The sequence below is a fragment of the Actinoplanes sp. NPDC051405 genome, assembly GCF_055586185.1.
The window spans coordinates 51,471-92,442 of sequence record NZ_JBVJIR010000027.1; the positions used below are offsets into that span (position 1 = coordinate 51,471).

General features: G+C 71.1%; 34 protein-coding genes and 1 tRNA gene. 19 read left to right on the forward strand and 16 right to left on the reverse strand.

Features of this window, described 5'->3' with window-relative positions:
* From ACZ6S4_RS40650 to ACZ6S4_RS40660, 3 genes are all read right to left on the reverse strand, one after another.
* Positions 1-1,689 (reverse strand): tetratricopeptide repeat protein (locus tag ACZ6S4_RS40650; protein WP_465480006.1); only part of this gene is annotated, 1,689 nt, incomplete at its 3' end.
* Positions 1,686-2,093, reverse strand: a complete 408-nt coding sequence (locus ACZ6S4_RS40655) for a hypothetical protein (RefSeq protein WP_465480007.1) — start codon at positions 2,091-2,093, stop codon at positions 1,686-1,688. The genes ACZ6S4_RS40655 and ACZ6S4_RS40650, both read right to left, overlap by 4 nt.
* A gap of 197 nt (positions 2,094-2,290) precedes the next feature.
* Positions 2,291-2,380, reverse strand: a tRNA-Ser gene (locus ACZ6S4_RS40660).
* A gap of 108 nt (positions 2,381-2,488) precedes the next feature.
* On the opposite strand from ACZ6S4_RS40660, the gene deoD reads away from it, so the two are divergent.
* The gene (gene deoD, locus ACZ6S4_RS40665; protein WP_465480008.1) at positions 2,489-3,196 is read left to right on the forward strand and encodes a purine-nucleoside phosphorylase; all 708 of its coding nucleotides are present in this window, start codon (positions 2,489-2,491) and stop codon (positions 3,194-3,196) included.
* Positions 3,197-3,211: 15 nt separating this feature from the next.
* Here the strand turns inward: deoD and ACZ6S4_RS40670 are convergent, their stop codons facing one another.
* The 4 genes from ACZ6S4_RS40670 to ACZ6S4_RS40685 all read right to left on the reverse strand — a co-directional run bounded on the left by ACZ6S4_RS40670 (position 3,212) and on the right by ACZ6S4_RS40685 (position 4,966).
* Positions 3,212-3,658, reverse strand: coding sequence for a nucleoside deaminase (locus ACZ6S4_RS40670; RefSeq protein ID WP_465480009.1), 447 nt, complete (start codon positions 3,656-3,658; stop codon positions 3,212-3,214).
* Complete coding sequence (locus tag ACZ6S4_RS40675; RefSeq protein ID WP_465480010.1) at positions 3,658-4,179, reverse strand: tRNA adenosine deaminase-associated protein; 522 nt, start codon at positions 4,177-4,179, stop codon at positions 3,658-3,660. Before ACZ6S4_RS40675 ends, ACZ6S4_RS40670 begins: the two co-directional genes overlap by 1 nt.
* A gap of 129 nt (positions 4,180-4,308) precedes the next feature.
* Positions 4,309-4,512, reverse strand: coding sequence for a hypothetical protein (locus ACZ6S4_RS40680; RefSeq protein ID WP_212987928.1), 204 nt, complete (start codon positions 4,510-4,512; stop codon positions 4,309-4,311).
* A 67-nt stretch (positions 4,513-4,579) separates the two neighbouring features.
* Complete coding sequence (locus ACZ6S4_RS40685) at positions 4,580-4,966, reverse strand: hypothetical protein (RefSeq protein ID WP_465480011.1); 387 nt, start codon at positions 4,964-4,966, stop codon at positions 4,580-4,582.
* Between the two features lie 94 nt (positions 4,967-5,060).
* On the opposite strand from ACZ6S4_RS40685, the gene ACZ6S4_RS40690 reads away from it, so the two are divergent.
* Positions 5,061-5,813: a M23 family metallopeptidase gene (locus ACZ6S4_RS40690; protein ID WP_465480012.1), complete on the forward strand. Its 753-nt coding sequence runs from the start codon at positions 5,061-5,063 to the stop codon at positions 5,811-5,813.
* Positions 5,814-5,887: 74 nt separating this feature from the next.
* Here the strand turns inward: ACZ6S4_RS40690 and ACZ6S4_RS40695 are convergent, their stop codons facing one another.
* Positions 5,888-7,027 (reverse strand): PQQ-binding-like beta-propeller repeat protein, encoded by a 1,140-nt coding sequence (locus ACZ6S4_RS40695; protein WP_465480013.1) that lies wholly within the window; start codon positions 7,025-7,027, stop codon positions 5,888-5,890.
* 102 nt (positions 7,028-7,129) lie between these two features.
* Here ACZ6S4_RS40695 and ACZ6S4_RS40700 point away from each other — a divergent pair, with 102 nt between their 5' ends.
* Both ACZ6S4_RS40700 and ACZ6S4_RS40705 read left to right on the forward strand, forming a co-directional pair.
* Entirely contained in the window at positions 7,130-8,137 is a 1,008-nt protein-coding gene (locus tag ACZ6S4_RS40700) for a prephenate dehydrogenase (RefSeq protein WP_465480014.1), read from the forward strand.
* Positions 8,138-8,177: 40 nt separating this feature from the next.
* Positions 8,178-8,750, forward strand: a complete 573-nt coding sequence (locus tag ACZ6S4_RS40705) for a DinB family protein (RefSeq protein ID WP_465480015.1) — start codon at positions 8,178-8,180, stop codon at positions 8,748-8,750.
* Here the strand turns inward: ACZ6S4_RS40705 and mtnA are convergent.
* Together mtnA and ACZ6S4_RS40715 are read right to left on the reverse strand one after the other, a co-directional pair.
* Positions 8,747-9,709 (reverse strand): S-methyl-5-thioribose-1-phosphate isomerase, encoded by a 963-nt coding sequence (gene mtnA / locus ACZ6S4_RS40710; protein ID WP_465480016.1) that lies wholly within the window; start codon positions 9,707-9,709, stop codon positions 8,747-8,749. The genes ACZ6S4_RS40705 and mtnA overlap by 4 nt on opposite strands.
* 22 nt (positions 9,710-9,731) lie before the next feature.
* Positions 9,732-11,573, reverse strand: a complete 1,842-nt coding sequence (locus tag ACZ6S4_RS40715) for a M48 family metallopeptidase (protein ID WP_465480017.1) — start codon at positions 11,571-11,573, stop codon at positions 9,732-9,734.
* A gap of 141 nt (positions 11,574-11,714) precedes the next feature.
* On the opposite strand from ACZ6S4_RS40715, the gene ACZ6S4_RS40720 reads away from it, so the two are divergent.
* The 9 genes from ACZ6S4_RS40720 to ACZ6S4_RS40760 all read left to right on the forward strand — a co-directional run bounded on the left by ACZ6S4_RS40720 (position 11,715) and on the right by ACZ6S4_RS40760 (position 22,273).
* The gene (locus tag ACZ6S4_RS40720) at positions 11,715-12,674 is read left to right on the forward strand and encodes a hypothetical protein (RefSeq protein WP_465480018.1); all 960 of its coding nucleotides are present in this window, start codon (positions 11,715-11,717) and stop codon (positions 12,672-12,674) included.
* A 16-nt stretch (positions 12,675-12,690) separates the two neighbouring features.
* On the forward strand, positions 12,691-13,758 hold the full coding sequence (locus ACZ6S4_RS40725; RefSeq protein WP_465480019.1) for a PHP domain-containing protein: 1,068 nt from the start codon (positions 12,691-12,693) through the stop codon (positions 13,756-13,758).
* Between the two features lie 38 nt (positions 13,759-13,796).
* Positions 13,797-15,467, forward strand: coding sequence for a DUF885 domain-containing protein (locus tag ACZ6S4_RS40730; RefSeq protein WP_465480020.1), 1,671 nt, complete (start codon positions 13,797-13,799; stop codon positions 15,465-15,467).
* A gap of 561 nt (positions 15,468-16,028) precedes the next feature.
* Complete coding sequence (locus ACZ6S4_RS40735) at positions 16,029-17,105, forward strand: hypothetical protein (RefSeq protein WP_465480021.1); 1,077 nt, start codon at positions 16,029-16,031, stop codon at positions 17,103-17,105.
* Positions 17,092-19,905, forward strand: a complete 2,814-nt coding sequence (locus ACZ6S4_RS40740; RefSeq protein ID WP_465480022.1) for a sensor histidine kinase — start codon at positions 17,092-17,094, stop codon at positions 19,903-19,905. Before ACZ6S4_RS40735 ends, ACZ6S4_RS40740 begins: the two co-directional genes overlap by 14 nt.
* Positions 19,902-20,372: a roadblock/LC7 domain-containing protein gene (locus tag ACZ6S4_RS40745; RefSeq protein ID WP_360546278.1), complete on the forward strand. Its 471-nt coding sequence runs from the start codon at positions 19,902-19,904 to the stop codon at positions 20,370-20,372. The genes ACZ6S4_RS40740 and ACZ6S4_RS40745 overlap by 4 nt, the downstream gene beginning before the upstream one ends.
* Positions 20,369-20,839 carry a DUF742 domain-containing protein gene (locus tag ACZ6S4_RS40750; protein WP_465480023.1) on the forward strand — a complete coding sequence of 157 codons (471 nt, stop codon included), beginning with the start codon at positions 20,369-20,371 and terminating at the stop codon, positions 20,837-20,839. Before ACZ6S4_RS40745 ends, ACZ6S4_RS40750 begins: the two co-directional genes overlap by 4 nt.
* A complete protein-coding gene (locus tag ACZ6S4_RS40755) occupies positions 20,817-21,446 on the forward strand; it encodes a GTP-binding protein (RefSeq protein ID WP_360546282.1) in 630 nt (209 codons plus the stop codon). Before ACZ6S4_RS40750 ends, ACZ6S4_RS40755 begins: the two co-directional genes overlap by 23 nt.
* 107 nt (positions 21,447-21,553) lie before the next feature.
* On the forward strand, positions 21,554-22,273 hold the full coding sequence (locus ACZ6S4_RS40760; RefSeq protein WP_465480024.1) for a hypothetical protein: 720 nt from the start codon (positions 21,554-21,556) through the stop codon (positions 22,271-22,273).
* Positions 22,274-22,284: 11 nt separating this feature from the next.
* Here the strand turns inward: ACZ6S4_RS40760 and ACZ6S4_RS40765 are convergent, their stop codons facing one another.
* The 3 genes from ACZ6S4_RS40765 to ACZ6S4_RS40775 are packed head-to-tail and all read right to left on the reverse strand — an operon-like array spanning position 22,285 to position 29,840.
* On the reverse strand, positions 22,285-27,174 hold the full coding sequence (locus ACZ6S4_RS40765) for a DNA repair ATPase (RefSeq protein WP_465480025.1): 4,890 nt from the start codon (positions 27,172-27,174) through the stop codon (positions 22,285-22,287).
* On the reverse strand, positions 27,171-29,237 hold the full coding sequence (locus ACZ6S4_RS40770; RefSeq protein ID WP_465480026.1) for a flotillin family protein: 2,067 nt from the start codon (positions 29,235-29,237) through the stop codon (positions 27,171-27,173). Before ACZ6S4_RS40770 ends, ACZ6S4_RS40765 begins: the two co-directional genes overlap by 4 nt.
* Positions 29,238-29,264: 27 nt before the next feature.
* On the reverse strand, positions 29,265-29,840 hold the full coding sequence (locus tag ACZ6S4_RS40775) for a hypothetical protein (protein WP_465480027.1): 576 nt from the start codon (positions 29,838-29,840) through the stop codon (positions 29,265-29,267).
* A 492-nt stretch (positions 29,841-30,332) separates the two neighbouring features.
* Here ACZ6S4_RS40775 and ACZ6S4_RS40780 point away from each other — a divergent pair, with 492 nt between their 5' ends.
* From ACZ6S4_RS40780 to ACZ6S4_RS40795, 4 genes are read left to right on the forward strand one after another with little or no spacing between them, the layout of a single operon-like run.
* A complete protein-coding gene (locus tag ACZ6S4_RS40780; RefSeq protein ID WP_465480028.1) occupies positions 30,333-31,679 on the forward strand; it encodes a glycosyltransferase family 2 protein in 1,347 nt (448 codons plus the stop codon).
* 33 nt (positions 31,680-31,712) lie between these two features.
* Positions 31,713-32,909 carry a non-hydrolyzing UDP-N-acetylglucosamine 2-epimerase gene (gene wecB, locus ACZ6S4_RS40785; protein ID WP_465480029.1) on the forward strand — a complete coding sequence of 399 codons (1,197 nt, stop codon included), beginning with the start codon at positions 31,713-31,715 and terminating at the stop codon, positions 32,907-32,909.
* Positions 32,909-34,546: a DUF2334 domain-containing protein gene (locus tag ACZ6S4_RS40790; protein WP_465480030.1), complete on the forward strand. Its 1,638-nt coding sequence runs from the start codon at positions 32,909-32,911 to the stop codon at positions 34,544-34,546. Before wecB ends, ACZ6S4_RS40790 begins: the two co-directional genes overlap by 1 nt.
* Positions 34,546-34,911: a hypothetical protein gene (locus tag ACZ6S4_RS40795; RefSeq protein ID WP_465480031.1), complete on the forward strand. Its 366-nt coding sequence runs from the start codon at positions 34,546-34,548 to the stop codon at positions 34,909-34,911. Before ACZ6S4_RS40790 ends, ACZ6S4_RS40795 begins: the two co-directional genes overlap by 1 nt.
* Position 34,912: 1 nt before the next feature.
* On the opposite strand, the gene ACZ6S4_RS40800 is transcribed toward ACZ6S4_RS40795, so the two are convergent.
* The 3 genes from ACZ6S4_RS40800 to ACZ6S4_RS40810 all read right to left on the reverse strand — a co-directional run bounded on the left by ACZ6S4_RS40800 (position 34,913) and on the right by ACZ6S4_RS40810 (position 38,591).
* Positions 34,913-36,652, reverse strand: a complete 1,740-nt coding sequence (locus ACZ6S4_RS40800; RefSeq protein ID WP_465480032.1) for a hypothetical protein — start codon at positions 36,650-36,652, stop codon at positions 34,913-34,915.
* An 82-nt stretch (positions 36,653-36,734) separates the two neighbouring features.
* Positions 36,735-37,496, reverse strand: a complete 762-nt coding sequence (locus tag ACZ6S4_RS40805) for a dienelactone hydrolase family protein (RefSeq protein WP_465480033.1) — start codon at positions 37,494-37,496, stop codon at positions 36,735-36,737.
* A 492-nt stretch (positions 37,497-37,988) separates the two neighbouring features.
* Positions 37,989-38,591, reverse strand: a complete 603-nt coding sequence (locus ACZ6S4_RS40810; RefSeq protein ID WP_465480034.1) for a TetR/AcrR family transcriptional regulator — start codon at positions 38,589-38,591, stop codon at positions 37,989-37,991.
* Positions 38,592-38,697: 106 nt separating this feature from the next.
* Here ACZ6S4_RS40810 and ACZ6S4_RS40815 point away from each other — a divergent pair, with 106 nt between their 5' ends.
* Positions 38,698-39,186 carry a MarR family winged helix-turn-helix transcriptional regulator gene (locus tag ACZ6S4_RS40815; protein WP_465480035.1) on the forward strand — a complete coding sequence of 163 codons (489 nt, stop codon included), beginning with the start codon at positions 38,698-38,700 and terminating at the stop codon, positions 39,184-39,186.
* Positions 39,183-40,790, forward strand: coding sequence for an MDR family MFS transporter (locus ACZ6S4_RS40820; protein WP_465480036.1), 1,608 nt, complete (start codon positions 39,183-39,185; stop codon positions 40,788-40,790). The genes ACZ6S4_RS40815 and ACZ6S4_RS40820 overlap by 4 nt, the downstream gene beginning before the upstream one ends.
* The last annotated feature ends 182 nt before the right edge of the window (positions 40,791-40,972 follow it).

Below are 40,972 nucleotides of genomic sequence, written 5' to 3' on the forward strand. Positions count from 1 at the left end.
GGCGTTCAGAGTGTGGGGGTGTTCGGGGCCGAGGATCCGTTCACGGTCGGCGAGGACCTGCTCGAAGATAGTGACCGCGTCATCGGTGCGGCCCGCCCGCAAGTAGCAGGAGGCGAGGTTGGCGCGGGCGTTCAGAGTGTGGGGGTGTTCGGGGCCGAGGATCCGTTCACGGTCGGCGAGGACCTGCTCGAAGATAGTGACCGCGTCATCGGTGCGGCCCGCCTGCAAGTAGCAGGAGGCGAGGTTGGCGCGGACGGTCAGAGAGTCGGGATGTTCGGGGCCGAGGATCCGTTCACTGTCGGTGAGGGCCTGCTCGAATACGGTGATCGCGCTGCTGAAGTTGCCTTGATGCTCCTGGTAGGTCGCGGCCCTATCCTGCAGATACAGCATCGTTGTGGAGTCGTGGTCAGCGGGCATGCGCTCGGCAAGTGCTCCTACATGCGGTAGCAGCGCCGCCCACAGCGGCCACCCGGCGACATTGTTGATTGGATCGTCCGGCGCCGCATCCGCAAGTAACCTGACCGCCTTATCGCGGACTGTGTCCCCTTTTTCGGCGGTCGTGGCCGCGCTGCGGGTGACAGCCTGGACCAGCCGGTGCACCGTCACCGCACCCGAACGGCGCGTGATCATCGAATACGACGCCAGCACGGCCAGCGCATCACCGACACCACGTGGGTCGTCGGCCAGCGGAGACACCACGGTCTCGGGTAGCTCGTCGGCGCTGAACCAGGCCAGGACCTCCAACACCCTGATCGCGAGCGGGTTCTTGCGCTCGATAGCGGTCATGGTCACCGCCCACACGGCCGCGACCGTGGCCTGGCCGGAGTCTCCCTCGCCAGGGTCACCGGCGGCCCGGTCGAACTCCTCGGCCAGCAACTGGATGTAGTCGTCGAAGGTCATCCCCTCGTGCTGGCTGACATACGCGGCAGCCTGGCGTAACCCCAGCGGCAGATCCCCCAACGCCTGAGCCAGCCGGCCCGCCCCGGCTGCGTCGTCGAGGCCGGTCAACTCACCCAGCATCCGGACGCTGGCCGCCCGATCGAGTACCTCCAGTTGCAGCGTCTTCAGGCCCAGCCGCCGCCACTGGGCACCCAGATTCCGGCGCGTGGTCACCAGCACCTGCCCGCGCCCGGCCACCACGCCGAGCAGATCAGCGATGTCGGCGAGGTCTTCGACGTTGTCGAGCACCAACAACCAGCCGAAGTGCGACTGCAACCAGCCCAACGCCCATGTCTGCGCATCCGCCAAAGTCGCCACCGGATGCAACCGCGCCGTCAACGCCGACAACCCCAACCCGACCGCCTGCCGATTCTCGGCCGTGACCCACCACACCAACCGATACCGGCTCAGAAACGCCCGCGCGTACTGGTTGGCCAACTCGCTCTTACCGATCCCGCCCAGCCCGTGCACCGCTGCCTGACCCACCACAACGCCCGCGCCCGTGTCGCCGAACAGGCCAGCGAGCTCGGCAACACTCCGGCCCTCGAACACCGCCGACGCCAGCGGTAGATTGTGCGGCACCCCGTCGCCATCGCCGCCACCGAGTGTCTGCGGTGGCGGCAGCGTCGCAGGGTCAACATCAACGTTGATTTGTGTGTTGCCGGAGCCGACCTGAAAGCCGCTGCTGCCGGCGACCTCGGCGCGGTAGGTGGCGTCGGCCGGTTCGGGTCCAGTCGGGCCGGTGCTCATTGGCCGGGCGGCCTGGTCACGTTCGTCTGCGTGTTGTGCGAGCCGATCTGAAAGCCGCTGCTGGAGGTCACCGTGACCGTGTACTGGTCACCACCGGCGCCGGCCTCTCGCACCATCGCCGTCAGCTCAGCCACCAACTGCGGATCAGCCGTCAATGCCTTCAACACCTGCGCCCGCAACAGCGCCAGCGACGCCTCGTCCGCCGGATCCGGCACCAACTCCTGTACCGCCTCAGCGACCTGTGGCCCACGGCCCGAGGCGAACAACCGGCCCAGCAGACGCGTTCCCCACCCCACCGTAGCGTCCGCGCCGCCGTCCACCGCCGCATCCGTGACCCGCTGCACCACCGCACCGCCGTACGCCGCCACCGCCGCCGACGCATACGGCACCACCGCCGCCGACAACCCAACAAGATCCACTGCAGTCACCATCCCAACGCGCAGAGTTACCACGGTAGGTGTAGCAGCTCTACACAACCGGCGCACTCTCACGAGCGACCATCCGGGATGCTGCTGAGCAGACGCGAACTGAGACGACGGAGCCCTGAACGACGTAACGCCCGGCCGGCCCCTGCGGGTCGATCGGGCGTTACGCCTGTTGCTGGCGGTGGTGAAGGGATTTGAACCCTTGGAGGGCTTGCACCCTCACACGCTTTCGAGGCGTGCTCCTTAGGCCGCTCGGACACACCACCGCGCAGTAGATTACCGGATGGCTCACCGGGTCCGCCGCCGGGTTACCCACCCGGGCAAAGCGCGAGGTCGTGACACCTCGCCCGGGCCCGCCTGGCAGGATCTCGACCATGAGTGTGCACATCGGCGCGCAGCCGGGCGACATCGCCGAGCGGGTCCTCCTACCGGGTGACCCCATGCGGGCGAAGTGGATCGCCGAGACGTTCCTGACCGATCCCGTCTGTTACACGCAGGTGCGGGGCATGCTGGGTTTCACCGGCACCTGGCAGGGCGTGCGGGTCTCCGTCCAGGGGTCCGGCATGGGCATGCCGTCGGCCTCGATCTACACCCACGAGCTGATCAACGAGTACGGCGCCCGGTCGCTGATCCGGATCGGGTCGTGCGGGGCGCTCGCCATGGATCTGAACCTCGGTGATGTCATCGCCGCGATCGGGTCCGCCACCGACTCGAACATGAACCGGGTGCGGTTCGACGGGCTGGTCGACTACGCGCCGGTGGCGGACTTCACGCTGCTGCGTACCGCGGCCGATGTCGCCGACCGGCGCGGTGTCGCGCTGCGGGTCGGCCCGATCCTGGCCGCGGACGCGTTCTACACCGACCGGCCGGACCTGTACGACACGCTGGCCGACTACGGCGTGCTCGCCGTCGAGATGGAGTCGGCCGCCATCTACACGATCGCGGCCCGGTACGGCGCCAAGGCGCTGACCATCCTGACCGTCAGCGACCACATCAAGCGCGGCGACAAGATGGATTCCGCCCAGCGCGAGCAGGGCTTCTCCGACATGGTGCAGATCGGCCTGGACACCGCCATCGCGTAAGACCGAGACAAGAGCCTAGGACCGGAAGAAGTCCCGGAGCAGCGTGGCGCATTCGTCCTCGAGGATGCCCGCGTAGACCTCGGGCCGGTGGGTCAGCCTGCGGTCCCGGACCACGTCCCAGAGCGAGCCCACCGCGCCCGTCTTCGGCTCCCAGGCGCCGAAGACGAGCCGGGACACCCGGGCCAGCACCAGCGCCCCGGCGCACATCGTGCACGGCTCCAGGGTCACCACGAGGGTGCAGCCGGTCAGCCGCCAGCTTCCGGTCAGGACGGCGGCCCGCCGCAACGCGATGATCTCCGCGTGCGCGGTCGGGTCGCCGGTCAGCTCGCGTTCGTTGCCGGCCGCGGCCAGCTCGGCGCCGTCCGGGCCGTAGACGACCGCACCCACCGGCACGTCCTCCGCCGAGGCGGACGCGACGGACAGGGCCCGTCGCATCCAGGTCTCGTGCTGGGGGCGGAGCATCAGACCTCGCGCAGCTCTTCCAGCTCGTCGCCGCAGCCGAGCTGCTGGCAGATCTCCGCGGTCACGTCGGCCGGGAGCATGCCTTCGAGCCCGCAGAGCGTCAGCAGCCGGTGCGAGCTGACCCCCAGGTCGGCGAGCAGCTCGACGTCGCCCACCGGGTCGGCGTCGGGGTCGGCGGCCGGCCGGTCGTCCTCGTCGTCGTCATCGGCGCTCGGTGCGGCCAGGTCGTCGAGCTCCAGCGCCGGCGTCTCGACGTCGGCGAGCAGCAGTGCGCCGAGCCGCGACTCGTCGGCGAACGCCGAGTCGGAGCAGAACACCCGGACGTCCTCGCCTTCGTCCAGGCGCAGAATCACCAGATACTGGTCGTCGGCCTCGACGAACAACAGCGACAACTCGGCGTCCGGCTCGGCGTCACGCAGCCGGTCCACCACCTCGTCGAGGTCGGCGACGCCGGTGAGCTGGAGCTCGGATGCCGTCCAGCCGTTCTTGCCCCGGGCGACGGCGGCAGCGAAAGTCGACACGAATCCCCCCACGAAACCTGCGGTCCTCAGCGCCTGACGGTAGCCGGTGGTGCGCCGCTGATGCCGCGCCACGCCCCGAAGGGAGTAGCTATGTAACGAACTTGCATGGGTTTTCCGCCGCGGGTGAGCTCAGTTGGCGTGGCGGCGTCGATTCGCGATCAGTTCGCGGAGCCGGGCGCCGCGCAGGCGTTGCGGCTGGCTGTGCTCGCGGGCGGACTTGGCATCGGCCAGTGCGGCCAGAAGCTCCAGTCGGCGACGGCGACGATCGGGGTCGAGCCGTTGCGGTACGTGGGCCATGAGGCCGAGCGTGCCCAGCCGCGCGACGTTCGTCAAGGCCGAGTGCGCTGCGCCACCACAGGGGCACGGTTCGTCGATGACAAGGGGGTGCAGAGCTGGACATTCACCACAGCGGCCAGTCGTTCGTGGAGATCCACCGGGCTGTCACAAAACCCCCGGCGATCGACAGGCCGATGCCCGCCGCGAGGCCCACGCCGGTCGCGACGCCACGATCGCCCAGCACCGCCAGCACGATGGCGACCGCCCAGGCCGAGACGGCGGCGGTAACCGTCCACCACGCGTAGCCGGCCAGGTCGCGGCCGAGGCTGCCGAAGAGGGCGAACCAGACCAGCGTCGCGCCCACGCCGGAGAGCAGCGGGGCGACCGCGATCGGGTGTGGCTCGCGGTAGACCGGCCGCGGGGGCAGGCCGGCGGGCGCGGACGGACGGTCGGGCAGCCAGCCGGCGGGTGGCTGCGCCGCTGCGGGCCAGGCCCCGTGCTGTTCGGCCATGTCGCCTCCATCCGGCGGGGTCGGACGATCCCCGGCCAGCCTATCCACCCCCGCTGGGTCAGCGGGAACTGTTGGCGTCTGCCAGGATGGCCCGGTGCTTTCCCTGCGTACCCTCTCGGTCCTGACCGTCGCGGCGTTCTCGCTCGCGGCCTGCGGCTCGCCGGGCGACGCGCCCACGACCACCAGCGCGCCGCAGTTCCTGGAGCCGTCGCGGACGGCGTCGGCTGTTCCCACGCCGGACCCGGCCGGCACCCCGGAGAAGGCGCCGGCGGGCACGGTGACGTCCTCGGCCACCCCGAAGAAGACGCCCAGCAAGGCGCCCGCGACGGCGCCGGCCGGGCTGAAGTACGCCTTCCCGGTCAAGGCGTCCAACGTGGCCTTCCACCCCACGCACGCGAAGTATCCGGCGACGGACATCTTCGCCGACTGCGGCGAGACCGTGGTGGCGACGACCAGCGGCGTGGTGCTCGAGGTCAGCCGCAAGGACCAGTACGTGAAGGGTGCGCCGGACGGCCCGCTCAACGGCGGCCTGTCGGTGTCGATCCTCGGCGACGACGGCGTGCGCTACTACGGCTCGCACCTCAGCAAGGTGCAGACCGGGATCAAGGCCGGTGTCCGGGTCAAGACCGGCCAGCAGCTCGGCAAGGTCGGCCGCACCGGCAACGCCAACAACGTGTGCCACCTGCACTACGGCATCTCCCCGCCGTGCGCCAAGACCGGCGACTGGAAGGTTCGCCGCGGCGTGGTGTGGCCGGCGACCTTCCTCAAGTCCTGGCGGGCGAAGGGCAACAAGAGCCCGGTCGCCACGGTCGCGAAGTGGAAGAAGTCGCACAACTGCAAGGCCTGACGCACAGCACAGGGCCGCATCCCTCGCCCAAGAGATGCGGCCCCGCCGTGCGGATAAAGCTTTCTGGGATCGGCTCAGCCGAACTGCGCGAAGCGTTTCTGTGACCGCCCGCCGATCGTGGTGAAGGCGCCACCCACGGCGAGCGCGCCGAGGCCGGGTTGCACGGCCATGGCCAGCACGCCGTCGACGCCGTTCGCGTCGGCGGTCCAGTCGCGCAGGTGGCCGTCGGTGGTGGCGAGGGCGGCGAGCTTGATGCGGTCGTCGGAGCCGTCCAGGCAGGTGCCCTGACTTCCGGTACGCGCGGTCCGGCACGCCCGGTCGAAGTGCCCGCCGACGTAGACGGTGTCGCCCAGCACGCCGATCGCCTGGGCGTTGCCGTCGAAGGTGGCCGTCCACCGCTTGACCCCGGTGGTGCTGTAGCTGCTGGCCGCGCCGCCCTGGCCGCCGTGCGCGGTGTAGACGCCGGTCGAGGTGACCGCCACCGCGAAGGTGATCACCGGCGGCTTCGGCTTGAAACTGGTGACGATCGCGGCCGAGGACGGGTCCAGCGCCACCAGCCGGTCGTACCCGCTCGTGCCGTTGACCTTGTGGAACTTGCCGCCGGCGTAGACCCGGCCGCCGCCGGTGGCCAGCGCCTCGACCTGGTCGTCCGCAGTCGGCTTCCACCTGGTGTCCAGAGCCCCGGTGGTCAGGCTGAAGGCGGCCAGCCGGGTACGGCTCTGCCCGTTGACCTTGGTGATCGAGCCACCGAGGTAGAGCCGGCTTCCGGTGGTGGCCAGCGCGTACGGGCGGCCCTCGATGGTGTGCTTGAAGGTGCCGGCGACGGCGCCACTGCGTCCGTCGAGCCGGGCCAGGCTGTCGCGGCGCTGGCCACCGACTGTGCCGAAGTCCCCGCCGACGTACACGGCCGAGCCGCTGGTGGCGATCGCCTTGACCCGGCCGTCCGCGACGGGTGCCCAGGGCAGCAGCTCACCGGTGACCGCGTTGACCGCGGCGAGCCGGCTGCGCGCGACCGCCTTGCCCTTGACGACGGCGGCGGTGAAGTCGCCGCCGACGTAGACGGTGCTGCCGGAGTACGCGACAGCCAGCACCGTCCCGTTGAAGCTCGGGACGGCGTCCGGTGATTCCGACGGTGCCGCCTGCGCCGGCGCGGCGAGCATGGCGATGGCCGCGCCCACCACGCCGATAAAGGCCAGTTTGTCCGTGTACGTCACATGATCACCGTAAGGGCGGCGATCATCCCCGACCAGTGGCGAAACGGACCAAAACCGACAGGTCCGTACGGCTGATGCCGATCGTGTGCGAGAGTCTGCCGCGTGAACGTCGCAGTCATCGGCCTCGGTCTCATCGGCGGCTCGCTCCTGCGGGCCCTGGCCGCCCACGGCCACCACGTCGTCGGCTACGACGCCGGCCGGCAGACCCGGGAGGCCGCGCGAGGCCTGGCCAAGGCGGCCGAGCTGCCGCCCGCCGCCGATCCGGGCACCCGGACCATCGTCATCAAGGGCGACTGGCAGGTGGCCGAGAGCATCCCGGAAGCCGTCGAGGACGCCGAGCTGGTCGTGCTGGCCGTGCCGCTCCCGGCGCTGCCCGGCGTGCTGGCCGAGCTGGCCGGCCACCCCGGTCTGATCACCGACGTCACCTCGGTCAAGGGTCCGGTGCGCGACCTGCTCCGCGGCCGCCGGTTCGTCGGCGGGCACCCGATGGCCGGCAAGGAGTCGTCCGGCTTCCTCGCCTCCGACCCCGACCTGTTCGACGGCTGCGCCTGGGTGCTCTGCCTGGAGGAGGACGGCATCGACCTGGCCGACTGGCTGACGCTGGCCCGCCTCTGCACCACGCTGGGCGCCCGCGTCGTGCCCGTCACCGCCGCCGAGCACGACCGGACGGTCGCCGAGATCAGCCACGTGCCGCACCTGCTGGCCGCCGCGCTGAGCACGGTGCTGGCCGGCAATCCGCTGGCGGGCACGCTGGCCGCCGGCTCGTTCCGGGACGGCACCCGGGTGGCCGGCACCCGGCCGGACCTCATCGCGGCCATGTGCGGCGGCAATGCTCCGGCCGTCCAGGAGGTGCTGGACGGGATGATCGCCGAGTTGCAGAGCTACGGCCGGGAGCTGGCCGCGCCGGATCCGATCGCGGCCCTCACCGAGCGGCTGCGGGTGCCGAGCGACCTCCGCCGGGCCTGGCCCGCGGCCCCTGGCGAGACGGCGGAGCTGGCAGCCGAGCCGGGCCCGCTGCTCGCGCTGGGCCGGGCCGGGGGCTGGGTGACGGCCGTACGCGACGACAATGTCTCGACAATGCGGCCAGGAAGTGACCGCAATAGTTCCTAGGCTCAGGCGGTAAGCCGGACAACGGAACAGGAGACAGGTCATGCCTGGTCAGGTCGGAGCCATTGCCAACGAGCAGGAGGGCCTGCTCGCGTACCTCGCCCAGATGCGGTACGTCATCAGGCTGACCGCGTACGGCCTCAGCCCCGAGCAGTTGCGCGCCACGCCCACGGCCAGCCCGCTCACCGTCGGCGGCCTGATCAAGCACTGTGCGTCCATCGAGGAGGGCTGGATCGACGTCGTCCGCCGTGAGCCCCGCGAGCTGGACTACACCGCGTACGAGGAGAACTTCGCGCTCAGCGACGGCGAGACGATCGACGAGGTCTTCGCCCGGTACGACCGGATCGCCGCCCGCACCGAAAAGACCGTCGCGGAGATCGGCGACCTCGACCGGGCCGTGCCGGTCGACCACTCCGTGCCGTGGAACCCCAAGGACCTGGACAACTGGTCGGTGCGCTGGGTGTTGCTGCACCTCATCCAGGAGACGGCCCGGCACGCGGGGCACGCCGACATCATCCGGGAGTCGGTGGACGGCGGGACCGCGTACCCGATCATGGCCGCCGCCGAGGGCTGGCCGGAGTCGCCCTGGATGAAGCCCTGGCAGCCCGCCGCCTAGGGCCGCTCGCCGCGGTCGAGGCGGATCACCCGGCGGTCCGTCACGATCGCGGTCACCAGGTCGTACGGGGTGACGTCGAACGCCGGGTTGACCGCGGCCGCATAGTCGGTGACCTCGGCCGCGCCCCGGTCCTCGATCTCCACCGCGGCACCGTCCGGGGTGTCCAGGTCCACAGTCGACTCCGGGGCGACCACGACAAACGGCAGGCCGGCCCGGCGGGCGCCGAGCGCGTGCGCGTAGCTGCCGACCTTGTTGATCACGTCGCCGTTCGCGCAGATCCGGTCCGCGCCCAGGATCACCGCGTCGGCCTCGCCGCGGGCCAGCAGGAACGGTCCGGCCGAGTCCACCGCGACGCGGAAGTCGATGCCGGCCTCCCGCAGCTCCCACGCGGTCAGCCGGGCCCCCTGCAACAACGGCCGGGTCTCACTGGCGATGACCCCGGCCAGGGCGCCCCGGCGGTGCAGCTCGGTCACTACCCCCAGGGCGGTGCCGCCGGTCACCGCGGCCAGCCCACCGGTGTTGCAGTGGGTCAGCAGCCGCGGCCGCGCGCCGCACAGCTCGACCATCAGGTCGGCGCCGAGAGCGGCCATCGCGGCCGAGGCGGCGATCTCCTCGTCGCGCACCGCGCACGCCTCGGCCAGCACGGCCGGCGGCCCGGCGGCGAGCCGCGCCGCTGCCCGCCGGGCGCCGCGGGCGAGGTTCACGGCAGTCGGCCGGGCATGCTCCACCAGCTGTACGGCGTCAGCCCGCGCCCGCTCGTCCCCGGCGAACTGCCGCGCTGCCAGTGCCACCCCGAAAGCCCCGGCCACCCCCAGCGCCGGCGCCCCGCGCACCGCCAGCGACCGGATCGCCGCGACCAGCTCGGCGACCGTGGTGAGCCGCAGCACGCGCACCTCACCCGGCAGCGCCGTCTGGTCGATGATCTCGATGGCGTCGTCCACCCAGTCGATCGTCCGCATGGGCGGAGCCTAACCAACCGGCTCAGACCACCGAGCGGTCCGCGATCCGGTCCAGCACGCCGAGCAGGGCGTCCCGGCTCTCGCCGAGCTGCTCCCCGGTCCAGCGCTCCTCGACGGTGACCGTCACGCCGGCGTGCGTGCGCAGTTCCGCCTTCACCGGGGTGCGCTTGGTGATGGTGGCCGCGACGAGCTCCTCGTACGGCAGGAAGCGGAAGCGGGTCGCGAGCTCCTCCACCGGCCCGGACGTCAGCAGGGCGCGCAGCCGGTCCTTGCCGTTGTCGGTCGACTTGGGCGCGGGCACCAGGACCAGGCCCCGGTCCAGCAGCACCAGGTCGGTGTGCAGGCCGTCGACCTTGAGGTTGGCCATCGCGCCGATGATGTCGGAGCCGCTCGCGGTGGCCCGGCGCTCGACGATCGCCGCCGCCTCGACCCGGATGCCGGCCTCGGCCAGCCGGGCCCGGGCCTCCTCGAGCGTGGCCGGCGAGACGGCCAGCTTCGCGATCTCCTCGTAGTCCAGCTCGGCGCCGTGCGCGTCGACCAGCGTGACCGGCTCGGTCCACGAGTGCCGCCAGTACGCCGTGCCGGAACGGACCGCCGCCAGCGTGAACAGCATGTCCATCGCGCCGACGAACTTGCCCGCCGCCTCCTTGCGGGTGGCGTTCGGGTAGAACTCCTCGGCCAGCTCGCCCAGCCGGCCGGCCGCCACCAGGTCGAAGAGGGTGCCCAGTCCCGGGTCATCGGTGCCGGTGAGCCGGCCCAGCGAGCGGAACACCCGGTCCGCCTTGCGCTGCAGGCCCGCGGTGGTCGCCGCCGCGGTGAACTGCGGCCAGGGCAGCACCTGGCGGCTGCCGATGTCGACGACCTCGCGCTGCAGGGCGATGCCGGCGGTGGTGATCGAGGGCACCAGCATCGCGGCGGGCCGGCCGTCCACCGGATGCGCGACCTGCGGTGCGGTCCGCATGAGGGCGATCCGCTCGGTCTGCGACGGGTGCGTGTCCCAGCGGGACCGGTGCTCCTCGGGCTGGTCGTCGCGCAGCTTGGCGAGCTCCTCGTGCCGGGCCGCGACGAGCCGGCCGAAACCGCCGAAGAAGTCGTCCGGCGCGAAGCCGGCCTCCCAGCCCTGGTTGATGTACCGGTCGAAGTAGAAACCCCAGGCCGCGTCGATCACCGGCAGCTCGCGCAGCGCGGCGACGGCCACGTCGGGACCGGCGACCCGCACCGAGGCCCGGTCGGCGTCCAGCTCCTGCCGGCGCGAGACGGCGTTGTCGACCAGCAGGTAGAGCCGGGCGTAACCCCGGAAGGTCCAGCCCACCGGGTTCCACGGGCCGATCCGGCCGATGGTGTGCCCGATCGCGAGCCGCCCCCGGTACGCGACCGCCCCCAGCCGGGTGTGCTTGCCGGAGTAGTGGCCCAGCTCGTGCGCGACGACCGAGCGCAGCTGATCGACGCTCATCGCCTGCAACAGCGGCATGCCCAGGTACAGCCGGCGCCGGCCGCCGATCAGGCCGAGCAGCTTGGTGTCCTCGCTGACCGCGGCGTTGACCTCGGGCACCAGCCGGATCTCGTCGGGCGTACGGGTGCCCACCTCGTTGGCCAGGTGGTGCACCAGGGCCCAGAGCTCGGGAGCGTCGTGCGGCGCGACGATCAGGCCGTGCAGCGGCTCCGGCTGGGTCCGGATCGCCCGCCACAGCCCGACGCCGGTGGCACCCACCGCGAAGAGCAGGGGCAGGCCGAGTTTGATGCCGACGCCGGCGTTGCCGACAGTCGAGATCCACACCACCAACGCCAGCACGGCGGCGAGCTGGAGCAGGGCGACGACATAAAAACCGAACAGCATGAAGACGGACGCGGCGGCGCGCAGCATGGTGTTTCCTCCCCGTGGCACCGCCCGTCTGCACCGGACGGCGCAGGGAAGATACCGACCTCGATCTTCGCCCGGCAACCCCTTCCGGGCCGGTCCGCGCGCGTCTACCATCCCGTCCGGAGCCGAGGAGGACTCATCGCCATGTGGCCGTTCAAGCGCGCCGGCAGGTCGGCTGCCGTCATCGATCCCTGTCTCGGCGACGGGACCGCCCGGCGGCTCGACGAGGCGGCCGGCCGCGGCGACTGGTCCACCGTCTCGGCCGTGCTGACCCCCGTCGTGGATCAGGACCTGCGTGCCTTCTACGTCGGGGTGCTGGCCGACCGCAGTGGACCGCAGCCGTGGATCGGCAAGTGGCTCGCCGCTGAACCGGAATCCGCACTGCCGTATCTGGTCAAGGGCGCGCACGCGGTCCAGTGGGCGTGGGAGGCGCGCGGCAGCGGCACGGCGAGCACGGTCTCCGAGGAGCAGTTCGCCGCGTTCTTCCGCCGTCTCAAGATCGCCGAGGACAGCCTGGACGAGGCGGTGAGCCGGGACCCGGCGGACGCCACCGCCTGGGCCGAGCTGATCACCACGGCACTCGGCCGCCAGCTCGGGCTCGACGAGGCGGAACGGCGTTTCAAGGAGGTCGTCGCCCGGCACCGCTGGCACCGGGCCGCACACGCCCGGATGCTCCAGCAGAAGTGCGCCAAGTGGGGCGGCAGCGACGAACTGGCGCTGACGTTCGCCCGCGACACCGTCGACCTGATGCCGGCCGGCTGCTCGCTCGGCTCGATGGTGGCGGTGGCGCACTTCGAGGCGGCCCTGCAGGCCGACGGCAGCACCGAGGACTACCTGTCCCGGCCGGAGGTGCGCGCGGAAGTGCACGCGGCCGCCGACAAGTCCGTCCGGCACCCGGATTTCCGCCGCATCCCGGGGCACCAGACCGCCGACGGCTGGTTCGCCCTGGTCTTCCACCTGGCGGGCGACCACGCGGCGGCGGCGGAGCGTTTCGACGCCATCGGCGACCTGCCGACCGAGCTGCCGTGGGGCTACTACCGCGACGCCGGACGGGCCTACACCCGCTACCGCGCCAAGGCTTACCGAGCAGCCGGCCGCCCCTGAGACCTAGTCTGGCGCCATGGCATCTCGTGATCCAGTCGCTGACCTGCGGCGTATCGCCTTCCTGCTGGAACGGGCGAACGAGGCGACGTACCGGGTGAAGGCGTTCCGGTCCGCGGCCGCGACGGTCGCCGCCCTGCCCGCCGCGGAGCTGGCCGAGCGGGTCGCCGCCGGCACGCTGTCGAAGCTGTCCGGCGTCGGCGACGTCACCGCCAGGTGCGTCGCCGAGTCGCTGAACGGCGAGGAACCGGCCTACCTCCGGCGACTGGCGACCACCGAGGGCACGGATCTGCAGGGCGCCGCGGCGGCGCTGCGCGAGGCCCTGCGCGGGGACTGCCACGCCCATTCGGACTGGTCCGACGGTGGCTCCCCGATCGAGGAGATGGCGCTGGCCGCGGTCGAGCTCGGCCACGAGTATCTGGTCCTCACCGACCACTCGCCCCGGTTGACCGTGGCCCGCGGGCTGACCGCCGCGCGGTTGCGACGCCAGCTCGACCACGTGGCCAAGCTGAACGACGCGCTGCCCGACGGCTTCCGGATCCTCACCGGCATCGAGGTGGACATCCTGGCCGACGGCTCGCTGGACCAGGAGGACGAGCTGCTGGCCCGCCTCGACGTGGTCGTCGGTTCGGTGCACAGCAATCTGCGCGACGACTCGGCGAAGATGACCCGCCGGATGCTGGCGGCGATCGAGAACCCGCACCTGGACATCCTGGGCCACCTGACCGGCCGCAAGGTGGCTGCGGCCGGCGCCGGCGACAAGGGGCACCGGGCCGGGCGGACCCGCCCGCCGAGCGACTTCGACGTCAAGAAGGTGCTGGCCGCGTGCGTCGAGCACGGCAAGGCGGTGGAGATCAACTCGCGGCCGGACCGGCTCGACCCGCCCAAGCGGATGCTGACCGTGGCGGTGGAGGCGGGCTGCCTGTTCAGCATCGACACCGACGCGCACGCGCCCGGCCAGCTCGACTGGCAACGGTACGGCTGTGAGCGCGCGGCGCTGTGCGGCGTACCGGTGGACCGGGTGGTGAATGCGTGGCCGGCCGACCGCCTGCTGGAGTGGACCGCCGGCCACTCCGGCGGTAATTAGGGGACGCGCCGCGCCGGTGGCTCCCGTAGGGTCGGCGCGTGGGACAGATTGATGACCTCGCCAACAATTACGTCGACGAATGGGCTCCGCTCAACCCGACCGGCGCCACCTTCATCGGCGTGGCCGGCCACGACGCCGAGCTCGACGATCTCTCGCCGGACGGCTTCGCGGCCCAGGCCGAGCTGACCCGGAGCACGCTGGCCCGGCTGGACCCGCTGGAGCCGGCGACCGAGTCCGAGCACGTGGCCAAGGACGCGATGCAGGAGCGTCTGGGTCTCGAGCTGGCCCGCTACGACGCCGGTGACGTAGCCAGCGACCTCAACGTCATCTCCAGCCCCTTGCACGGGCTGCGGATGGTGTTCGACCTGATGCCGACCCAGGGCGAGGAGGCGCTGGCGAACATCTCGGCCCGCCTGGCCGGCTTCCCCCGGGCGCTGGAGCAGTACAAGCGGACCCTGCTCGAGGAGGCCGCGCGGGGCAACGTCAGCGCGCGGGTGCAGATGGTCGAGGTCGCCGAGCAGTGCGACGCCTGGACGGACCCGGCCCGGGACAACTTCTTCCACCGGCTGACCGACGGGCTCGGCGCCGACGGCACGCTCGGGGCGGAGCTGCAGCGCAACGCCGCGGCCGCCACCGCCGCCACGGCCGGTTTCGGGGAGTTCCTGCGCACCGAGCTCGCCCCGCACGGCCGGGACAAGGAGGCGGCCGGGCCGGAGCGCTACGCCCGCGCGTCGCAGTACTTCCTGGGTGCGCGGGTGGACCAGGAGGAGACGTACGCCTGGGGCTTCGAGGAACTGGCCCGGCTGGAGCGCGAGATGCGCGTGGTCGCGGGGGAGATCGCCGGCTCCGGCGCGAGCGTCGACGAGGCGGTGGCGGTGCTGGACGCCGACCCGGCCCGGCGCATCCCCGGCAAGGAGGCCTTCCGCGACTGGATGCAGGCGCTGGCCGACAAGGCGGTGTCGGCGCTCGACGGCACCCACTTCGACATCCCCGAGCCGGTCCGGGCCATCGAGTGCTGCCTGGCCCCGACCAGTGACGGCGGCATCTACTACACCGGGCCCAGCGAGGACTTCAGCCGGCCCGGGCGGATGTGGTGGGCGGTGCCGGAGGGCATGACCGAGTTCTCCACCTGGCGGGAGGTGACCACCGTCTACCACGAGGGCGTGCCGGGTCATCACCTGCAGATCGGCCAGACGATCTACCGCGCCGAGCTGCTCAACCGCTGGCAGCGGCTGCTCTGCTTCTGCTCCGGGCACGCCGAGGGCTGGGCCCTGTACGCCGAGCGCCTGATGGACGACCTCGGTTACCTGGCCGACCCGGGTGACCGGCTGGGCATGCTCGACGGCCAGGCGCTGCGGGCCAGCCGGGTGATCGTGGACATCGGCATGCACCTGGAGCTGGAGATCCCGCGCGACAACCCGTTCGGCTTCCACCCCGGTGAGCGCTGGACGCCCGAGCTGGGCTGGGAGTTCCTGCGGGCGCACACCCGGATGAACTCCGAGGTGCTGCGCTTCGAGTGGAAGCGGTACCTGGGCTGGCCGGGGCAGGCGCCGTCGTACAAGGTCGGCGAGCGGATCTGGCTGCAGGCCCGCGAGGACGCGAAGGCCCGCAAGGGCGCCGACTTCGACCTCAAGGTCTTCCACCGGCAGGCGCTCGATCTCGGCGCTCTGGGCCTGGATCCGCTCCGGAAGGCGCTGGCCCGCCTCTGAGCGCTTGATCCACACCAGCCAGAACGGCCCGCCCGGCCTTCCGCCGGGCGGGCTTTCTCATGAAATCGTCCGCATCGCGAGACGGACACTGTGTCCGTCTCGCTACTCTCCGTATCATTTTAGCGCTACGTAAGGTGTTCGTTACCGAACGGAGACAATGCGGGACGGCCCCACCGGCTTCCATTGTGGAACGCTTTCCTGGCTACCCAGCAAGCGCCGGACGACCCTGCGAAGTTCGTTCGCCGCGCTGTGAACGGCAACCCCCGAGCATTCTTTTCTATCCGTCCCGGTGCTGGCAGAGGCCGGTTTTCGCGCTGCGGTACAACCACCGCGCCCCCCAGGCGTATCCCCCGATCAGCCGAGCCAACTCTGACCCTTGGAAAGGGGTCGCATGATTATTTCTCGGATAGATTGACCCGGATCGGTGCGCCCGCTTGGCTACGGAGGGTAGCCGCCAAAACGGTCTATCGCGGATGCATGGCGGAGGAATTGGCAATGTCAGTCTCGGTGGACAACCGGCGAACCCGTACGCGCTCAGCGCTCGCGGCTGTTTTGACGGTCTTGATTCTTGTCCCGGCGGCGATCCTGTTCGCCAGCGTGTGGGGCACCATCTCCGACAAGCGCGACGACACGCGGCTGGAGAAGCAGGGCGTGGAGTACATCTCCGCCCTCGCTCCCCTGGTGAGCTCGCTGGCCGAGGCGCAGTCCTCGGCGCTGGCCGGCGTCACGGCCGCCCCCGGCTCGCTGAGCGCCGCGGTCAACGGCGTCGCGGCGGTGGACCAGCGCCTGGGTGACGAGCTGAGCACCCGGGACCGCTGGACCGGCCTCAGGCAGCGGATCGACCAGCTCGGCAAGGTCACCGGCGGCCCGGTCGCGGTGTTCCAGGCGCACGTCGAGGTCACCGACCTCACCCTGGAGCTCTACGACACCGTGCGGGACAACGCCGAGCTGGCCCGGGATCCGGACAACGACATCTCGCACCTGCAGGAGGCCGTCGCGGTCGACCTGCCGGAATCCGTCGTGCAGGTCAGCCGGATGGGAGACCTCAGCCAGCTGGTCGCCCGCGCCGACGAGAAGTCCCGCGCGCAGATCGTTCCGCAGTTCGGTGCGGCCGTGCAGGCCGTGGACTCCTCGGTCAACGAACTCACCGACAACTTGCAGGCCGCGGTCGACGACACCAGCAGCGTCTCGCTGAGCGGCAACCTGGTCAACGGCCTGGACTCGTTCCGCCGCGGGGTGGAGTCGCTGACCCGCGGCGCCAACCCGGGCGGCGCCCCGAACGCGGCCACCATGGCGACCGCGCAGAGCCAGCTGCAGACCTCGCTGGCCAACCTCTCCGGCATCGTGACCCGGGAGATGACCGCCCTGCTCGACGACCGGCTGGACAGCCTCGACAACGACATGATCGTGGCACTGGCCTCGGCCGCCGCCGCCGTCCTGCTGGTCGCCGCGGCCATGATGGTGCCGCTCACCGGCCGGGGCCAGCGGCTCTTCCCGTCGGCCCCCGACTCGGGTCCCCGCGACCTGAACGTGGGACCGACCGGACCGGAGACCGACCGTACCGAAGCCGGGCACCGCGCACCGGCGTACGGCGAGGTCAACCCCACACGGCGGGAGCGATCCGGTGCTCTTCGGTAAGCTCCGCATCCTCGGCAAGCTGACGCTGCTGGTCCTGGTCCCGCTCCTCGGGGTCGTCCTGCTCGCGCTGCCGATCGTCGCCAACCGCATCGACGTGGCCGGCAAGGCCCAGGACACCGCCGACACGGTCCTGCTCGCCACCCGGGTCGGCTCGGCCGTCCAGGAGCTGTCCGAGGAGCGCCTGCTCTCGGTGGGCTTCCTGTTCGGCCTGGTCGGCCAGCCGCAGCTGGTCGTGCAGAGCGCCGAGTCGACCGACCGCATCCTCGCCCTCAAGCGTCTCGACCAGCCGCTCACCCCGCAGCTGACCCGGGCCGTGGACGCGGTCAAGCGGCTCGAGGGCACCCGGGCCAACATCCTGAACCGGACCATCCGCCCGGACCAGATCTCCGCCGAGTTCACCGCCGTGATCACCCCGATCCTGGACGGGCTCGACCTGCAGCGCGCGGCCGACCTCACGACCGCCACCGGCCGCCAGGTGTTCGCGCTGGACCAGGCGCTGCGCAGTGACGACCTGATCAGCCAGGCGTCCAGCCAGCTGACCGCGGCCGTGGCGACCCAGAACGCCGGACTGACCAACCTGTTCTCGTCCACCCTGCTGCAGCTGCAGTTCATCATCGGTGGCGCCCAGGCGTACTTCACCCCCGACCAGTACAAGCTGTACACGGGGGCCCAGCAGGCGTTCTCGGCCCGCGTGGGTGACCAGTTCTTCGCCCGGGCGGCCACCGACCCCGCCTCGGCGGTCAAGCTGCTCAAGCCCGACACGCTGTACCCGTCGCTGCTGTCCGTCATCGTGCTCGGCGGCTTCGTCGAGAAGCGGATCGCCGCGGACGTGGACGCCGCCGTGGCCGACGACCGGGAGGCCGCCCTGCGCACAGCCGGCCTGGTCGGTGGCGGCGCGGTGCTCCTGCTGCTCATCGTGATCGCGCTGTCGCTGCTGATGGCCCGCGCGGTCGCCCGGCCGCTGCGCCGCCTGACCGGCTCCGCCGAGCGCATCGCCCGCGCCGCCGAGGCCGAACTCGAGCGGGTCGCCGACGACGAGGCCGAGTTGGCCCGCCCGATCCGGCTCGACGCCGTCGACGTGCAGGCCAGGGACGAGATCGGTGACCTGGCCCGCGCCTTCGACCGGGTGCAGAACACCGCCGCCCGGCTGGTGGAACGGCAGGTGCTGGGCCGTCGCAACGTCGCCCAGATGTTCGGTCACGTCGGTCGCCGTACCCAAAACCTGGTCGGCCGCCAGCTCGCCCTGATCGACAACCTGGAGCGCCGGGAGACCGACAGCGACCGCCTGCGCGAGCTGTACCGGCTCGACCACATGTCCAGCCGCCTCCGCCGGAACGCGAGCAGCCTGGTCGTGCTCTCCGGTGCCGTCGGCGCGAACGACCACATGGCCCCGCTGTCCCTGTCCGACGTCGTGCGGCTCGCCCTCGGTGAGATCGAGGACTACACCCGCGTGGACGTCGAGGTGCCGGAGGAGATCGTGGTTGTGCCGGCCGTGCTGGCCGACCTGACCCTGCTGCTCGCCGAGCTGATGGAGAACGCGACGTCGTTCTCGCCGCCGCACACCCGCGTCACCGTCACCGCGGCGGAGCTGCGCGGCGGTGCCCGCCTCGCGATCGTCGACCGCGGCCTGGGCCTGGCGCCGGACCGCCTGGCCGAGGAGAACGCCCGGCTGACCCGCCGTGAGCGGCTCGACCTGGCCCCCAGTGAGGTGCTCGGCCTGTTCGTGGTCGGCCGCCTTGCGCGGCGGCACGGCATCGAGGTCACCCTCACCGACACCCCCGAGGGCGGCGTCACCGCCTGGGTCGACCTGGGCCCGGCCCACCTCGTGGCACCCCGCGAGGCCATGCCGCCGATGCAGCCGATCCAGGCCACCGTGCCGAGCAGCCACCACACCGAGTTCGCGCCGCTGATCGCGGGCACGTCGAGCCGGTCGGTGCCGGGCAGCGCCCAGCCGTTCGACCCGAACGTGCTGCACCGCGCCACCAAGACGCTGGAGGCGGGCCGCTCCTGGAACGCCTTCGCCCCGGTCCGCGCCGGCGCCCCGGCGCTGGAGGCCGCCCCGAGCGGCTACGCCGAGCAGCAGGCCCATCAGTCGGCCTACGAGGTGCCGGGTGCCTACGACGCCGGCACGCCGGTGGCCGGTCGCTTCCCCGCGACCGCCCCGGAACTGCCGTCGGCCGGCCGGTACGCCGAGCCGGAGGTGGTGGAGGGACCGATCGTCATGTCGGCGCCGTCCGACGCGATCCAGCTCCCGCGCCAGCGCACCGAGGCGGAGTCGTACCACCGCCCCGAGCCCGAGCCGTTCCAGCAGCCGGCCCAGTTCCAGCAGCCGGCCCAGTTCCAGCAGCCGGCTCAGCCCGTACCGCCGGTGCCGCAGCAGCGCACGAGCCCGGAGGCGCGCAACGGCGCCCCCGTCACCCCGCTGCGCCGCCGCGTGCCCGGCAACCAGCTGCCGATGGAGTCCGGGCCGAAGCTGCCGGTCACCCCGCCGACCTCGGACGACGCCCTCGCCGCCCGCGAGGCGTTCGAGGCCTTCGAGGCGGGCGTGTCCCGCGCCCAGTGGGACGTCATCGAGCAGGACATGTCCTCCCCGCCGGCCGCCGGCCACCCGCCGCTGACCCGCCGGGTACCGGGCGCGACGCTGCCGGTGGGTGACCCGCCGATGAACCCGGTGCCGGCCGCCTCGCCGGCCCAGCCGCTCGACCCGGACGCCGCGCGCGCACTGATGGAACAGTTCGAGTACGGCGTCGCCCGCGCACTGAACGAAACCCAGCCACAACCAGAGGGACAACCGCGATGACTTCCCCCTACTCCACCGAAACCGGCAACGGTCGCGACTACGCCCAGTCCCAGCTGAGCGCCGAGGCGAAGACCTTCAACTGGCTGCTGGACTCGTTCACGTCCGGCACCGCGGGAGTCGTCGAAGCCATCGCCGTCTCGTCCGACGGTCTGCTGATGGCCATGTCCGCGATCAAGGACCGGCCCAACGCCGAGCGCCTCGCGGCGGTCGTGTCCGGTCTGACCAGCCTGGCCGGCGGCGCCGCGAGCTGGTACGCGCTGGGCAGCCTCAACCGGGTCATCATCGACATGGCCGACGGCTACCTGCTGGTCACCGCGATCAGCGCCGGCTCGGTGCTCGGCGTCATCGCGGACCGCACCGCCAACCTGGGCACGCTGGCGTACGAGATGACGCTGTTCGCCACCCGGGCCGGCGGCGCACTCAGCCCGCGGCTCATCGCTGAATTGAAAAACGCCGTCCAGCAATGAGACACCCGGCCGACCCCGACGACCCGGAACACCCGGCGGCGCCAGGTGTCCGGCCGTATCTGCGCAACACGGGCACCGGCGCGCGGTACCAACCGGCACCGCCGTCGGCGCCCCCTCCCGGGCCCCCACCCGGCGAGCAGACCACGTCGCTGCGTCCGTTCGTCCTCACCTCCGGACGCGTCGACGGGCTCGACCCCAACATCGGGCTGGAGACCCAGGTCAGCTCGCACCCGGGCGCGCTGTCCGCGCGTCTGTCGCCCGAGCAGCGGTCGATCGTGCACCTCTGCGGCGAGCCGCTGTCGGTAGCGGAGATCTCCGCCCGGCTCCGGATGCACCTCGGCGTCACCCGGATTCTCGTCGGCGACCTGAGGGCCGCCGGACACCTTGACGTTCACGTGTTGGAGAACGACTTCCCCGACCCCGAGACCATCATGCGAGTGATCCGTGGACTTCGATCCATATCCTGACCGCCGCGTCGTCGGCACGGCACGGGTGCCCAACGGGCCCCAGCGGACCGCACCCCCGGTGCCGGTCAAAATCATCGTGGCCGGCGGCTTCGGCGTGGGCAAGACGACCACCGTGGGCGCCATCTCCGAGATCTCGCCGCTGACCACCGAGGCGGAGATGACCATGGAGGGGGTCGGCGTGGACGACCCGGGCCAGGCGTCCGGCAAGACCACCACGACCATCGCCATGGACTTCGGCTGTGTGACCATCGACCAGACGCTGAAGCTGTACCTGTTCGGCACGCCGGGCCAGACCCGCTTCGCGTTCATGTGGGACGACCTCGTCCGCGGCGCCCTGGGTGCGCTCGTCGTGGTCGATACGACCCGGATCGATGACTGTTATCCCGCGGTGGACTATTTCGAGCGGGCGGGGCTGCCGTTCGTGGTCGGCGTCAACACCTTCAACGGGCAGCTCGGCTACAACCTGGACGAGGTCCGCTGGGCCCTCGCCGTCCGCGATGACGTGCCGATCGTCCAGTTCGATGCCCGCTTCCGGGGGTCGGTGCGGGATGCTCTGCTGGTGGTCCTCGACCAGGCTCTCGACAAGGCCATGAAGATGCGGTCGTAAGGTGGCGGGGCTCACTGTGCGCCGGGTCGCTTCGTAGCCGGTTCCCAAACCGCCCCCGGAACGGGCACAGTATTACGGGCGACTGCATGTGACGGGAGGACGGTGACGTGCGAGGCGGACTGGACGACGCGCTCGACAAGCTGGCGCGCCGGGACGAGCTGCGCCGCCGTGCCGCGGCGGAGGCCAACGGCACCCCGCCGGCGGTGACGGAGCTGGTCGAGGCGATCGCCGCTGTCGTCGGCCGCAACCCCGAGCTCGGCGTGACCGTCGGCGTCGAGGGCGCGGGCGACCCGGTGCTGCTGCACTTCGCGGTCGAGGACGGCATCGTGCAGGTCAGCGCGGACAACACGGTCGCCGACCGGGTGGCCGAGGCCGCGCCGACGTCACCCCGCCACGCGGACTTCGACATCGACCTGGACGAGCCGGAGGCCTACACGCCGCCGCAGGGCTACCGCTTCGAGCAGCCCGCGGAGAGCGGCCAGGAGACCCGCCGCCTGCACTATCAGGAGCCCATCGATCACGACCGGTACGCGGAGCCGGCGCCCCACCGCGCGGAGCAGTTCCAGCCGCACCCGTTCGCCGCGACGCCCCCGCCGGAGGTGCCGCCGCAGACGACCCGGCGCATCCACGCCGAGCAGCACCGGGCCCCGGAAGAACCGAGCGCGGCCCAGCGCGCGGCCGGCCAGCAGGACCAGCAGCGCGGCATGCCGGCGCCGCTCCCGGAGCCGATCCCGCTGCGCGTCGAGCCGGAGGAGACGGAGATCGCCGCGAAGCGCCTGGCCGCTCTGCTCCGCGACAACCCGACCCTGCTCCGCTCCCAGGACTGACGCCTGGCGCCTCAGTTCGGCTCCGCCAGGCGGCCGATGGCTTTTTCGACGTCGCCGACGCGGTCGGCCAGCAGACCCACCGCGCCCACCGCGCGGCTCATCGGGTCGTCCCCGTCGCCGCCCAGTGCCTGCTCGCGCAGGAAGGCCTCCTTCACCTCGGCCCACCGCTTCTCCTGCTCGGCGGTCAGCCGCCCCCGCAGCTCGGCCAGCTTCAGCAGGTTTGCCTCCGCGCCGGTGGTCAGCGTCTGCGCCTCGCCGCGGTAGTGGTCGTCGATCACCAGCTCCAGCTCGGCCTCGTTCATCACCGGGACGATGCGTTCGGCCAGCTTGTTCATGTTGCGGTACGAGCCCTGAAGCTTGAACGGCGGCTCGGTGCGCGCCGCGTCGGACTGGCCGGCCGAGGCGATGTACGCCTGGTTGTTGCGTAGCACCACCCGCTGCACGCGGCGCATCTTGCGCAGCACCGACAGCACCTGTTCCAGCTCGGTCGCCGAGTACGCGTGGCTGAGCCGGTCGGGCCGTACCGAGTCGTCGCCTTCGGACAGCCGGACCAGCAGGGGCAGGTCCGCGCGGTCGCGGGTGGACAGCGGCGCCAGGACCTGGTTCGAGGTCAGCGCGTTCTCCAGGTACGACATCTCGAAGACGTCGTCGCGGCCGGCCAGCACGTCGCCGAGGTTCCACACGTCGGCCCGGTTGGCCAGCATATCCGGGATCCGGAAACGCTGCCCGCTCTCGGTGTACGGGTTGCCGGCCATGCACACCGCGAACCGCTTGCCCCGCATGTCGTACGTGCGGGTCTTGCCTTCCCAGACGCCCTCCATCCGGCGCTGCGCGTCACAGAGCGAGATGAACTTCTGCAGCAGCTCCGGTGAAGTGTGCTGGATGTCGTCCAGGTAGAGCAGAACGTTGTTGCCCATCTCCAGCGCGAAGGAGATCTTCTCGACCTCCTGGCGGGCCGTCGCGTTCGGGGCCTCGGCCGGGTCCAGCGAGGTGACGTCGTGGCCCAGGGCCGGCCCGTTGACCTTGACGAAGACCAGGCCGAGGCGGTTGGCGACGTACTCCATCAGGGTCGTCTTGCCGTAGCCGGGCGGGGAGATGAGCAGCAGCAGGCCGGACTGGTCGGTGCGTTTGGCGTCACCGGCCGCGCCCAGCTGGCGGGCCAGGTTGTCGCCGATCAGCGGCAGGTAGACCTCGTCGAGCAGCCGGTTACGCACGAAGGCGGTCATCACGCCGGGCTTGAACTCGTCGAGGCGCAGGCGGTCGCGTTCGGCGGCGGCCAGGGCGGTCCGCTGCTTCTGGTACGCCCGGTACGCCGGCACCGCCGTGGCCCGGAACTCCCGGGTACGGGTCACCACCTCGTCCAACCGCAAAGTGATCTTGCCGTCGACGATCCGCGGGTGGTTGCCGAGCAGCCCGCCGACGGTCTCGGTCAGCGCCGCCGCGGAGTCGTACCGGGTCAGCGCGGTCCCGGTCAGTTCCAGCGCCACCGCCTCGGCGAGGTCGTCGGCCGACCCGGCGTCCGGCTGCGCGGCCAGGAAAGCGGTCAGCCAGGTGGTGACGAGCTGCTGTCGCGCCGCGAGATCATCGGCGAGCGCCCGCAGGTCGTCCGCGTAGTCGCGGGGTGCCGTCGCCGGACCGCTGCCCAGCGCCCGGTGGAAGCGTTCGACCAGGGTGCGTGCCCCGGCGCTGGTGACGAACCCGGCCGGGGTGCTCGCCAGCTCCTCCACCAGATACTCGCCCACCAAGGACTCGGCCGCGGCCGCCGCACTGAGCTCGGCGCACAGCTCGGGCAGGGCGGAACCGGCCGAGCCGAACATCTCCCGGGCGCGGACCAGTGACGTGGCGCGCCGGGCCCAGGCCTGCTTCCCGCCCTCCGCGAAAGCCCAGAAGAGCTGGGCCGCCGCCCGCACCGGGCCGGGATAGCGCAGCAGGCCGGCGGCGGCGTGCAGCCGGACCAGCGTCTCCAGGATCAGTGCCGCGTCGGCGTCGTGGACACCGCGCTCGTAGCCCTCGTCGTAGCGCGCCTCGGCGGCCCGGCGCACGACGGTCAGCAGAGTGCCGTCAGCGGCGGCCGCGGTGACGCCCGCGGGGTCGTCGGCGAGCAGAGCGGCGGCGAGGTGCTCGCTGCGGTAGACCGCGGCGGTCTCCGAGACCACCGTCTGGTTCCAGAACGCCCGGGTGGCCACGAAGGAGGCGTCCCGGACCGGCGCCCGGTAGTCCGTGCCGGTGACGGCGAACGCCAGCTCGTCGCCGTCGGGCACCAGCGTCAGATCGACGGCCTGGGTGTTCACCGCGAACGTGTGCCGGCCCAGCCGGATGGTGTTGCCGTCCGCGCCGTACAGGTCGAGGCGGTCCCGCAGAGCCCGGCCGGCCTCCTGCCGGGCGGCCTTGACCCGCCCGTCCAGCTCCTCGGCCCGGACGGTGTCGCCGAGGGTACGCAGCTCGCCCGCGACCGAGCGCAGCTTGCCGACCATCGGATCGGTGGCGAAGTAGGTGTTGACCTCGTCGAGGGTGCCCAGCGCGGCGACCCGGCGCTGCACGCTGGCCAGCGTGCGCTGGGCGGAGTCGACCAGCCGGTCGGCGCGCCGCGCCCGGTCGTCGAGCAGCGACTGCCGGCGGGCGGCGAACGCCTCGTAGACCTCCGAGCGCTTGGCGCTGAGCTGGTCCACGAAGTCGTCGAAGTCGCCGAACCGCGACTCCAGCGCCTCCACCTGGAGCATCAGCTTGGCGACCTGCTCGTCGCTGCGTTCCGGGGTGTCCGCGGCGGCCAGCCCGGCCGTGACCGACTGTCCCAGCAGCGTGAACTCCGCCGCGAACGCGGCCCGGCCCTCGACCGCGGCCAGCTCGCGCCGGCGGGCGTCCAAAGTGGCGCGGGCCCGGTTGACGCCGCCGAGCACCTCGCCGATGCGTTCCAGGATGGCGACCCGCACGGTGGCGTCGGCGATGTCCAGGCCGCCGACCACCTCGGTGACGACCTGGAGACCGTCGGCTTGCTCGGTGAGCCGCTCGCCGACGGGCGCGGCCTCGGCCACGGTGGCGATCCCGGCGGCATCGGTGACCAGCTGCTCGACCGACTGCTGGTAGCCGGCGAAGGCGTCCGCGCGCTGGAGGAACTCGACCGCACGGCGGGCGGTGGAATCCACCTCGGCGGCCAGGTCGTGCTCGAGGGAGTCGAGCCGGGCCAGGTCGACGTAGCGCAGCTCGCGCAGGGTCACGATCCGGCCCTGGGCCTGGCGCAGCGACGCGAGCTGCCGGATCCAGGCGTCCGTCGTGGTGGGCACCTCACCCCGGGCCCGGCGGATCAGCGAGGTGGTCGCGGCGGCGGCCTCCTCGACCGCGGTGGCGGCCTGGGTGGTCAGCTCCTGCACCGACTCGTACTCGTCGAGGACCTGCTCGGCCGTCGCGCGGACCTCCGACAGCGGGGTGCGCAGGTCGCCCAGCTCCCGCTCGCCGAGCCAGTGGTAGTGGTCGAAGAGCCGGCCGCACGCGGCGATGATGGCCTCGAAGACCGCGCCGGACGGCGTCATCTCGTCGACCATCCGGGCCACCGAGAGCGTGTCGGCGATGCCGCGTACGAGGTCGGCGTTGCCCACCCGGTCCAGCGGGCCGGCGCCGACCGGCTGCGCGGCGGCGTACGTGTCCGAGACGTACGGCGTCTGCCACACCTGCATCGGATGCACCCGGGTCGGCTCGTCGGTGACGTGCCGGAACGCGATGAGCGTGCCGTCGTCGAACAGCGAATACCCGTGGCAGGTGATCGGGGTGGCGACCTCCTTGCGGATCACGTTGTACGGCAGCAGCAGATACCGCCCCGAGGCCCGCGCGTGGAAGACGTAGAGCACGTCCTCGCCGTTGACCGAGCGGACCACCCGCTCGAACTCCAGATCGGTGACGTCCGCGTCGAACGTCTTGGCCAGCCCGGTGGCCAGGTAGTAGCCGCCCGGGAAGATGATGCCCTGATCCTCGGGCAGCCGCTGGCAGGCCTGGCCGATCCCGTCGAGGCGCCGCACGTCCCGGGTACGGGTGTTGAAGATCAGGTAGCGCTGGGTGGTCTCCTTGTACGGCAGCACCCGCAGCAGGATCAACGGGCCGATCCGGGCGTACGCGATCTCCGCGTCGGCCAGGCTCTGCAGCGGCTCGTCGACCGGCTCGGAGAAGATGCCCTCGCCGTCCTCGGTGTTGTTCTCCACCTTGACGGTCAGACTGCCGCCGACCGTCTCCACGAAGACCTCGTCCTCGATGGACACGTGCGGGTGCCGGCCCAGGACGTGCTGCTCGCGGGTGGTCGGCGTCCACTCGAAGTCGTGCGACGCCGGGAAGACGTGGTCGCGTTCGCCGCGGTTGTCCACGTACGCCACCGAGCCGTCGACGCCGACCTTCCAGCGCAGCACCTTCAGGTCGTCGGCCCGCGCCCCGGTCTGGAAGACCGCCAGCAGCAGGCCCTCCAGCCGGCGCAGCTGCAGCAGGTGGGTCTCGCGGTAATACCGGTAGAGCTCGGCGAAGTCGCGCTGGAAGACCGGGTCGTCGAGCAGGCCGCGCAGCTGGGTGCCCGGGTCGAAGCGGAACGCCTCGCCGTCGCGGCTGAAGCCGTGCACCGAGAAGACGTCGTCGATCGACGTCTCCGTCTTGAGCCCGATGAACACGTTGTAGCCGAACAGCATCGCGCCGCCGACCTGCACCACGTCCCGGGGCACGCAGTTGTTGGCCGTACGGATGCGCTCGGTGCCGAGCAGCCGCATCTGCTGCCCGCCGAACGTCTCCACCCGGCGGGCGTTGAGCGCCTCGGCCCGCGCGGCCAGCTCTTTGGCCTGGCCGCTGAGCCGGGCGCGCAGCACCTCGTAGGTGCCGGCATCCAGTGCCGCGGCCTCGGTGGCCGCGGCACTCACGGGCGCGGTCGTCACTGCTGGGCCACCACCGTGCCGTTGGCCGGGGTCGCGGTCAGGGACGAGACCCTGGTGTCGGCGACGCCCAGCTTCTTCGCGGCGGCGAGCAGCTCGCGCAGCTTGCCCGAGTCCTCGCCACCGTTCTTGATCTGCTGGGTGAGGAAGGCCGCCAGGGTCAGGTTCGCCACGTCACCGGTGGAGACCGAGCCGAGCAGCCGGCTCAGGTCGTCGGTGATGCTGGCCGAACCGTCGAGGTACCGCGAGCCGAGGCCCTGCGCCACGGTGGAGTGCTCGACGAAGCCGTCCAGGCTCTTGCCCATCGTGATCGAGCCGAGCAGCTTGTCGAAGAAGACCGAGTCGCCGCCGACGATGTCGATGTTCGCCTTCTCCAGGCCGGCCGCGACGACCATCGCCTGGGACTCGGCGATCTCCTTGTGCACGGTGATGCCGGCGAGCCGGATCTCCTTCTCCATCTCCAGCCGCAGGCGGTATTCCTCGTGCTCGCGGGTGGCGTCGTCCAGTGCGCCCATCGCGGCGGCCTTCTCGGTCAGGCCCTCGGCCTCGCCCTTCAGCTTCTCGCGGATCGCCTCGGCGGTGACCAGCGCCTTCTCCCGCTCGACGATGGCCTCGGCGCGGCCGGTCAGCTCGGTGACCTCGGCGTTGGCCCGGCCGGTCTTCTCGATGACCTCGGCGTTGCGCTCGCGCACCTGGACGTCGGCCAGGCCGGCGGCGGCCGCCTCGGCCTGCGTACCTTCGGCGAGCCGGATCTTGGCCCGGGCGTCCAGTTCGGCGGTCTGCTGGCGGGCCTCGGCCAGCAGCAGCTCCTCCCGGGCCTTGAACCGGGCCGCGGTCTCGGCCGCCTCGGCGGCCTTGATGTCCTTGACCAGCGCTTCCTGGGCCTCGGCCTCGGCGTTGATGATCACGGCCTGGCGGGTGCGCTCGGCTTCCTCGACGACCCGTAGGCGCTTGATGTTCTCCTCCTGCTCGGCGACCGTCTTCTCCACCGCGATGCGCTCACGGATCACCTCGGCGATGGCCCGCTTCTCGCCCTCGACCTCCTTGTCCTTGGAGATCGTGGACAGCTCGGTCTCGCGTTCGCGGCCGATGACCTCCAGCATCCGGTCCTTCTCGATGCGCTCGGTCTCGATCGCGATGACCCGCTCGCGGTTCTTCTCGGCGACCGCGATCTCCCGGTCCTTGTTCTGCTTCTGCACGCCGAGCTGCTGCTCGGTGCGCAGGTGGGCGCCCTCGGCGCGGAGTCGCTCCTCGGCCTGGGCGAGCTGGATCTCCGCCGTCTCGCGGGCCCGGATGGTCTCGATCTCGCGGTTCTGCTTGATCTCCGCGTCCGCCTGCCGGCGCTCCAGCTCGAGGATCGCCTCCCGGGCGTCCACGTTCTGCCGGGTGATCTCCTTCTCCTCGTTGCGCCGGTAGTCGTTGGTGCGGACCGCCTCGATCGCGGTCAGCTCGGTGATCTTCCGGATGCCCTGGGCGTCGAGGATGTTCTTCGGGTCGAGCGAGTGCATCGGGGTCTGCTCGAGGAAATCGATCGCCGCGTCCTCGAGGCTGTAGCCGTTGAGGTCGGTGCCGATCACCTCGATGATCTGGTCCCGGAACTCGTTGCGCTTGGTGTAGAGGTCGACGAAGTCCAGCTGCTTGCCGACCGTCTTGAGCGCCTCGGAGAACTTGGCGTTGAACAGCTCCTGCAGCGTCTGCTCACTGCTGGCGCGGGTGGTGCCGATCGCCTGGGCGACCTTGATGACGTCCTCGGTGGTCTTGTTGACCCGGACGAAGAACGTGATCCGGATGTCCGCCCGGATGTTGTCCCGGCAGATCAGGCCCTCCCGGCCGGTCCGGGAGATCTCGATGGTCTTCACCGAGATGTCCATCGTCTCGGCCTTGTGCAGCACGGGCAGCACGACCGCGCCGGTGAAGGTGACGTCGACCCGGCGCACCTTCGACACGATGAGCGCCTTGCCCTGCTCCACCTTGCGGAACATGCGGCTGAGGAAGAAGACGACGCCGAGCACGATGAGCAGCACGACGGCGATGAGCACACCGAGTCCGGTGGAAATCACGTCCATCATTGATCCTTCTTGCCGAGGGGCTGACTAGAGAGCTACGTCTGCGGGGACGATCCAGAAGAACTCGCCGTCCGCGTCGAAGTCGTAGAGCACGGCGACCGTGCCGGCCCGGAGATCGTCGTTGCCGGCCTGGCGGACCTGCACCACCGCCGACGAACCATCGGGTGAGTGCACCTCGGCCTGGCCGAAGGTGGCGGTGACCCGCCCGGTGCGCACGACGCAGGTCATCCCGACGAAGTCGGCCCGCGACGGCTCGGCGCCGGACGGCAGGAAACGCCGCAGCAGCAACACGGCCAGGCGGGCCACCACCCACGCGACCACGAGGGCGCCGGCCAGCACCAGTCCGGCCGGGATCGCGCCGAGCAGCTCGCCGCCGGCCAGCGCGGCGAACCAGGCGACCGCGACGAGCAGCGAGAGCACCACCGAGGCGGGCACTCCGCCGAAGCCGAGGAAGCCGAGGAAACCACCATCGGTGTCGCCGCCGTCGCCGTCGGGGTCCGCGCCGCCGACGATGACGACGAGCCAGTAGCCGATGACGACGACCAGGAGCGGGGTCAGGATGACGGCGGGGAAGCTCAGTGCAGCCTCGAAGAACCCGCCCATGCCTACGCCCCGTTTCCCCGTGTGCCGACCGCGAACGGCCGCCCGGAAAGTGGGCGGCCCGTGTTCCTGCGGTGATGTCGATGATCGCAGGAGCCGTCAACGCGTGTTGTCCCCGAACCGACCAGTTCGCGGTGTCTTTTCAGTCGGAACACCGACGGTTCCTCACTCAGCGTGATCCGCGGGCATCGCACGGCGACACACTCCGATGAAACGCTCGGCAGCACCGTGCGTAATCAGATCTTCGCTGTCGCACCCTACCCGTCCCGCTTTGTCAACCGGTGTCCTCACGCGGGGTGACGCGGCTTTTCGTGGTCTTCACGGTGATTTGGCGAGTCTGGGATGTCTGTCATAGGCCAAAAGGTCAGTTAGCTCCGGCGGTCCGGCTGCCGCCCTTGTGTCACGCCGTGTAGCGCCTTAATGTCCTATTACGTCCGAGAGCGCGGCCCTGGAACATCGGTCGACAACACGGACAGCGACGGAAGGAGGCGAGTGATGACGGCAGCGGACAGCTGGTATCTGGTGATCGTCGGATACGCGATCATGCTGGCCTGGCCGGTCTCCACGCTCGCCCTGGTGAGCTTCGCGGTGCGCTACGCCGCGTCGCACCGCACCGCCACCGTCAGCCGTTCGCTGGCCCACGGCGACGGCACCCCGCAGCACTTCTGGATCGTCGTGCCGGCGCTGAACGAAGAGGTCGTCGTCGGCAACACCGTCAACGCCGCCCTCGGGCTCAGCGGACCCGGCGGCACGCTGGCCCGGGTACTCGTGGTGGACGACGGCTCCGACGACCGCACCCCCGAGGTCCTCGCCGCCATCGACCACCCACGGCTGCGGGTGCTGCGGCGTGAGCTGCCGGAGGCCCGCAAGGGCAAGGGTGAGGCTCTCAACGCCGCGTACCGCTACATCGCCGAACGGACCGCCGAGGACGGCGTCGACCCCGACAAGGTCGTCATCGGCATCATCGACGGCGACGGCCAGGGCAGCCGCAACATCCTGCTCGAGGTGTCGCGGATGATGCGGGACACCACGATCGGCGCCGTGCAGGTGCAGGTCCGCATCCGCAACCGCGACAAGCTGCTCGGCGCGGTGCAGGACCTGGAGTTCGGCGCGATCGTCAACGCCTGCCAGAGCCTGCGGGACACCATCGACACCGTCGGCCTCGGCGGCAACGGGCAGTTCACCCGGCTGTCCGCGCTGCTCGCCCTGGGCGACGCGCCCTGGTCCGCCTGCCTGGTCGAGGACCTCGAGCTGGGGCTGCGGATGCACCTCGACGGGATCGGCATCCGCTACACCCCCCGCGCCTCGGTCACCCAGCAGGCCGTCGTCGACCTGCGCCGGCTCACCCGTCAGCGCACCCGCTGGGCGCAGGGGAACATCCAGTGCGTCCGGTACCTGCGCCGGCTGATGAGCTCCAAGCGGATCAGCACCACCTCGCTGCTCGAGGTCATGCACTACCTGATCTCCCCCTGGATCAACGCGGTGGTCACCGTCGTGCTGCTCGGCGCGGCCGGGATCGCCACGGTGGGCCTGCTGATCGGCCACCCGGTGCCTTACCTGCACAGCTGGGCGGCGCTCGGCGCGAGCGGCGCGACGTGGTTCGCCGTCACGTTCTTCCCCGGCTTCGTCTGGGCGCTGGTGCACCGCTACCGGCTGCGCGACGAGACCCTGCGCCGGCTGCTGATCGCCGCGGCCGCGTACCCGATCTTCCTGCTCCTCGGTCTGGTCGCCACCTACCGCGCCATCGGCCGGCAGGCCACCGGCCGGCAGGCCTGGGCCAAGACCGAACGGCTCGCCGAGGAGCCGCTGCCGCACCACCTGCAAGTCGCACTCGCCGCCTGAAGGTTCCCCCTCCCGGAAGAAGGCTCCCCCCACATGTCGCTGCCCGAAGTGCACCTGATCGGTGGCACCCGCCCCGAGGCCGTCAAGCTCGCCCCCGTCGCGCTGGCCATGCGGGCCGCCGGCCTGGTCACCCCCGTCCTGGTGGCCAGCGGCCAGCACCCGGCGATGGTCAGCCAGGCGCTCGCCGCCTTCGACCTCACCCCGGACGTCACGCTCCAGATCGAGCGCGGCACCGGCAGCCAGGCCGAACTGCTCACCGAGATGATCCGGCAGCTCGACACCCTCTGGGCGCAGCGGACCCCCGCCGCCGTGCTGGTGCAGGGCGACACGACCACCAGCCTGGCCGGCGCGCTGGCCGCGTTCTGGCGCCGCATCCCGGTCGTGCACCTGGAGGCCGGGCTGCGCTCCGGCGACCTCGACTCGCCGTTCCCCGAGGAGGCCAACCGCCGCCTGGTCGCCCAGGTCGCCGCGCTGCACCTGGCCCCGACGCCGCTGGCCGCCATGAACCTGCTCGACGAGAACATCGCCACCGCGGACGTGCTGATCACCGGCAACACCGTGGTGGACGCGACGCTGGCGGTCGCCGGGCGCCGGCTGCCGTTCGAGAACCCGCATGTGGCCGCGGCCCGGGCCGGCGCCGCCGGGCGCCGGCTGGTCGTCGTGACCGCCCACCGGCGCGAGTCGTGGGGCGCGCCGCTGGACCGTATCCTGGCCGCGGTCCGCCGGCTGGTCGAGCGGTACGCCGACATCGACGTGATCCTGCCCAGCCACCCCAACCCGGCCGTCCGCGCCCAGGTGGAGGCCGGGCTCGGCGGCATCGACCGGGTCACCGTCACCGACCCGCTGCCGTACCCCGATCTGTCCCGGCTGCTCTCCGAGGCTTACCTGGTGCTCACCGACTCCGGTGGCATCCAGGAGGAGGCACCGTCGTTCGGCGTACCGGCGCTGGTGCTGCGCGACGTCACCGAGCGGGTCGAGTCCCTGCACGCCGGCTGCGCCAAGCTGGTCGGCTCCGACACCGACCTCATCGTCGACGAGGCGTCCGCGCTGCTCGACAGCAAGCTCCGCCGCGACGCGATGACCGCCGGCGGCAACCCGTACGGCGACGGGCTCGCCGCCGCCCGTACCGCCCAGGCCACCGCCGCTCTGCTCGGGCTCGCCCCGGCACCGTCCCCCATGCCCACCGGCATCTCCTCCGCCACCACCGCCACGTTCGGAGCGTCCTTCTGATGCGCATCTCCAAGCTCTCCCGCCGTGCCCTGCTCGGTGTCGGTGTCGCCGTCACGGCGACCGCCGCTCTCGGGCTCGGCGTGGTCAACGCCGACGCCGCCGTGCGGACCACCGCCACCACGGCGATCGCCGCGAAGTCCGGCAAGGCCGCTCCCGGCGGTGGCACCGCGAAGACGCTGGTCCTCTACGACACCACCGGCGACTACGGCTGGATGGGCGAGGTCTACGCGACCCAGACGGCCAACCTGAGCTCGCACTTCGGCTCCTGGACGGCCGCGCCGGTGGCCGGCTACCGGGCCGGCGACCTGTCCGCCTACACCGCGGTGATCTACCTCGGGTCGACCTACGACGAGCCGCTGCCGGCCGCTTTCCTGGACGACGTCACCGCCACCGCCAAGCCGGTCACCTGGGTGTTCGACAACATCTGGCAGCTGGCCGCCCGGGACCCGAACTTCGCGGCCAACCGTGGATTCACCAGCGGCGCGTTCGACTTCGCCGCGGTGGCCGAAGTGGAGTACAAGGGCCGCAAGCTGACCCGGGACACCACCGACAAGTCCGGGATCATGAACCTCGGGATCACCGACGCGACCAAGGTCAAGACGCTGGCCACGGCGGTACGCCCGGACGGCACCACCTTCCCCTGGGCGGTGCAGTCGGGCAACCTCACCTACGTGGGCGAGATCCCGTTCGCGTACGTGACCCACGACGACCGCTACCTGGCCTTCGCCGACCTGCTGTTCGACTCGCTGGGCGCCACCGGCGTCTCCCGGGAACGGCACCGCGCGCTGGCCCGCATCGAGGACGTCGGCCCGGACTCCGACCCGGCCGAGCTGCGCGCGATCGCCGACTACCTGTACGCGCAGAAGGTGCCGTTCAGCGTCGCTGTCTACCCGCGCTACCGGGACCCGAAGGGCGTGCAGAACGGCGGCAGGCCCCAGGACTACACGCTGGTGCAGAAGCCCAAGGTGGTGGCGGCGCTGAAGTACATGCAGCAGCGCGGCGGCACCCTGCTCATGCACGGCTACACCCACCAGTTCGGCAGCGTGGCCAACCCGTACGACGGCGAGAGCGCCAACGACTTCGAGTTCTACTCGGCGCACGTGGACGCGAACAACAGCGTCATCTACGACGGGCCCGTACCCGGTGACTCCGCCGCGTGGGCCACCGGCCGGATCGCCGCCTCGGGCCTGACCTTCGCCCTGGCCGGCCTGGGTGTGCCCACTGTCTTCGAGTTCCCGCACTACGCCGGCAGCGCCGTGGACTACCAGGCGGTCAACGCCGCCCTGGGCAAGCGCTACGACCGCGGCCTGTACTTCCCGGGTGTGCTCACCGGGGCGAAGTTCGACTACAAGCGACAGTTCGGGCAGTTCTTCCCGTACACCGTCCGCGACGTCTACGGCTCGGTGGTCATCCCGGAGAACATCGGCAACGTCGAGCCCGAGGCGTTCAACAACCACCCGGCCCGGCTGCCCGCCGACCTGCTCGCCTCGGCCGGTCGCAACCTGGTCGTCCGCGACGGGGTGGCGAGCTTCTTCTACCACCCGTACCTCGGCACGGACCACCTGAAGGACCTGGTCACGGGCATCAAGGCGCAGGGTTACACCTTCGTCAGCGGCACCTCGATGCTGGCCGGCTGATGTCGGGTACGGCGGAGGTCGTGGCCTTCTACGCGCAGTCCTGGATCAACTGTGACCCCCGGGCGGTACGCCGGGTGATCGCCGGCGACGCCGAGATCGAGTGGAACCTGGACGTGCCGGTCGACGACGAGGAACTGGTGCAGACCCTGGACCGGATCGCGGCGTTCGCCGACTCGGTCGCCGTCGTGTCGACCACATGCGTCGGCGACCGTGCCTCACTCGTCTACGACTGCGTGGCCCCCTTCGGGACGGTCCGCATCGCCGAGTTCGTCACGGTCGCCGACGGTGCCATCAGCGGGATCCGGCAGGTGTACGACGTGGTGGCGCTGCGCCGTTACTTCCCGGGCCTGCTGGACGACGACTGACCTACTTCTCCTTCATGGACTTCAGCGGGCTGGGGTCCACCGACGAGGGCATGTTCCACTTCTGGATCTCCTTGCCGGTGCAGGTGGCCACGATGACCTCGCTCCACAGCCCGCTGTACTTGTAGGCGGCACCCAGCGAGCCGGCCGGCATCAGGCAGAGCCCGAAGCCGTCGACGATCTGGTACGACTCCTTGAACGTCGGCGCGTTCTCGTAGATCGTCCACTGCAGGTTCGTCCCGCCGTCCGAGCACTTGGCGACCCAGACGAAGGCGTTGGCCACCCCCGGGCTCTTCAGGCAGTACGGCACCAGGCCCGGCGGCTGGGTGGAGATCTGCCCGGTGGCCTTGTACGCCGGGGCGGTGATGGTCGGCGTGATCCACTTGTGGTTCCAGTAGACGTCGCTGGTGAAGCTCTGCTTGCACGGGTACGTGATCAGCGCCTTGATCGCGTTGTTGACGTTCTCGTTGGTGAGGTCCAGGCAGCGGCCGACCTCCTGGGTGCTGACCAGCTGCTTGCTCTTCGGGCCGGCGCCACCGGGGCCCACCGACGCCTCCGGGCTGAACGAACGCTGGTTGACGTTCGCCGAGCCGCAGTAGGTCTTGTTGCGCAGCACGATCGGGGCACCGACGGACGCGTCCTTGGCGTTGAGGCAGAACCGGTTGGCGCCGCTGAGGCCGTCGTTGGCGTAGTACGTCTGCGCGTTGACCTCGTAGTTCCACTGCTGGATGCCGATCTTCGGGCTCACGCACTCCTGGAAGACCACCGGCGCCTCGTAGGTGTACGTCGTCGCCGTGACGCAGAGCCCGTACGTGTAGGTGTCGTCGTCCGCCAGGGTGGCCGGCAGGCCGGTCAGCTTGTTGTTCACCTTCGGGGCGCGGGTCTCGGAGAGCACCAGGGACAGGTTGTTCGGATAGATCATCGCGGCCTGCTTGTCGGTGCTCGTGCAGGGCACCGCACTGACCGGGTCACCCGGCTTCGGCTTGCCCTTCAGGTCGCCCAGGCACAGCTTGGTGGTGACGTTCGAGGCGCTCATGACGATGCGCCCGCCGGGGATGTTGTCCTCGCTCGTGTGGAACGTGTAAGTGGCGTAGAGCGTGCGCTTGGTCTTGCCGACCGTGCCCTCGGAACGCAGCAGCCCGAAGAGCGGCACCTGCTGCAACGTCCCGCCCACGCCGTTGACCCCATTGACACAACCGATGGCGGTGCTCAGCGCCTTGGTCAGCCCGGCGGTGTCGGTCACCTTGCCGGTCACCCCGGCCAGGACGTTGGTCAGGGATTTGCCTTCCGCGAGCGCGTTGATGTTGGTCAGTGGCCCGAGCTTCTCCAGCTCACTGACGAGGTTGGAGGGGTTGGTGAGGAAGTAACCGACCGTCGTGGAGTAGGTCGGCGTGCCGCTGGTGGAGTTGCCGAGTCCCGCGAACGGGTTCTTGGTCTTGTCCGTGGGCGGGGTCAGCACGCCGCAGGGCAGCTTGTTCAGCAGCGCCCCGGTGATGTTGTAGGTGTCGCGGATCGCCTTGAGCCCGGCGTCCAGCCCGGCCTGGGCGGCATCCACGGCGGCGACCCGGTCGGCGAGCCGCTGGCTCTGGTGGAACTGGTCCAGGACCACCCCGCCGAGGCCGGCGCTGAGCGTGACCCCGCAGAGGGTGACGAGCATGGCCAGCGGCATGGAGCCGGCGTCGGTGCGTCGGTCGCGCCGGCGCTGACGCCACCTGGCGGTGAATGTTCGAGCGCCGGCGAGCATGTGGCCTCCTGGCCGTGGTCGGGACTCTCCTCGAACCCGCCAATCGACCGGCGCCGCGATTACTTGAGCAAAAGCCGGCCCGTCAGCGCGCCGGAGTGGGCAGGGTGGTGTCGAGCAGCTCGAAGAGCTTCTCCCAGTGCCGCTTCTCGGCCTCGGCGGAGTAGGCGGCGGTGTCGGCCATGGTGAAGCCGTGCTCGGCACCGGGATAGATCTCCGACCGGAAACGCACGTCCGCCGCGTCCAGGGCCGCCTCGAGCCGGTCGATCTGCTCCTGCGGCATCGAGTGGTCGTGGTCGGCGTGCGCGAAGTACACCTCGCCCTTGATCCGGCCGACCTGCAGGTGCGGGCTGTCCGGCTCCTCGGTGGCCAGGCGGGCGCCGTGGAAGCTGGCCAGCGCGACGATCCGCTCCGGGTACGCCGTGATCGCCTTCAGCGCGTTCAGACCACCCATGCAGTAGCCGACGATGGCGTCCGGACCGGCCGAGACGCCGTCCTGGGCGGCCAGGAAGTCGAGGTAGGCCCGGGTGTCCCGGGTGATCGCGGCGGTGTCCAGCTGCTGCATCATCGGCATGAGCCGGCCGAAGACCTTCCCGCGCTCATCCGGGTCGGCCAGGTTCGAGGTGTCGGCGACCGGCGAGCGGGCGCTGCGGTAGAAGAGGTTGGGCACCAGCACGGCGTAGCCCCGTTCCGCGATGCGCTCGGCCATTTCGTACAGCCGCGGCCGCAGCCCGAAGGCGTCCATGAAGAAGAGCACACCCGGGAACGGCCCGTCGCCGTCCGGCACCACCAGGTACGCGTCCGCGGTCCCGTCCTCGGTCGGCACGTCCACCATCGTCTTGCGCATGCCCTGCCTCCTGAGCGGCGTCGGTGATCTCCTCGACCGTACTGCGGCATTCCTACCCTCCGTGCATCGCACTCCACGCCGCAGCCCCGTGCTTGAGACAGATTTAAGGAATTTCCCCTCTTTCTTTAATGCACTCAGAGTCAGGATCAACGCCGTCGGCGTCCCCCGCGAACGGAGTCATCCATGGCCCGCAACCGTCTTCGCCTCACCATCTACCTGCCAGCGGCATTACTCGCTGTAGGCGGAGGTGCGCTCGCGGCGGTCGCGGGCTCCGGCGGACTGACGGCTACGTTCAGCAAGATCTTCGCCACGTTCCAGGGCTGACCGCCCGTCCCCGCGGAGGGCTTCCCCGAACCCTCCACCCATCGCGCGGCGTCGAGAGCCCCCACTCTCGGCGCCGCGCCCCCGTCTCCGGCACCGCGCCTCCATGTCGGCGCCGGGCCGGGAGCAGCCGGCCCATGCCCCACCTCCCGCGGCGCCGGAGCAGCCTGCTCAGGCGAAGCCGCGACCGGCCTCCGCCAGTGCGCGATCGACCAGGTCCGGCAGGGACGTGTCCGCCGGGGCGTCGAGCCAGATGTGCAGCGCCACCCGCAGCGAGGTCATGAACGTCGCGGCCGTCAGCCGGGCGCGTACCCCCGAGGGGTCGGGCTGGTCCGATCGAGTCGCGACCGCGGCGGCCAGCTCGCGCTCCACTGCCGCGAAGGTGTTGAGCTGCTGTGCGAGCAGCGCGGGCTGGCTGCGCAGCATCCGGGTCTGCGCCACCCAGGCCGGGTCGAGCTCGCCGACCTGCCGGTAGAACTCCCGGGCCGCCTCGGTCAGCGCCTGCCACGGCCCCTCGCCGGCCGGCCGGGCCGCGATCATGCCGATCAGCACCGCGATCCGCTGGTGGTCGCCGTGCAGCAGCGCCTCTTCCTTGCTGGCGAAGTAGTTGGAGAACGTTCGGCGGGAGACCCCGGCCTCGTCGGCGACCGCCTCGACCGTGATCTTGTCCGCGCCGTGGGCGATCGCGAGGCGCACCGCGGCCTCGTGCAGGGCCTGCCGGGTCGCCACCTTCTTGCGCTCGCGGAGGCCCACCTCGGCGGTCGTCGTGCTCATGGGTCGAGCCTAGCCAGGATGTGACTCACTTCCCAATGAGCAAACTTGCGCAATGGGCAACAAAAGCAGATAGTTGTATGTGGCAATCAACTGGAGGAGGTGGCACATGGCCCACGACGCCGGCCCCGCGGCACGTCATGAGCTGCTCGCCAACGTTCGGGACCTGCTCAAGGCCGTCCGCTTGTTCAAGAGCGACCTGCCCGCCCGGCCCGAAACAGTGCCCACCGGCACCATCGGCGTGCTGGCGACGATCAACGCCATCGGCGGCGAGCCGGTCGGCGGGTGCCACCTGAAGGACCTGGCCGCCCGTTGCGCGCTCGACCCCTCGACGGTCAGCCGCGCCGTCGCCGCCCTGGTCCGTTCCGGCCTGGTCGCCCGCACCGCCGACCCGAGAGACGGCCGCGCCAGCGTGCTCACTGTCACGCCGAGCGGCCAGCACACCCTCGACGAGTTCAACCGCCGGGCGGACGAGCGCCTCGCCGACGCCCTCCGCGACTGGAGCCCCGAGGACATCGCGGTCCTCTCGGCGTTGCTCCAGCGCTTCGCCACAGACCTGCTGACCCGTACCGACCGAAACCTGGAGGTCGCGCGATGAGCGCACCCACCGTCACCCGCGCCGAACCCGGCGCGATGAGCCACCGCCAGATCATGGAGGCCCTCAGCGGCCTGCTGCTCGTGCTGTTCGTCGCGATGTCCAGCGCCACCATCGTCTCCACCGCGCTGCCGAAGATCATCGGCTCGCTCAACGGCAGCCAGACCCAGTACACCTGGGTCGTCACGGCCAGCCTGCTCACCGCGACCGCCACCACCCCGATCTGGGGCAAGCTCGCCGACCTCTACAGCAAGAAACTGCTGGTCCAGCTGGCCATCGTGCTGTTCATCGCCGGCTCGGTAGTGGCCGGCTTCTCGCAGACGGCGGGCCAGCTCATCGCCGCCCGCGCGTTCCAGGGCATCGGCATGGGCGGCGTCCAGGCGCTGGTGCAGGTCGCGATCGCCGCGATGATCCCGCCCCGCGAGCGCGGCCGGTACAACGGCTACCTCGGCGGCGTGCTCGCCCTGGCGACCGTCGGCGGCCCGCTGCTCGGCGGCGTGATCGTCGACACCTCGTGGCTGGGCTGGCGCTGGTGCTTCTTCATCGGTGCCCCGATCGCCGTGATCGCCCTGGTCGTGCTCCAGCGCACCCTGCACCTGGCGACGATCCGCCGGGACAACGTGAAGATCGACTACGCGGGCGCCTCGCTCATCGCGGCCGGCGTCAGCGTCCTGCTGATCTGGGTGTCGTTCGTGGACAGCTCGTTCGACTGGATCTCGTGGCAGACCGGCGCCATGGTCGGCGCGGGCCTGGTGCTGCTGGCGCTCGCGGTCTGGGTCGAGTCCCGGGCGGCCGAGCCGGTGGTGCCGCTGGAGATCGTCAAGCAGCGCACCACGGCCCTGTCGATCCTGGCCAGCCTCGCGGTCGGCATGGCGATGTTCGGCGGCTCGGTCTTCCTGGGTCAGTACTTCCAGATCGGCCGCGGCTACAGCCCGACCGAGGCCGGCCTGCTGACCATCCCGCTGATGGCCGGCGTGCTGGTCTCCTCGACCGTCTCCGGCCGCATGATCAGCAACTCCGGCAAGATCAAGCCCTACATCGTGGCGGGCACGCTGGTGCTGGTGGCCGGCTTCGCGGCCCTCTCGGTGATCGACCACCAGACCCCCCTCTGGTACGTCGGAGTGGGCATGGCCCTGGTCGGCATCGGTGTCGGCATGTCGATGCAGAACCTGGTGCTCGCGGTGCAGAACTCGGTGCAGCTCAAGGACATCGGCGCGGCCAGCTCGACGGTGGCGTTCTTCCGCTCGCTCGGTGGCACCATCGGCGTCTCGGTGCTCGGCGCGATCCTGGCCCACCGGGTCACCGACTCGATCACCACGCAGCTCGCGGCGGCCGGCGTCCCGGCGTCCAGCTCGGGCGGCGACACCAGCAGCCTCAACCTGGCCGAGCTGCCGGCGGCGATGCAGCACATCGTCCGGGCCGCGTACGGCGACGCGACCGGCCACATCTTCCTGATCTCGGCAGCCATCGCGGTGGTCGGCGTCATCGCGGCTCTGCTGTTCAAGGAGATCACGCTGCGCTCGACGATCGACCTCGCCAAGGCCGCCCCGGAGGCGAAGACCGCCGAAGACGAGTCGACGATCCCCGCCGGATCGATCACCCGGTAAGCAGAGCAATGAACAGCGGCGCCCGGGATTCCCCCGGGCGCCGCTGTCGTCTCGGGGGGGCCCGCCCTCCCCGGGCCCCCGTCCGGCTCCTGGCCCCGCCCTTCCGGGGCGCCCCCTTTCCTCTTCTCTTCCTGGCCGGCACTCCGCTTCCCCCCCCCCCTCCTGTCCCCGGTCGGGTGTAA

What these genes read in the sequence shown, in the direction of transcription:
- ACZ6S4_RS40705 (WP_465480015.1), top strand. Translation starts at nt 8,178, where the DNA reads ATGCCTGGTCAGGTCGGAGCCATTGCCAACGAGCAGGAGGGCCTGCTC.
- wecB (WP_465480029.1), top strand. Translation starts at nt 31,713, where the DNA reads ATGTCGCTGCCCGAAGTGCACCTGATCGGTGGCACCCGCCCCGAGGCC.
- mtnA (WP_465480016.1), bottom strand. Translation starts at nt 9,709, where the DNA reads ATGCGGACGATCGACTGGGTGGACGACGCCATCGAGATCATCGACCAG.
- ACZ6S4_RS40720 (WP_465480018.1), top strand. Translation starts at nt 11,715, where the DNA reads ATGTGGCCGTTCAAGCGCGCCGGCAGGTCGGCTGCCGTCATCGATCCC.
- ACZ6S4_RS40790 (WP_465480030.1), top strand. Translation starts at nt 32,909, where the DNA reads ATGCGCATCTCCAAGCTCTCCCGCCGTGCCCTGCTCGGTGTCGGTGTC.
- ACZ6S4_RS40780 (WP_465480028.1), top strand. Translation starts at nt 30,333, where the DNA reads ATGACGGCAGCGGACAGCTGGTATCTGGTGATCGTCGGATACGCGATC.
- ACZ6S4_RS40820 (WP_465480036.1), top strand. Translation starts at nt 39,183, where the DNA reads ATGAGCGCACCCACCGTCACCCGCGCCGAACCCGGCGCGATGAGCCAC.
- ACZ6S4_RS40750 (WP_465480023.1), top strand. Translation starts at nt 20,369, where the DNA reads ATGAGACACCCGGCCGACCCCGACGACCCGGAACACCCGGCGGCGCCA.
- ACZ6S4_RS40800 (WP_465480032.1), bottom strand. Translation starts at nt 36,652, where the DNA reads ATGCTCGCCGGCGCTCGAACATTCACCGCCAGGTGGCGTCAGCGCCGG.
- ACZ6S4_RS40815 (WP_465480035.1), top strand. Translation starts at nt 38,698, where the DNA reads ATGGCCCACGACGCCGGCCCCGCGGCACGTCATGAGCTGCTCGCCAAC.
- ACZ6S4_RS40810 (WP_465480034.1), bottom strand. Translation starts at nt 38,591, where the DNA reads ATGAGCACGACGACCGCCGAGGTGGGCCTCCGCGAGCGCAAGAAGGTG.
- ACZ6S4_RS40805 (WP_465480033.1), bottom strand. Translation starts at nt 37,496, where the DNA reads ATGCGCAAGACGATGGTGGACGTGCCGACCGAGGACGGGACCGCGGAC.
- ACZ6S4_RS40685 (WP_465480011.1), bottom strand. Translation starts at nt 4,966, where the DNA reads ATGGCCGAACAGCACGGGGCCTGGCCCGCAGCGGCGCAGCCACCCGCC.
- ACZ6S4_RS40770 (WP_465480026.1), bottom strand. Translation starts at nt 29,237, where the DNA reads ATGGACGTGATTTCCACCGGACTCGGTGTGCTCATCGCCGTCGTGCTG.
- ACZ6S4_RS40795 (WP_465480031.1), top strand. Translation starts at nt 34,546, where the DNA reads ATGTCGGGTACGGCGGAGGTCGTGGCCTTCTACGCGCAGTCCTGGATC.
- ACZ6S4_RS40745 (WP_360546278.1), top strand. Translation starts at nt 19,902, where the DNA reads ATGACTTCCCCCTACTCCACCGAAACCGGCAACGGTCGCGACTACGCC.
- ACZ6S4_RS40670 (WP_465480009.1), bottom strand. Translation starts at nt 3,658, where the DNA reads ATGCTCCGCCCCCAGCACGAGACCTGGATGCGACGGGCCCTGTCCGTC.
- ACZ6S4_RS40725 (WP_465480019.1), top strand. Translation starts at nt 12,691, where the DNA reads ATGGCATCTCGTGATCCAGTCGCTGACCTGCGGCGTATCGCCTTCCTG.
- ACZ6S4_RS40775 (WP_465480027.1), bottom strand. Translation starts at nt 29,840, where the DNA reads ATGGGCGGGTTCTTCGAGGCTGCACTGAGCTTCCCCGCCGTCATCCTG.
- ACZ6S4_RS40715 (WP_465480017.1), bottom strand. Translation starts at nt 11,573, where the DNA reads ATGCTGCGCGCCGCCGCGTCCGTCTTCATGCTGTTCGGTTTTTATGTC.
- deoD (WP_465480008.1), top strand. Translation starts at nt 2,489, where the DNA reads ATGAGTGTGCACATCGGCGCGCAGCCGGGCGACATCGCCGAGCGGGTC.